Annotated in this window: 49 protein-coding genes; 31 read left to right on the plus strand and 18 right to left on the minus strand. The window is 74.0% G+C overall.

Annotation, left to right across the window (positions count from 1 at the left end; translation table 11 throughout):
- Positions 1–266: 266 nt before the first annotated feature.
- Positions 267–566: a DUF4193 domain-containing protein gene (locus tag C5507_RS18630; protein ID WP_104530008.1), complete on the minus strand. Its 300-nt coding sequence runs from the start codon at positions 564–566 to the stop codon at positions 267–269.
- Positions 567–841: 275 nt separating this feature from the next.
- On the opposite strand from C5507_RS18630, the gene C5507_RS18635 reads away from it, so the two are divergent.
- On the plus strand, positions 842–1,888 hold the full coding sequence (locus tag C5507_RS18635; protein ID WP_104530009.1) for a phosphotransferase family protein: 1,047 nt from the start codon (positions 842–844) through the stop codon (positions 1,886–1,888).
- Between the two features lie 122 nt (positions 1,889–2,010).
- Positions 2,011–2,550 (plus strand): LytR C-terminal domain-containing protein, encoded by a 540-nt coding sequence (locus C5507_RS18640; protein ID WP_104530010.1) that lies wholly within the window; start codon positions 2,011–2,013, stop codon positions 2,548–2,550.
- Positions 2,551–2,563: 13 nt separating this feature from the next.
- Here C5507_RS18640 and C5507_RS18645 read toward each other — a convergent pair whose 3' ends face one another.
- Complete coding sequence (locus tag C5507_RS18645; protein ID WP_104530011.1) at positions 2,564–3,385, minus strand: inositol monophosphatase family protein; 822 nt, start codon at positions 3,383–3,385, stop codon at positions 2,564–2,566.
- A 117-nt stretch (positions 3,386–3,502) separates the two neighbouring features.
- Between C5507_RS18645 and ppgK the strand changes: the two genes are divergently transcribed.
- The 5 genes from ppgK to C5507_RS18670 all read left to right on the plus strand — a co-directional run bounded on the left by ppgK (position 3,503) and on the right by C5507_RS18670 (position 10,092).
- Positions 3,503–4,246, plus strand: a complete 744-nt coding sequence (gene ppgK, locus C5507_RS18650; RefSeq protein ID WP_104530012.1) for a polyphosphate--glucose phosphotransferase — start codon at positions 3,503–3,505, stop codon at positions 4,244–4,246.
- A 284-nt stretch (positions 4,247–4,530) separates the two neighbouring features.
- The gene (locus C5507_RS18655) at positions 4,531–5,883 is read left to right on the plus strand and encodes an RNA polymerase sigma factor (protein ID WP_104530013.1); all 1,353 of its coding nucleotides are present in this window, start codon (positions 4,531–4,533) and stop codon (positions 5,881–5,883) included.
- Between the two features lie 466 nt (positions 5,884–6,349).
- The gene (locus tag C5507_RS18660) at positions 6,350–6,574 is read left to right on the plus strand and encodes a DUF7455 domain-containing protein (protein ID WP_089335151.1); all 225 of its coding nucleotides are present in this window, start codon (positions 6,350–6,352) and stop codon (positions 6,572–6,574) included.
- A gap of 142 nt (positions 6,575–6,716) precedes the next feature.
- Positions 6,717–8,966 carry a VanW family protein gene (locus tag C5507_RS18665; protein WP_104530014.1) on the plus strand — a complete coding sequence of 750 codons (2,250 nt, stop codon included), beginning with the start codon at positions 6,717–6,719 and terminating at the stop codon, positions 8,964–8,966.
- A gap of 58 nt (positions 8,967–9,024) precedes the next feature.
- Positions 9,025–10,092 carry a YihY/virulence factor BrkB family protein gene (locus C5507_RS18670; RefSeq protein WP_104530015.1) on the plus strand — a complete coding sequence of 356 codons (1,068 nt, stop codon included), beginning with the start codon at positions 9,025–9,027 and terminating at the stop codon, positions 10,090–10,092.
- Positions 10,093–10,232: 140 nt separating this feature from the next.
- On the opposite strand, the gene C5507_RS18675 is transcribed toward C5507_RS18670, so the two are convergent.
- The 5 genes from C5507_RS18675 to C5507_RS22905 form a co-directional block, all read right to left on the minus strand.
- The gene (locus C5507_RS18675) at positions 10,233–10,463 is read right to left on the minus strand and encodes a DUF3039 domain-containing protein (protein WP_104530044.1); all 231 of its coding nucleotides are present in this window, start codon (positions 10,461–10,463) and stop codon (positions 10,233–10,235) included.
- A 131-nt stretch (positions 10,464–10,594) separates the two neighbouring features.
- Entirely contained in the window at positions 10,595–10,936 is a 342-nt protein-coding gene (locus tag C5507_RS18680; RefSeq protein WP_104530045.1) for a DUF3099 domain-containing protein, read from the minus strand.
- Positions 10,937–11,037: 101 nt separating this feature from the next.
- Entirely contained in the window at positions 11,038–11,631 is a 594-nt protein-coding gene (locus C5507_RS18685; protein WP_104530016.1) for an HhH-GPD-type base excision DNA repair protein, read from the minus strand.
- A gap of 170 nt (positions 11,632–11,801) precedes the next feature.
- A complete protein-coding gene (locus C5507_RS18690) occupies positions 11,802–12,626 on the minus strand; it encodes a TerC/Alx family metal homeostasis membrane protein (RefSeq protein ID WP_207225744.1) in 825 nt (274 codons plus the stop codon).
- Between the two features lie 103 nt (positions 12,627–12,729).
- A complete protein-coding gene (locus tag C5507_RS22905; protein WP_207225745.1) occupies positions 12,730–12,930 on the minus strand; it encodes a hypothetical protein in 201 nt (66 codons plus the stop codon).
- Between the two features lie 361 nt (positions 12,931–13,291).
- Here C5507_RS22905 and C5507_RS18695 point away from each other — a divergent pair, with 361 nt between their 5' ends.
- The 7 genes from C5507_RS18695 to sigB all read left to right on the plus strand — a co-directional run bounded on the left by C5507_RS18695 (position 13,292) and on the right by sigB (position 19,754).
- Positions 13,292–13,726: a Fur family transcriptional regulator gene (locus tag C5507_RS18695; RefSeq protein ID WP_242611073.1), complete on the plus strand. Its 435-nt coding sequence runs from the start codon at positions 13,292–13,294 to the stop codon at positions 13,724–13,726.
- A 35-nt stretch (positions 13,727–13,761) separates the two neighbouring features.
- Entirely contained in the window at positions 13,762–15,981 is a 2,220-nt protein-coding gene (gene katG, locus C5507_RS18700) for a catalase/peroxidase HPI (protein WP_207225746.1), read from the plus strand.
- 220 nt (positions 15,982–16,201) lie between these two features.
- Positions 16,202–17,416 carry an AI-2E family transporter gene (locus tag C5507_RS18705; RefSeq protein ID WP_158657645.1) on the plus strand — a complete coding sequence of 405 codons (1,215 nt, stop codon included), beginning with the start codon at positions 16,202–16,204 and terminating at the stop codon, positions 17,414–17,416.
- A gap of 61 nt (positions 17,417–17,477) precedes the next feature.
- On the plus strand, positions 17,478–17,642 hold the full coding sequence (locus C5507_RS18710; RefSeq protein WP_104530019.1) for a DUF1028 domain-containing protein: 165 nt from the start codon (positions 17,478–17,480) through the stop codon (positions 17,640–17,642).
- A gap of 10 nt (positions 17,643–17,652) precedes the next feature.
- On the plus strand, positions 17,653–17,823 hold the full coding sequence (locus C5507_RS18715; protein WP_104530020.1) for a CsbD family protein: 171 nt from the start codon (positions 17,653–17,655) through the stop codon (positions 17,821–17,823).
- A gap of 231 nt (positions 17,824–18,054) precedes the next feature.
- Positions 18,055–18,486, plus strand: coding sequence for a D-aminoacyl-tRNA deacylase (gene dtd / locus C5507_RS18720; RefSeq protein ID WP_104530021.1), 432 nt, complete (start codon positions 18,055–18,057; stop codon positions 18,484–18,486).
- Positions 18,487–18,767: 281 nt separating this feature from the next.
- Positions 18,768–19,754 carry an RNA polymerase sigma factor SigB gene (sigB, locus tag C5507_RS18725; protein WP_104530022.1) on the plus strand — a complete coding sequence of 329 codons (987 nt, stop codon included), beginning with the start codon at positions 18,768–18,770 and terminating at the stop codon, positions 19,752–19,754.
- A gap of 199 nt (positions 19,755–19,953) precedes the next feature.
- Here sigB and C5507_RS18730 read toward each other — a convergent pair whose 3' ends face one another.
- On the minus strand, positions 19,954–22,680 hold the full coding sequence (locus C5507_RS18730; protein WP_104530023.1) for a bifunctional acetate--CoA ligase family protein/GNAT family N-acetyltransferase: 2,727 nt from the start codon (positions 22,678–22,680) through the stop codon (positions 19,954–19,956).
- Positions 22,673–23,854 carry an acetoin utilization protein AcuC gene (locus tag C5507_RS18735; protein ID WP_104530024.1) on the minus strand — a complete coding sequence of 394 codons (1,182 nt, stop codon included), beginning with the start codon at positions 23,852–23,854 and terminating at the stop codon, positions 22,673–22,675. Before C5507_RS18735 ends, C5507_RS18730 begins: the two co-directional genes overlap by 8 nt.
- A gap of 151 nt (positions 23,855–24,005) precedes the next feature.
- Here C5507_RS18735 and C5507_RS18740 point away from each other — a divergent pair, with 151 nt between their 5' ends.
- The 3 genes from C5507_RS18740 (at position 24,006) to C5507_RS18750 (ending at position 27,268) form a co-directional block, all read left to right on the plus strand.
- Positions 24,006–24,731 (plus strand): iron-dependent transcriptional repressor DtxR, encoded by a 726-nt coding sequence (locus tag C5507_RS18740; RefSeq protein WP_104530025.1) that lies wholly within the window; start codon positions 24,006–24,008, stop codon positions 24,729–24,731.
- A gap of 82 nt (positions 24,732–24,813) precedes the next feature.
- Positions 24,814–25,089, plus strand: a complete 276-nt coding sequence (locus C5507_RS18745) for a hypothetical protein (protein WP_104530026.1) — start codon at positions 24,814–24,816, stop codon at positions 25,087–25,089.
- Between the two features lie 100 nt (positions 25,090–25,189).
- Complete coding sequence (locus tag C5507_RS18750) at positions 25,190–27,268, plus strand: S9 family peptidase (protein WP_104530027.1); 2,079 nt, start codon at positions 25,190–25,192, stop codon at positions 27,266–27,268.
- Between the two features lie 69 nt (positions 27,269–27,337).
- Here C5507_RS18750 and C5507_RS18755 read toward each other — a convergent pair whose 3' ends face one another.
- The 3 genes from C5507_RS18755 to C5507_RS18765 all read right to left on the minus strand — a co-directional run bounded on the left by C5507_RS18755 (position 27,338) and on the right by C5507_RS18765 (position 29,734).
- Positions 27,338–28,504: a DUF4192 domain-containing protein gene (locus C5507_RS18755; RefSeq protein WP_104530028.1), complete on the minus strand. Its 1,167-nt coding sequence runs from the start codon at positions 28,502–28,504 to the stop codon at positions 27,338–27,340.
- A 139-nt stretch (positions 28,505–28,643) separates the two neighbouring features.
- The gene (locus tag C5507_RS22480) at positions 28,644–29,399 is read right to left on the minus strand and encodes a hypothetical protein (RefSeq protein WP_158657646.1); all 756 of its coding nucleotides are present in this window, start codon (positions 29,397–29,399) and stop codon (positions 28,644–28,646) included.
- A 41-nt stretch (positions 29,400–29,440) separates the two neighbouring features.
- A complete protein-coding gene (locus C5507_RS18765) occupies positions 29,441–29,734 on the minus strand; it encodes a Dabb family protein (protein ID WP_104530029.1) in 294 nt (97 codons plus the stop codon).
- Between the two features lie 94 nt (positions 29,735–29,828).
- Here C5507_RS18765 and C5507_RS18770 point away from each other — a divergent pair, with 94 nt between their 5' ends.
- From C5507_RS18770 to C5507_RS18800, 7 genes are all read left to right on the plus strand, one after another.
- Entirely contained in the window at positions 29,829–31,082 is a 1,254-nt protein-coding gene (locus C5507_RS18770) for a glycosyltransferase family 4 protein (RefSeq protein WP_104530030.1), read from the plus strand.
- Entirely contained in the window at positions 31,076–31,861 is a 786-nt protein-coding gene (locus tag C5507_RS18775) for a class I SAM-dependent methyltransferase (RefSeq protein WP_104530031.1), read from the plus strand. Before C5507_RS18770 ends, C5507_RS18775 begins: the two co-directional genes overlap by 7 nt.
- Before the next feature lie 31 nt (positions 31,862–31,892).
- On the plus strand, positions 31,893–32,957 hold the full coding sequence (locus tag C5507_RS18780; protein ID WP_242611074.1) for a glucosidase family protein: 1,065 nt from the start codon (positions 31,893–31,895) through the stop codon (positions 32,955–32,957).
- A 328-nt stretch (positions 32,958–33,285) separates the two neighbouring features.
- The gene (locus C5507_RS23220; protein WP_104530032.1) at positions 33,286–34,092 is read left to right on the plus strand and encodes a hypothetical protein; all 807 of its coding nucleotides are present in this window, start codon (positions 33,286–33,288) and stop codon (positions 34,090–34,092) included.
- Positions 34,093–34,342: 250 nt separating this feature from the next.
- Positions 34,343–34,852, plus strand: coding sequence for a class F sortase (locus C5507_RS18790; RefSeq protein WP_158657647.1), 510 nt, complete (start codon positions 34,343–34,345; stop codon positions 34,850–34,852).
- 20 nt (positions 34,853–34,872) lie between these two features.
- Positions 34,873–35,727, plus strand: coding sequence for a glycosyltransferase family 2 protein (locus tag C5507_RS18795; RefSeq protein WP_242611075.1), 855 nt, complete (start codon positions 34,873–34,875; stop codon positions 35,725–35,727).
- Entirely contained in the window at positions 35,724–36,635 is a 912-nt protein-coding gene (locus C5507_RS18800; protein WP_104530034.1) for a glycosyltransferase family 2 protein, read from the plus strand. The genes C5507_RS18795 and C5507_RS18800 overlap by 4 nt, the downstream gene beginning before the upstream one ends.
- Before the next feature lie 76 nt (positions 36,636–36,711).
- On the opposite strand, the gene C5507_RS18805 is transcribed toward C5507_RS18800, so the two are convergent.
- The 4 genes from C5507_RS18805 to C5507_RS18820 are packed head-to-tail and all read right to left on the minus strand — an operon-like array spanning position 36,712 to position 39,482.
- Entirely contained in the window at positions 36,712–37,041 is a 330-nt protein-coding gene (locus C5507_RS18805; protein ID WP_104530049.1) for a TraR/DksA family transcriptional regulator, read from the minus strand.
- Between the two features lie 4 nt (positions 37,042–37,045).
- Positions 37,046–37,726: a class I SAM-dependent methyltransferase gene (locus tag C5507_RS18810; protein ID WP_242611076.1), complete on the minus strand. Its 681-nt coding sequence runs from the start codon at positions 37,724–37,726 to the stop codon at positions 37,046–37,048.
- Complete coding sequence (locus C5507_RS18815; protein WP_104530035.1) at positions 37,723–38,994, minus strand: YibE/F family protein; 1,272 nt, start codon at positions 38,992–38,994, stop codon at positions 37,723–37,725. The genes C5507_RS18810 and C5507_RS18815 overlap by 4 nt, the downstream gene beginning before the upstream one ends.
- 47 nt (positions 38,995–39,041) lie before the next feature.
- Complete coding sequence (locus C5507_RS18820; protein WP_104530036.1) at positions 39,042–39,482, minus strand: STAS domain-containing protein; 441 nt, start codon at positions 39,480–39,482, stop codon at positions 39,042–39,044.
- A 187-nt stretch (positions 39,483–39,669) separates the two neighbouring features.
- Between C5507_RS18820 and C5507_RS18825 the strand changes: the two genes are divergently transcribed.
- From C5507_RS18825 to C5507_RS18855, 7 genes are all read left to right on the plus strand, one after another.
- Complete coding sequence (locus C5507_RS18825; protein ID WP_104530037.1) at positions 39,670–40,155, plus strand: Hsp20/alpha crystallin family protein; 486 nt, start codon at positions 39,670–39,672, stop codon at positions 40,153–40,155.
- 127 nt (positions 40,156–40,282) lie between these two features.
- Positions 40,283–40,627 carry a MerR family transcriptional regulator gene (locus C5507_RS18830; RefSeq protein ID WP_104530038.1) on the plus strand — a complete coding sequence of 115 codons (345 nt, stop codon included), beginning with the start codon at positions 40,283–40,285 and terminating at the stop codon, positions 40,625–40,627.
- 59 nt (positions 40,628–40,686) lie between these two features.
- Positions 40,687–41,007, plus strand: a complete 321-nt coding sequence (locus tag C5507_RS18835) for a metal-sensitive transcriptional regulator (RefSeq protein ID WP_104530039.1) — start codon at positions 40,687–40,689, stop codon at positions 41,005–41,007.
- A gap of 25 nt (positions 41,008–41,032) precedes the next feature.
- Entirely contained in the window at positions 41,033–41,245 is a 213-nt protein-coding gene (locus C5507_RS18840; RefSeq protein WP_242611077.1) for a heavy-metal-associated domain-containing protein, read from the plus strand.
- 13 nt (positions 41,246–41,258) lie between these two features.
- On the plus strand, positions 41,259–42,182 hold the full coding sequence (locus tag C5507_RS18845) for a hypothetical protein (protein ID WP_104530040.1): 924 nt from the start codon (positions 41,259–41,261) through the stop codon (positions 42,180–42,182).
- A gap of 44 nt (positions 42,183–42,226) precedes the next feature.
- Positions 42,227–44,497 carry a heavy metal translocating P-type ATPase gene (locus C5507_RS18850; protein WP_207225976.1) on the plus strand — a complete coding sequence of 757 codons (2,271 nt, stop codon included), beginning with the start codon at positions 42,227–42,229 and terminating at the stop codon, positions 44,495–44,497.
- Between the two features lie 93 nt (positions 44,498–44,590).
- Positions 44,591–44,962 (plus strand): hypothetical protein, encoded by a 372-nt coding sequence (locus C5507_RS18855; RefSeq protein ID WP_104530042.1) that lies wholly within the window; start codon positions 44,591–44,593, stop codon positions 44,960–44,962.
- Here the strand turns inward: C5507_RS18855 and C5507_RS18860 are convergent.
- A complete protein-coding gene (locus C5507_RS18860; protein WP_104530043.1) occupies positions 44,948–45,940 on the minus strand; it encodes an NAD(P)H-quinone oxidoreductase in 993 nt (330 codons plus the stop codon). The two genes, C5507_RS18855 and C5507_RS18860, sit on opposite strands and share 15 nt — an antisense overlap.
- Positions 45,941–45,994: 54 nt before the next feature.
- On the minus strand, positions 45,995–46,185 hold a 191-nt coding region (locus C5507_RS18865; protein WP_158657648.1), incomplete at its 5' end, for an aldehyde dehydrogenase family protein.

Genomic DNA, 46,185 nt, shown 5'->3' on the forward strand with positions numbered 1-46,185 from the left:
GCGCCGAGCCGGACCCGGCGAGGCCGGCCACCGCCTCGGCGACCGCGCGGCCGGCCCGCGCCAGCGGGGTCTCCTCGGCCGGCGTCGTCGCCGGTGGGGCGACCGGCCGTGGGGGCGGGACGTCACGGGGCGCGCCGGTGCGCGCCGATCCGTCGGTCATCGGTTCCCCAGGTGAGGTGTTGGAACGGCCCCTTGCCGGGCTTGCGGTTCGGCCCCGTCCCGGGTCCCACCCTGAGCCTGCGAAGGGTGGGGAGGACGGGGTCCTTCTAGGCGCAGTCGCGGCAGAACGTCTGGTCGCCACGCGTGGAGGCGAGCCGGGTGCGGTGCTGCACCAGGAAGCACCGCGAGCAGGTGAACTCGTCCTCCTGCTTCGGGAGCACGCGGACGGTCAGCTCCTCACCGGACAGGTCGGCACCGGGGAGCTCGAGGTTCTCGTTGAAGTCGGTCTCGTCGACGTCGACGGACGAGGACTGCGCCTCGGCCCGCCGCGCCTTGAGCTCTTCCAGCGAGTCCTCGCCGAGCTCGTCGGTCTCGTTGCGGCGCGGGGCGTCGTAGTCGGTGGCCATGGGTGTGCCCCTCCTCCGGGGTTCGTGCGGGTGTCGTCCCGCTCGTCTGACGCGGCGCCGGGTGCGCGCCGTCGTCCTTCCGGTCGCCGGTGGGCGATCGGTGGTCTGCGTGGGGCCCGTTGCTGGGGCACCCGGTCCAGCCGGTCCCCCTCGCAGAGCACCGGCAGCCCGCCAACGCTGCAAGGGCCCGATTTGTGCCCGCCCCCGGAGAGGCGACACATCGGACCCGTGCGCGGTCGGGCGGGCGGCGGAGCGCCAGAGGTTACCCTGCCGCCGTGGCGACTCCCGCAGGTGCCGATCCCGCCGTCGTCGGCCCGTACCTGGCCTCGGTCCTCGGGCACGACCGCTGGCGGTCGGTGACCGTCGAGCTGATCGCCGCGGGCATGTCGAACCTCACCTACGTGGTGACCCCGGAGGGCGGGTCGGCGGACGACGCCGTGATCCTCCGGCGACCACCCACCGGGGCCGTCCTGGCCACCGCGCACGACATGGCCCGCGAGCACCGGGTGATCTCGGCGCTGGGTCCCACGCCGGTCCCGGTCCCCCGCACGCTGCACCTGTGCACCGACACCTCCGTGCTGGGGGCACCGTTCTACGTGATGGAGCGCGTCGTCGGCCTGCACGTCATCGACCGGATCCCGGAGGGCTACGCCGACGACCCCGCCCGGCGGCGCGCGATCGGCGAGGGTTTGGTCGACGTCCTGGCCGACCTGCACTCCGTCGACCACGTCGCGGTGGGCCTGGCCGACTTCGGCCGCCCGGAGGGCTTCATGGGCCGCCAGGTGCGCCGCTGGACCCAGCAGTGGGAGGCGACCCGCGACCGCGAGCGCCCGGGCCTGGACGCCCTCGCCGCACGGCTGGCGGAGACCGTGCCCACGACGCAGCGGCACGGGATCGTCCACGGCGACTTCCGGCTGGACAACTGCCTGCTCGACCCGGGGGTCCCCGGCCGCGTCCGCGCGGTGCTGGACTGGGAGATGTCGACCCTGGGCGACCCGCTGGCCGACCTGGGCATGCTCCACGTCTACTGGCCGCAGGCCGGCGAGCGCAGCGTCGCGGGGCAGAGCACCGTGACGGCGCTGGAGGGCTTCCCCACCCGCGCGGAGGTCGCGGCGCGCTACGCCGAGCGCAGCGGGCTGGACCTCTCCGACCTGTCCTGGTACGTGGGCTTCGCCTACTTCAAGTTCGCGGCGATCGTCGCCGGGATCGTCGCCCGCTCGGCCGCCGGGGCCATGGCCGGCAAGGACACCACCGGCTACGCCGAGCGGATCGATCCCTGCGTGGAGCGGGGACGCGCCGCGCTGGACGACGGTGCGATCTAGCGGCGCGCCCCGCCCCTAAGCTCCAGCCGACAGCCGTCCGCACCAGGTCGCGGGCCGTCCGGTCGCACCGTGGACCGGGCAGACGCCGCGCCTGCCGGATGCAACACCCGAGGAGCATCACCGTGACCGAGCGCACCGCCGCCCGCCCCCCGGTGCGCCCCCGCAGTGGCCGCCGGCCGCTTCCTCCGCTGATCTTCCTGCTCGTGCTGGCCCTCGCCGCCGGTGCCGTCTGGTGGACCGTGGTGCGCCAGGACCGCGCCCGGGAGGCCGCGCAGGCCCAGGCCTGCGCCAGCGCCGAGGCCGCGCCGCCGTCGCTCGAGCCGAGCAGCGTCCTGGTCCGCGTGTTCAACGCGACGGACTCCAGCGGCCTGGCCGGCCAGGTGGCCGAGGAACTGCGGGCGCGCGGCCTCACGGTGAACGAGGTGGCCAACGACTCCGGCCGGCGCCAGGTCGAGGGCGTCGGGGAGATCCGGTTCGGCGCCCGCGGCCGCGACCAGGCCCGCTACCTGTCGGCCTACCTCCCGGGTGCCGGCGAGCACCAGGACACCCGCGCCACGGCGGAGGTCGACCTGGTCCTGGGGCCGCAGTTCACCGGCCTCGCCACCGTCGAGGACGTCGAGGCGGCGCTGGTCCCCGACGAGGACGTCCCCACCGGCTGCTGACCGGGCGCGGCTGTCAGCGGTGCAGCTCGGCCACCAGGTCCAGGAACTCCTCGGCCACCGCGGGTGCGGCCGCGATCACCATCGGATCCCCGGGGGACGTACCCGGGAGCCCGGCGACCACGGCCCCCGCCTCGGCGGCGACCAGCGCGCCCGCCGCGTGGTCCCAGGGGTTGAGGCCCAGCTCGTAGTAGGCGTCGAGACGGCCGGCCGCGACGGCGCAGAGGTCCAGGGCCGCGCTCCCGTACCGGCGGATGTCGCGCACCCGCGGCAACAGGCGGGCGACGACCTCGCCCTGGGCGCGGCGCTGCTCCGCCCGGTAGCCGAAGCCGGTGCCCACGAGGGTGCGGTCCAGCGCGGACGGCCCGGTGACCGCGAGCCGGCGCACCGGCCGCCCCGGAGCGGCCAGCCACGCTCCGCCTCCGGACGTGGCGGTGAAGAGCTCGCCGGTGGCCACGTTCAGCACCACCCCGGCCCGGACCACGCCGTCGACCTCCGCGGCGACCGACACCGCGTAGGCGGGGAGGTCGTAGAGGAAGTTGACCGTGCCGTCGATGGGGTCCACGACCCAGCGCACCCCGCTGGTCCCGTCCCGGGACGCACCCTCCTCCCCCAGGACGCCGTCGTCCGGCCGGGCCCCGAGCAGCCGGTCCACCAGCAGCGCCTCGCTGGCCGCGTCCACCGCGGTCACGACGTCGACCGGGCTGGACTTGGTGCCGACGTGCTCCCCCGCGCCGTCGCGTCCGCGGGCCACCAGGTCGGCCGCCTCACGGGCGGCCGCGACGGCCAGTTCGAGGAGCTGGGAAGGGAGGACGTCGGCCCGGCCGGAGGAGCTCATGACCAAGATCCTGCCGCAGGGCGCACCGCCGTGAGGTGTTGGAACGGCCACCCTCAGGGTCCCGTGGCGAGCCAGCGAGGCGCGGGGGGAGGGTGGTCCTTCTACTAACCTGTCGGCGTGCAGGGCTTCGGGGTGGACATCGGCGGCAGCGGCATCAAGGGCTGCCTGGTCGATCTGGACGAGGGGCGGCTCGTCGGCGAGCGGGTGCGGATCGAGACCCCGCAGCCGTCGCTTCCGGAGCCGGTCTACGACGTCGTCGCGACGATCGTGAACACCTTCGGCTGGACCGGCCAGGTCGGCGTGACGTTCCCGGGGGTGATGAAGTCCGGGGTCGCGCACACGGCGGCGAACGTGGACAAGAGCTGGATCGGGACCGATGTCGACGCCGGTCTGTCCCGGTACATCCCCGGCGAGGTGACGACGCTCAACGACGCCGACGCCGCGGGCCTGGCGGAGATGCGCTACGGCGCCGGCCGGGACCGCAGCGGCGTCGTGCTGATGCTCACCTTCGGCACCGGCATCGGCAGCGCCCTGTTCGTGGACGGCCGGCTGGTGCCCAACACCGAGTTCGGGCACATCCAGGTCGACGGCGAGGGCGGTGAGCGGCGCGCGTCCGCGGCCGCCCGGGAGCGCGAGGAGCTCAGCTACCCGGAATGGGCCGCGCGCGTGGACCGCTACCTGGACGTCCTCGAGGCGGGCCTGTGGCCGGACCTGATCATCGTCGGTGGCGGGGTGAGCAAGAAGGCCCACAAGTGGGTGCCGCTGCTCACCACCCGGACCCCGGTCGTGCCGGCCGAGCTGCAGAACGACGCCGGGATCGTCGGGGCCGCCCTGGCGGCGGCCGAGCAGCTGGAGCCCTGACCGGCGTGCCCCCGGAACGGCGCGTTCCCCTCCCGGGTCGACCCGGTCCGCCCCGTCGGAGCGAGGAGCTCCGATCCGAGGCGATGGAAACGCGGCGGGACGCCGTTACAATGGGGAAGCCCCAGCCCGTCGCCCTCCAGCCGGGAGGGATCCCCTGCCCCGAACGCGGTCAAACGCCGCGCCGGATTGCCGGGCCCTCCCCCGCCTCGGGGCACTGGCCGGAGCCGCTGCCCGCGGACCACACGGTCCCCCGGGGAACGAACCCAGTACGGGAAGGAACCTGAGTGCCCGCCGACCAGCCAGCACCGGAAGCAGCCGCAGCGAGCACCTCTCCGCGCGCCAGGACGGCCGCGGCCGGTACCCGTGCGAAGAAGGCCGTCGAGCCGGCGGCCGCCCGGAAGAAGGCACCGGCCAAGTCCGCCGCCGCGAAGGCGCCGGCCAAGAGCCGCACCAAGCCGGCGATCACCCCCTCCACCGCCGTTGGTGAGGGCACCGTCCTCACGGCCGTGGCCACCGACGGCGCCGCCGCCGCCGCCGTCGCCGTCGTCGACGCCGGGAGCGAGGGTCTCAAGCTCGACGAGACCGTCGTCACCGGCAAGGACGGCGTCGAGGTCGCTCCCGACGAGGAGACCGCCGAGGGCGGCACCGACTTCGAGTGGGACGAGGAGGAGGAGTCCGAGGCCCTCCGCCAGGCCCGCAAGGACGCCGAGCTCACCGCGTCGGCCGACTCCGTCCGCGCCTACCTCAAGCAGATCGGCAAGGTCGCGCTCCTCAACGCCGAGGAGGAGGTCGACCTCGCCAAGCGGATCGAGGCCGGTCTCTACGGCTCCGAGCGGCTGCGCCAGGTCGAGGAGGAGGGCCAGAAGATCTCGCCGCAGATGCGCCGGGACCTCAACTGGATCGTCCGCGACGGCGAGCGCGCCAAGAACCACCTGCTCGAGGCCAACCTCCGCCTCGTGGTCTCCCTCGCCAAGCGCTACACCGGCCGCGGCATGGCCTTCCTGGACCTGATCCAGGAGGGCAACCTCGGTCTGATCCGCGCCGTCGAGAAGTTCGACTACACCAAGGGCTACAAGTTCTCGACCTACGCGACGTGGTGGATCCGCCAGGCCATCACCCGCGCCATGGCCGACCAGGCCCGCACCATCCGCATCCCGGTGCACATGGTCGAGGTCATCAACAAGCTCGGCCGCATCCAGCGCGAGCTGCTCCAGGACCTGGGCCGCGAGCCCACGCCGGAGGAGCTGGCCAAGGAGATGGACATCACCCCGGACAAGGTGCTGGAGATCCAGCAGTACGCCCGGGAGCCGATCAGCCTCGACCAGACCATCGGCGACGAGGGCGACAGCCAGCTCGGCGACTTCATCGAGGACTCCGAGGCCGTCGTGGCCGTCGACGGGGTCAGCTTCACCCTCATGCAGGACCAGCTGACCAGCGTGCTCCAGACGCTGTCGGAGCGGGAGGCCGGCGTGGTCCGGCTGCGGTTCGGCCTGACCGACGGCCAGCCGCGCACCCTGGACGAGATCGGACAGGTCTACGGGGTCACCCGTGAGCGGATCCGCCAGATCGAGTCCAAGACCATGTCGAAGCTGCGCCACCCCAGCCGCTCCCAGGTGCTGCGCGACTACCTGGACTAGGACATCGTCGTCCTCCGGACGACACCGCAGCCACGAGCCGTCCTCCTGCTGCGCCGAGCCGGCCCATCGTCCCTGCGCGGACCCCTCCGGGGCCCACTCGGGACGATCGTGCCGAGGGGTGGGGCTCACTCGTGCGGGCGAGCACATGGTGTCGGTTGGGTGACGACCGGTGTACGACGGCATCGCTCGGGTAGACGGCGTAGCGTGGGAGAGGCAAGGCAGCAGAGGACAGACGGTCGTCCCGGACTCCCACCCGGGGCTCCGATGACGACCAGTACGTGCTCCACCAGTTCCAACCCAGTGATGTCCCCTGCTGGACCCGGCCACGGTGCCCCCGTCGGTCACGGACTCATCTCTTTCGGCGAGTCCGCGACGATGGCATCGAGAACGGGAACACGAGGGGCCATCCTGGCGCTGTGCAGGAGGCCGATCCGCAGCCGCGGGTCCGTGCGGTAGAGAGCGAGTGATGAGCCAGATGACCCAGACGCTGACGTCGACCCCGCCCACCGATGACCTCGTCGTCCCGTTCCACTGCGACCGCTGTGGAGCCCTGGCAAAGGTTCGTGTCGTTCTCGCGAGCGGTAGCGACCTGGTCTTCTGCGGGCACCACGCCCGCGAATACGAGAGCAAGCTCCGTGACATCGCCGTCGACATCATCGACACAGAGGGCGACCAGCGCGTAACTGCATGAGCGAGGCGATATCGTCGCGCCCGCGATGACTGCCTCACCCGACGACGCCGCCGCGTCCGACTCCCCGCCCCGTGCGGGGGTCGGGCCGGCGGCTCCGTCGTTCCCGGGGACCCCCGGCCAGCGGCGACCGGAGGAAGACCCGATGTCCCAGCAGTACCCCGTATCGGACGAGACCGTCCGCATGCCTGCGGACGGTGGCGACGGACGACCGGCACCGACGACCCCGGATCAGGGCTTCGGTGCCGAGCCCGATGACACCCGCCCCGTCGGCCGGGAATGGCAGCGCGGGGGTCCGGAGACCCCGCCGGTCGCCGCCCAGCCGCCTCCCGCCCCGTCGCCGGCCGCGCAGCCGCCCGCCGAGCCCGCCGTGGTCCAGCCGCCGTCGGCTGCCCCCTCCTCCGAGGTGCCTGCGCACGCCGGAGCAACTCCGTCCGGGACCGCGCCGGCCCCGGAGGACCTGGAGGGCACCCAGCGACTGGACCTGTCCGGTCACGCCCTGGAGGACTCGGAGCACCCGACCGCCGTCGTCCCCCCGCTGGCGGACGGCCACCGCACCGGCACGGCCGACGGCACGCCGCCCGCGCAGCCTCGTGCGGGCGGCCCCGGCGGTCCGTGGTGGCGTCGCCGCGCCGTGCTGATCCCCGCCGGCGCTGTCGCGGTGCTCGCCGCGACCTACGGCGCCGACCTGGCCCTCGCCTCCGGGGACGTGCCGCGGTCCACCGTGGTGGCCGGCGTCGAGGTCGGCGGCCTCTCCCCCGCCCGGGCAGCCGCAGTCCTGGAGGAGCAGCTGGCCCCCCGGATCGACGCGGAGCACCAGGTGCGCGCCGACGACGTCACCCTCCCCTTCTCCCCGGCCACCGCCGGCATCGGCCTCGACGTCGACGCGACGGTCGACGTCGCCGACGACCAGCCGCTGAACCTTTGGACCCGCGTGGTCACCCTGTTCTCCGACCGCGAGGTCGACCCGGTCCTCACCGGCGAGGACACCGCGCTGGCCGCGCAGATGGACACGCTGGCCGAGCAGGTCGACCGCGCGCCCGTGGACGCCACGATCGCGATCGAGGGGACCACCGCATCCGTGGTCGCTCCCCAGGACGGCCGCACCCTGGACCGCGACGGTGCCGCGGAGGCGATCACCGAGGCGCTGACGGCCGGGAGCGACCCGGCGACGCCGATCGAGCTCCCCGTCGACGTCGCGGCCGTGACGGTGGACCAGGCCGAGGCGCAGCGTGTCCTCGACGAGACCGTCACCCCCGGCCTCGCCGCGCCGGTGGCCGTGGTCAGCCAGGACGGCGGCACGACGGCGGAGGTGTCGGCGGAGGCGATCGCGGCGTCCCTGACCTTCACGCCGGAGCAGGACGGCACGCTGACCGTGGGCATCGACCCCGCACAGCTCCAGACGGCTCTCGGCGACGAGCTCGGGCGCTTCGGCACCCCCGCCGAGGACGCCACCTTCCAGATCTCCGGCGGGTCCGTCTCGGTCGTCCCGTCCGTGGACGGCACCGGCATCGACCCGGCCGTGCTGTCCGAGCAGCTGCTCGCCGTGCTACCCGACCCCGCTCCGCGGTCGGTGACGGCGGAACTGGGCCCGGTCCCGGCCGACCTCACCACCGAGGAGGCCGAGGCGCTGGGCATCCGCGAGGAGGTCAGCAGCTTCACGACGCGGATCTCCAACCCCGCCAGCGGCACCAACATCCGCGTGGTGGCCGCGGAGGTCGACGGCGCCCTGGTCCTGCCGGGCGAGACGTTCAGCCTGAACGGCTACACCGGCCCCCGCGGCGTCCCGCAGGGCTACGTGGAGGCCACCGTGATCAGCGGCGGCCAGCTGTCCAAGGCCGTCGGCGGCGGGGTCAGCCAGTTCGCCACCACGATGTTCAACGCGGTCTTCTTCGCCGGCCTCGAGGACGTCTACCACAAGCCGCACAGTTTCTACATCGACCGCTACCCCGCCGGCCGGGAGGCCACCGTCTACGAGGGCCTCATCGACCTGCAGTGGCGCAATGACAGCGACACCGGCATCTACGTCGACACCGCCACGACCAGCGGATCGCTGACGGTGACCTTCTACGGGACGAAGCGGTACGAGATCCAGGCGATCGAGGGCCCGCGCACCAACCGTCGGGAGCCCGCCGAGCTGGAGAAGCCCGACGACGGCGACTGCATCCCGCAGTCGGGGGTCCCCGGCTTCGACGTGACCGTCACGCGGGTGTTCCGCGACCTGACGACGGGCTCGGAGATCAAGCGGGAGCAGTTCAACACCCGCTACGCGGCCGAGGCCGTCATCCGGTGCGTTCCCCCGGAGCCCGCCGCCCCCCCGGCGGGTCCGGCCGGTACGACCCCCGGCAGCCCGCCGTCACCGGGTGGCCGTCGACCGCGCCCGCGGGCGGCCTGACCAGCACTCCTCCCGCACCGCGGCCGCTGTGCGGCACGGTGGCGTGCACACTGTTGTAGTGAGCACCGTCCTGCCCGGCGGCTCGGCCGCGCAGGCCGAGCGGGACGGTGCTGCCGGGCAGCCGCCCACGGAGGCTCCCGAAGCTCCCCGCGGCGAGGAGCCCGGGCCGTCGCGGCTGCGGCGCTGGCCCGCGGTGCTGCGCGTACCGCTGCAGGTGCTGGGCCGGACGGCGTCGAAGGCCTGGCAGGACCGCATCCTGGGGCTGTCGGCCGAGGCGGCCTTCTGGCAGATCCTGTCGGTGCCACCGCTGCTGATCGGCCTGCTCGGCTCCCTGGGCTACCTGGGCGCCGTCATCGGCAGTGACACGGTGCTCCGGATCGAGGAGCAGCTGCTCGACGCCTCGTCCGAGGCGCTCACGCCGGGCGTGGTCGACTCGCTGGTGGCACCCACGCTCGACGACATCCTCCGGTCAGGCCGGCTGGACGTGGTGAGCCTGGGCTTCCTCGTGTCGCTGTGGGCGGGCTCGTCGGCCACGGCCACGTTCATGAACACGATCGTGATCGCCTACGACCAGCGCGACGTGCGCGGCCCGATCCGTACCCGGCTCAAGGCCCTCTGGCTGTTCGTCGTCGGGATGATCATGGCGGTGCTCACCCTGCCGCTGCTCGTCCTGGGCCGGGAGACCCTGACCGGGCTGGCCCCCGCGGACTGGCGGGACACCACGGCGATGCTCATCGACGCCGTCTACTGGCCGCTCGTCCTCGTCGGGTTGCTGCTGGCCCTCACCAGCTTCTTCCACGTGGTGCTGCCCCACCGGCTCCCGTGGCGCCGGCACCTGCCGGGTGCGCTGCTGGCCCTGGGCTTCTTCCTCGTCGCGGCGCTCCTGCTGCGCGCCTACATCGGCGACATCCTGACCACGGCGCTGCCCTACGGGGCGCTCGCGGCGCCGATCGGCGCGCTGCTGTTCTGCTTCTTCTTCGGGATGGCAGTGCTGCTGGGCGCCGAGCTCAACACCACCATCCAGGCGCGCTGGCCTGCCCCGCTGCGCCGGCACGACCGCCGTCGGCGGGCCCGGCGGGCGGCCAAGCTCGAGGAAGAGGCGCGGCGGCTCGGCCTGCGGCCGTGACATGGCGGCCTCCGGACCGGCACCGCGGCCTCCGGACCGGCACCGCGGCCAGGTGCCTCCCCGGCCGCCGATGAACCGCCGCGTCGTCCCTGCGCGGACCCTCCGGCCCGCTCGGGACGACAGCGCGAAGGCTTCGGCGCTCAGTCCTTCTTGAGCTGCTCGTAGACCTCTTTGCACGCGGGGCAGACCGGGCTGCCCGGCTTCGGGCTCTTCGTCACCGGGAAGACCTCGCCGCACAGCGCCTCGACCATCGTGCCCATCACGGCACTCTCGGCGATCTTGTTCTTGCGCACGTAGTGAAAGACCTCGTTGGCGTTGCCGGTGTCGGCGTCTCGGACGTCCGGGCGCTCGAGGATGTCGCTGCTGCTCATGCGGGCTCCCTGCTCGACGATGTGTCCTGCGGCGGGCCGCAGCCGAGGCCGGGCACCGCCGCCGACCATGATGACACCGGCGGCGAGACGCCTCCCGGCGCAGTGCAGCCGGCGGGAGCGCGGACGTGCGGTCAGACGTCGATGACCCGCACCTTCGCTGCCGCCGGGCTCTCCAGCTGGCGGTCCGGCCGCGGGGTGTAGCCCCGCATGTCCTTCTTCTTCTTCGGCGGCCGGTCGTTGGCCATGAGGACCGCGATCCAGGGCAGCACCGTGCCGAGGAACGCGAAGATCAGCATCAGCCAGACGACCTGGTAGAACGTCGCCGCCAGGATGACGAACACCGCCCTGATGACCATGGTGATCGCGTAGCGGCGCTTGCGGGCGGCGTGCTGCTCGGCGGGGCTGATCTCGGCCTCGGTGATGAGGACCGGCTCCGGCCTGCGCGACCGCGGGAACTGCTGGCTCGAGGCCACGGGCTCCATCCCTCCACGACCGTGCGCCCTGGGGACCCCGGGCTTTGCGCGGTGCACAACCCATCGTGCCACCGCGGGAGGCCCGACGCTCGTGTCCTCCGCTACTTCCCGGTCGGCTGCCTCGCCGCCTTGGCCGCCTGCTTCTGCTCCTGCTTGAACGCCCGCACCTCGGCCAGGCTCTCGGGGCCGGTGATGTCGGCGACCGACCGCCGGGAACCGTCCGCGCCGTAGTCCCCGGCGGCCTCCCGCCACCCGTCGGGCGTCACGCCGTACTGCTTGCCGAGCAGGGCGAGGAAGATCCTGGACTTCTGCGCACCGAACCCCGGTAGCGCCTGGAGCCGCTTCAGCAGCACGGCACCGGTCGGCTCGTCGGCCCAGAGCCCGGGCACCTGGCCGTCGTGGTCGGCGACCAGCGCCCGGCACACCTGCTGCGTGCGGCCGGCCATCGAACCCGGGTAGCGGTGCAGCGCCGGCGGCCCCTGGAAGATGCCGACCAGCTCGTCGGGGTCCATCGACGCCAACTGCTCGGCCGACAGCGTGTCGACGCCCAGCCGGTCCGCGAGCAGGCGAGGGGCGCCGAAGGCCCGCTCCATGGGGAACTGCTGGTCCAGCAGCATGCCGATCAGCAGCGCGAGCGGGTCGCGGCTCAGCAGCTCGTCGGCGGCGGCATCCTGGGCGATGCGGAGGGTCGGCACACGGAGATGGTGCCGCAGGGCTGTCCGGCCGAGGTGACCCGCCGGCACGAGTTCGCCCCTCCGGTGCACCCGAGCCGGAGGCAGCCGCTGGAAGCCGGTGCCCCGGCCAGGCCCCGAGCGCACCCGAGGGCGGCGTCCCGGCTCCGAGGCCGGCGGCCCCGGCGCGCCGCTCACCTGCGATCCTGCCTCGGCGGGGTGTCGGTCCCGGCGTCCGCGCGCGATCGGGGCACCCCGCCGGGATGGGACACGTGGCCCGTCTGGTGCTCGGGGTGCTCCTCGCCGCGCTGGTCGCCGCGGGTCGCGTAGAGGCTGGTCGCGGTCACCAGGGCGAGGACCACCACGATCACGCCCAGGGAGAGCAGGGTGGGAATCTCCGGAACCCCGGGCCAGACCCCGTGTGCCCAGTGGAGGACGAGCTTGGTGCCGATGAAGGCCAGGATGGCGGCCAGGCCGTAGCCCAGGTGCACCAGCCTGCTGAGCGCCCCCTCCAGGACGAAGTAGAGCGCCCGCAGCCCGAGCAGTGCGAAGGCGTTGGTGGCGAAGAGCAGGTACGGGTCCCCAGTGATGCCGTAGACGGCGGGGACCGAGTCCACGGCGAAGACGACGTCGGTCACCAGGACGGCGCTCACCACGAGCGCGAACGGGGTCGCCGCCCGCCGGCCACCCTGCTGCACGAACATCCGCGGGCCCTGGTACGTGTCGGTGACCGGCATGAACCGGCGCAACAACTTCACCGACCGCATCGAGGACACGTCGACGTCGTTGCCGTGCCCGGATGCCTGGTCCCGGAGGATCTTCACGGCGGTGACCAGCAGGATGGCCCCGAACAGCAGGAAGGCCCAGCTCTGGTTCGCCAGGACCGCCGCACCCAGCGCGATGAAGATGCCGCGCAGCACCAGCGCGCCGACGATGCCGTAGAGCAGGACCCGCTGCTGCAGCTCGGCCGGCACCGCGAACGCTGACAACAGCAGCATGAAGACGAACAGGTTGTCCACCGACGGGGACTTTCTCCACGAGGTACCCGGTCAGGTACTCGAGGCCCGTCTGGGAGCCGTACTGGCCCCAGACGAAGACGGCAAAGGCCAACGGCAACGCCACCTAGAAGACCGGCCAGCCCACCGCCTCGCGCAGCGAGACGGCGTGCGGCCGGCGGGTGATCGCGAAGTCCAGGGGCAGCAGGGCGATGACGACAGCGATGGTCGCCGTCCAGAGAACGGGTGTCCCGATCGTCTCCAGGGATCCCACCGGTGCCTCTGGCAGCGCGGCGAGCACCACGTCGCCGGGCGCGCTGACCATCACGTCCCTCCGATCCTCGTGACCCTCCGGCACGGTTCCGCCAGGTGCCCCGGCGGGCCGCGACCGAACTGCGGCTGCGTCCTCCTTGCTGTCCGCACGGCGACCGCTCTCGAACGAGGCCCCGGTGGGAGCCGAGGTGTTCCTGCGCCGGCCGGTCGTCACGGAGAAGGTCGTCATGGCAATGCAGAGGAGCAGCGACACCGCTGCTCAGGCTCCATCCCGATCACGTCCTCGGAGCAGCCCCTGGTGCCGAGGGCGAGCCGGCGGTCGAGAACCTCCCCGCCACGCTGCTCGCCGCGGAACTATGTCCACGTTCACCCCGACTTCTCTTGACCGTTTCAAGGAAAGCCAGCAGGATCGATCCGTGCCCGACCCCGCAGGACTCGAACGCGCGCTGCGCGCCGTCGGCCTGCGCGTCACCCGCCCGCGCCTGGCGGTCCTGGACGCCGTGCACGCGCACCCCCACCTGGACACCGACGCGCTGATCACCGCCGCGCGCACCCGGCTGGACGCGATCTCCCACCAGGCCGTCTACGACGTCCTGCGGGTGCTCACCGACACCGGCCTGGTGCGGCGCATCCAGCCGCAGGGCTCGGCGGCGCGCTACGAGGCACGCGTCGGCGACAACCACCACCACCTGGTCTGCCGCGACTGCGGTGCGATCGTCGACGTCGACTGCACGGTCGGGGCCGCCCCGTGCCTCACCCCGTCCGACGACGCAGGTTTCGTCGTCGACGAGGCCGAGGTCGTCTTCTGGGGCCGCTGCCCCGCCTGCGCCACCCGCCCGTCCGCTCCCTGATTCCCCGCCAGATCCGCAGCACAGAGAGGCACACCGTGAAGGACGAGACCAACAAGGTCCAGACCGAGAGCACCAGCGAGAGCGAGAACCCGGCGATCCCGTCGCCGGAGGCGCACACCGGGGGGCGCCCGCACACCAACCGCGACTGGTGGCCCAACCAGGTCGACCTGCAGGTGCTGAACAAGCCCTCGAAGGACTCCGACCCACTGGGTGTGGACTTCGACTACAAGGCGGCCTTCGCGCAGCTGGACGTCGAGGCGGTCAAGCGCGACGTCGTCGAGGTCATGCGCACCTCGCAGGACTGGTGGCCGGCCGACTGGGGCCACTACGGCCCGCTGTTCATCCGCATGTCGTGGCACGCGGCCGGCACCTACCGGATCGCCGACGGCCGCGGCGGTGGCGGCGAGGGCGGCCAGCGGTTCGCCCCCCTCAACAGCTGGCCGGACAACGCCAACCTCGACAAGGCCCGCCGCCTGCTGCTGCCGATCAAGCAGAAGTACGGCCGCAAGCTCTCCTGGGCCGACCTGCTGGTTCTCGCCGGCAACGTCGCCCACGACGACATGGGCCTGCCGACCTTCGGCTTCGCCTTCGGCCGCGAGGACAGCTGGCAGCCTCAGGAGGTCTTCTGGGGTCCCGAGGACACCTGGCTCGGCGACGAGCGCTACGCCGGCGACGACCCGCTGGACCTCGACGAGGGCCCCCTGGCCAACGTGACCATGGGCCTGATCTACGTCAACCCGGAGGGCCCGAAGGGCAAGCCCGACCCGCTGGGCTCCGGCCACGACATCAAGCAGACCTTCCGCCGCATGGGCATGACCGACGAGGAGACCGTCGCGCTCATCGCCGGTGGCCACACCTTCGGCAAGACCCACGGCGCGGGCAACCCCGAGCTCGTCGGTCCGGAGCCCGAGGGCTGCCCGGTGCACGGCAACGGCATCGGCTGGATCAGCCAGCACGGCACCGGCAAGGGTGCCGACACCATCACCAGCGGCCTCGAGGGCGCCTGGACCCCGACGCCGACCCAGTGGGACAACACCTACTGGGACATGCTCTTCGGCTTCGACTGGGAGCTCGTCGAGAGCCCGGCAGGCGCCAAGCAGTGGCAGCCCAAGGAGCCCGAGGCTCAGGAGCTCGTCCCTGACGCGCACATCGAGGGCAAGAAGAACCCCCCGATGATGTCCACCGCGGACATGGCGCTGAAGGTCGACCCGGAGCTGCGCGCGTACGCGGAGCGCTTCCGGGACGACCCGGAGTACTTCGCCGACCAGTACGCCCGCGCCTGGTTCAAGCTGCTGCACCGCGACATGGGGCCGAAGGTGCGCTACCTGGGACCCGACGTCCCGGCGGAGGACCTGATCTGGCAGGACCCGGTCCCCGCCGTCGACCACGAACTCGTGGGCGAGGCCGAGATCGCCGACCTGAAGCAGCGGCTGCTGTCCTCCGGCCTGACCGTCTCCCAGCTGGTGCACACGGCCTGGTCGGCCGCCGCGTCCTACCGCGGCACGGACAAGCGCGGTGGCGCCAACGGCGCCCGGATCCGCCTCGAGCCGCAGATCAACTGGGCGGCCAACGAGGGCGTCCGGGACGTGCTGCCGGTGCTGGAGCGGGTCAAGGGCGAGTTCGAGCAGCAGACCGGGAAGAAGGTCTCGCTGGCCGACCTGATCGTCCTCGGCGGCAGTGCCGCCGTGGAGAAGGCGGCGGCGGACGCCGGCGTGCAGGTGACCGTGCCGTTCCACCCCGGCCGCACCGACGCCTCGCAGGTGCAGACGGACGTCGACAACTTCCGCTGGCTGGAGACGCGGGCCGACGGCTTCCGCAACTGGATCGCGCCGGGCAGCAAGCTGCAGCCGGAGACGCTCCTGGTGGACAAGGCGTACATGCTGGAGCTCACCGCCAAGGAGATGACGCTCCTGGTCGGCGGCCTCCGGGTGCTCGGCGCCAACACCGGCGGCGTGCAGCACGGCGTCTTCACCGACCGCCCGGGCGTCCTGTCGCAGGACTTCTTCCGCAACCTGCTCGACCTGGGCATCTCGTGGCGCACCGCCGCCGAGGGCGAGGGCGTCTACGAGGGGCTGGACGCCGACGGCAACGTCGTGCGCACGGCCACCGCGGTCGACCTGGTGTTCAACTCGAACTCGATCCTGCGCGGCATCGTCGAGGTCTACTCGGCCGACGACGCGCAGGAGGCCTTCGTGCGGGACTTCACCGCCGCCTGGGTCAAGGTGATGGAGCTGGACCGCTTCGACCTGCGGTAGGCACCCCGCTGCCGGACGCCCCGGTCCGCCCCGTGCGGACCGGGGCGTCCGCGCCTCAGCTCGGGCAGCGGCGCTCGACATGGCGTCGGACGTCCATGCTGCCCGTCCACGACACGACCGATCGCGCCAGCACAGGGCGCACCGAGGCCGCCAGGATGGTCCGGGCACCCCGACGTCGGACCACCGACGTGGGGACGACGGAGCGGGCGGGGAGGCAGGCATGGCGGAGCGGACGGCGGCCTCCGCCGGGGAACCCACCGAGGCGCGGCACGGCCCGCCCCGCCCGACGGCGCTCCCGCCGCCGGACCGCGTGACGCTGCTGCAGCGCGAGGCGACGATCGCCGGACGGTTCCTGGTGCTCGGGCTGGCCGCCGTCGGAGCGATCTGGCTGGTGCTGCAGGTGCAGTTCGTCGCCGCAGCCGTCGTCCTCGGGCTCGCCCAGGTGGCGATGCTGTGGCCGATCGCCCGCCGGCTGCGGCGGCACGGCGTCCCTCCCGCGCTCGCCGCGATCCTGTGCGTCGTCGCCTACCTGGCCTTCTTCGTCAGCGTCCTGGGCTTCCTCGTGCTCCAGCTGATCGGCGCATGGCCCGGGCTCGTCGACGCGGGCATCGACGCCGTCGACTCGGTCGCCGAGTGGACGCAGGACCGGACCGACGACCTCAACAACGCCGGGCTCGAGCAGGTGCTCGGTCAGCTGGAGGACTCGGTGAACGCCGCGCTCGGCGGGCTCGGCGGGGCCGCGGCGCAGGGCCTGAATGCGGCGAGCCAGGTGGTCACCGTCCTGGTCATCGCCCTGTTCTTCACCCTCTTCGGGCTCACCAGCGGCGACCGCCTGTGGCGGCAGTTCGTCCGGGTGCTCTCCGTCGAGCACCGGGCGCCCACCGAGGCCGCGTTCCGCGCCGGTATGCGGACGGCGGGCGCGTGGTTCTACGCGGCCACCGCCACCGGCCTGATCGACGGGGTGCTCATCGGCGCCGGGCTGTGGGCGCTCGGGGTTCCGCTGGCCCTGCCGATCGGCGCGCTGACCTTCCTGTTCGGCTACGTCCCCCTGGTGGGGGCGACCATCGCCGGGGCGGTGGCGGTCGCGGTCGCCGGCGTCACCGGCGGCTGGACGACGGCGCTGTGGGCGCTGCTCATCGTCGTGGTGGTGCAGCAGATCGAGGGCAACGTGCTGGCACCGCTGCTGCTGTCCCGCGCGATCAGCTTCCACCCGCTCGTGGTCCTGCTGCTGACCACCGGGGCCGCCTCCGCCTTCGGGCTGCTGGGGCTGTTCCTGGCGGTGCCCGTCGCCGGGGTTCTGGCCGCCGCGGTCCAGGCCTGGCGCCGGGAGGTGCGCCGCCCGGTCGAGGAACCGGCCGCCGACCTCGACGCCGAAGCCGGGTCCCCGGGTGCGGACGGTCCGCACACCGCCCGGCCGGCGGCGCACACGCCCTGAGCCGCAGCCACGCGGCGCGCCACCAGGGATTCGGCGCGTCCGGACGGGCCGTCCCGCCGGCATGACGTTCTCCATCGTGGCCCGCTGCCCGCGTACCGGACAGGTCGGCGTCGGCGCGCTCACCGCCATGGTGGGCGTCGGCAAGATCGCCTGCCACGCCGGGACGGGAGCGGGTGCCGTGAGCAGCCAGGCCGCGGGCCCGCATGTCTCCGGTCCCGGCGGGTAGCTGCGCGGGCATGACCGACGAGAAGAAGATCGCCCACAAGATCGACGAACTTGCCGGCAAGGGCAAGGAGACGCTCGGCCGGGCCACCGGCAACCCGGACCTGGAGGCCCAGGGCAGGAACGAGCAGGCCAGGAGCAACCTCCAGCAGGCCGGGGACAAGATCAAGGACGCGCTCAGGTAGGCGGCGCAAGCCACCCACCCGCGCCGCCGGATCTCGTCGATCGCCCGGAGGTCACCCGGGAGAGGCCATGGCACGGCCGGGGGCCCGACCGGTAGCGGGAGCAGCTCGTTACAACGGCTGCACCGGATGCGCCCCGACCGGACCGCCGCCGGCATGATCGTGATCGGGGCCGGTCGGTCGTCCGGGTCACCCCGTCGCCCGTCATCCCGACGCCACAGGGAGGATGCCGAGATGCGCGCCGTGGTCAGCCGGGTCAGTACAGCCGCTGTAACCGTCGCCGGGGAGGTGGTCGGCGAGATCGGCCCCGGGTTGCTGGCCCTCGTCGGGGTGGGCCGGGTCGACGACGTGGCCCGGGCGCACGCGCTGGCGCGCAAGATCCACGAGCTGCGCATCTTCCCCGGCGACGAGGGCGAGGTGGCGGCCGCTGATCTGGGGCTGCCGCTGCTCGTCGTCAGCCAGTTCACGCTCTACGCCGACACCCGCAAGGGCCGCCGCCCCTCGTGGCAGGACGCCGCCCCCGGCGAGCTGGCCGAACCGCTCGTGGACGAGGTGGTGGCCGAGCTCCGCCGGCGTGGTGCGACGGTGGACACCGGTCGCTTCGGGGCGCGGATGCAGGTGTCGTCGGTCAACGAGGGGCCGATGACACTGCTCCTGGAGGTCTGACCTCGCCCTTCGTCCGGGTGGGAATGACATGACTGGAACTGTCGGTGCCGGGTACCGGTGGGTGACCGAAGACACTCCCTGTCGGTTTGCTGTGAAGCGTGGGTTCGTGGAACACCGGACCCCCTGGCGGCCGTTGTGCAGGGCGTACCACACCGGACAGAGAAGGGTGGGACCGGCCGGAGATCCCGTCGCCGAGGGCCCACCCGACGCCTGGATGGACATCGCCGCCCATCGATGACCGGCGGATGCATCCGAATCGAAGGCAAGGACGAAGACTCATCGTGACGCTGCTGCAGTCCTCCCCCAATGACACCCTGGACGTGCGCTCTCCTCGGCGCGAGCCCGACGCCAGCGGCCTGGTCTCGACCGACCTCGTCCGCGTCTACCTCAACACCATCGGCAAGACCGCTCTGCTCACCGCGGAGCAGGAGGTCGAGCTGGCCAAGCGGATCGAGGCCGGCCTCTACGCCGAGCGGCTCCTCGCCGAGCAGCAGGGGCTCACCCCCGCCCGCAAGCGGGACTACAGGATCCTGGCCACCGACGGCAAGGCCGCGAAGGCCCACCTCCTGGAGGCCAACCTCCGGCTGGTCGTGTCGGTCGCCAAGCGCTACACCGGCCACGGCATGACGTTCCTGGACCTCATCCAGGAGGGGAACGTCGGGCTGATCCGCGCCGTGGAGAAGTTCGACTACACCAAGGGCTTCAAGTTCTCGACCTACGCCACCTGGTGGATCCGTCAGGCCATCACCCGCGCGATGGCCGACTCCGGTCGCACCATCCGGCTGCCCGTCCACCTCGCGGAGCAGGTCAACAAGGTGGTGCGGACCCGCCGCCGGATGCACCAGGAGCTCGAGCGCGAGCCCACCCCCGAGGAGGTCGGCCTCGAGCTCGACCTGCCCGAGGAGCGCATCGTCGAGCTGCTCGAGTACAGCCGTGACCTGGTCAGCCTCGACCAGACGGTCGGCACCGACGAGGAGTCCCGCCTGGGTGACTTCATCGAGGACGCCGACGCCGCGGTCGCCGAGGACGCGGTCGCCTTCCAGATGATGAAGGGCGACGTCCGGCACGTGCTGGACACGCTGGAGGAGCGCGAGCGCGACGTCGTCGTCCTCCGCTTCGGCCTCGACGGAGGCCAGCCGCGGACGCTGGAGCAGATCGGCAAGCAGTTCGGGCTGTCCCGTGAGCGGGTCCGCCAGATCGAGCGGGAGACGATGACCAAGCTGCGCGACCCGCAGCGGGCCGACGCCCTGCGCGACTACCTGGCCTGAGTACAGCCACACCGAGAGCCCGCCCCCGACCCGGGGGCGGGCTCTCGCTCATCCACGATCAGGTTCCCTGATCGTGGAGCGTCCTCCCTCGCGGTGCACGGTGAGGGAGGACGCGTTCCGGTCAGGGAGGACGCGTTCCGGTCAGGGAGGACGCGTTCCGGTCAGGGAGGACGCGTTCCGGTGAGGGAGGACGGCGCGGTCAGACCGCCGAGCGCATGCGCCGGGGGCCCGGGTCCACGCGCGCGGTCGGCGGTCCCACCAGCGCCGTCCCCCCGGCGACGACGAGCGATCGGCCCCCGTGCCACGGCTCGGCCGGACCGACGATCACCGGCTCCAGGTCCAACCGCAGCACCTCGGGGAGGTCGTCGGCCAGCCGGGCGACGCGCAGCAGCAGGTCCTCCAGCGCGGCGACGTCGACCGGCTCCGAGCCTCGCCAGCCGTTGAGCAGCGGCCACGCCCGCGGGGCCCGGACCAGCTCGGCGGCGTCGAGATCGGTGAGCGGCAGCGTGCGGAAGGCGCGGTCACCCAGCAGATCGGTCGCCACTCCCCCGACGCCGAAGCTCACCAGCGCGCCGAACGACGGGTCGTCGACGATCTCCACCACGGTGGGCACGCCCGGGGCCGCCATCTCCTGCACGATCACCGGGTCCCCCGAGGGGATGGCGGCGAAGGCGCCGCGCACGGCGTCGGCGTCGATCAGGTCCAGCCGCACGCCGCCCAGGTCCGACCGGTGCCGCAGCCACGGCGCGGTCGACTTCAGCACGACGGGGTAGCCGATCTCCTCCGCGGCGGCCACCGCCGCCTCGGCGTCGGCGACCGTGCGGGTGCCCAGCAGCGGCACACCGTAGGCGCCCAGCAGGGCCATCAGCTCGCCGTCGGTGAGCTCGCGCCCCCCGGGGCTCTCGGCCAGCACCCCGCGGACGACGGACTGCGCGGTGGCCTCGTCGACGTCCGGCAGCTCCGGCAGGTCCCCGACCGGCCGGCGCCGCCACTCCGCGTACTGGACGGCCTTGGCCAGCGCGATCACCGCTCGCTCCGGCGTGGAGTAGGACGGCACCGAGCCGCGGCCGGGCACCCCGTTGTCGTCGAGCACGGCGAGGTCCTCCGGGACGCCCTCGGTGGAGAGGAAGCTCGCCACGATCGGCTTGCCCGACCGGCGCGCGACGTCGCGCAGCGCCGGCCCGAACTCCGCCGAGCCGGCCATGAGCGGCGGGAGGAAGACGGCGACGACGGCGTCGACTCCCTCGTCGTCCACCGCCGCCTGCAGCGCGGCGCTGAAGTCCTCCGGCGTGCCCACCGCCCCGATGTCCACGGGCTCCTCGCGGGCCAGCTCCAGCCCCTCCTCCAGCACGGCGTCCGCGACGAGCCAGCCGATCGCCGTGGAGTTGCCCACGATGGCCACGCGCCTGCCCGCCGGCAACGGCTGGTGCGCCAGCAGGGTGCCGACGTCGAACATCTGCGCCACGGTCTCGACCCGGATCACGCCGGCCGAGGCGAACAGCGCCGCGACCGACTGCTCGGGCACCGCCACCGAGGTGCCGGCGAGCCCGCGGGTGACCTGCACGTGGCGGCCGCTCTTCACCGCCACCACCGGCTTGGTGCGCCCGACGGTGCGCGCCAGCCGGGCGAACTTGCGCGGGTTGCCGAAGCTCTCCAGGTGCAGCAGCACGACCTCGGTGCCGGGGTCGGTGGCCCAGTACTGCAGGAGGTCGTTGCCGCTCACGTCGGCGCGGTTGCCCGCGGACACGAAGGAGGACAGCCCCAGGTTGCGGCTCCGGGCGCTCTCGAGCAGGGCGACACCCAGCGAGCCGGACTGGGCGAAGAAGCCCACCCGGCCGCGACCGGGCACCATCGGCGCGAGGCTGGCGTTGAGCCGCACCTCCGGGTCGGTGTTGACGACGCCGAGGCAGTTGGGGCCGACGACGCGCATGCCCGACGCCCGGGCCGCGGCGACCAGCTGCCGCTCGCGCTCCCGGCCCGCGGAGCCGGTCTCGCCGAAGCCGCCGGAGATGACGACGAGGCCGCGCACCCGCTTGCGCCGGCAGGCCTCCACCACGCCGGCCACCTCGTCGGCGGGCACGGCCAGGACCGCCAGGTCGACGTCGTTCGGGATCGACTCGATGTCGGCGTAGGCCGGGACACCCCGGACGTGCCGGGCGCCGGGGTTGACCGGGTAGACGGGGCCGGCGAAGCCGTAGTCGAGCAGGTGACGCAGGACGGCGTTGCCGATCTTGCCCGGGTCGTTGCTCGCGCCGACCACGGCGACCGACGACGGCGTGAGCAGCCGGCCGATGGAGCGGGACTCGCTGCGCTGCTCCCGCTCGTAGGCGACGGCGAGGGCGTCCTCGGTCTGCTCGATCGGGAAGGTGAGGTGGACGACGCCGTCCTCGTAGGAGCGCTCGGCGTCGTAGCCGGCGTCGCGGAAGACGCGCACCATCTTGCTGTTCTGGGCCAGCACCTCGGCGACGAAGCGACGGATGCCGCGCTCCCGGGCCGCGGCGGCCAGGTGCTCCAGCAGCACCGATCCCAGCCCGCGGCCCTGGTGGGCGTCCTCGACGAGGAACGCGACCTCCGCGTCGTCGGTGCCCGGGTACCGGTCGTAGCGGCCCACCGCGATGATCTGGTCGCCGAGCAGGATGACGAAGGCCACCCGCTTGTCGTGGTCGACGTGGGTGAACCGGTGCAGGTCCTTGTCCGACAGCCGCTTCATCGGGCCGAAGAAGCGGTAGTAGCGGGTCTGGTCGCTGCTGCGCTCCATGAGGCCGGTCAGGCCATCGCGGTCCTCCGGGCAGATCGGGCGCAGGTGGACCGTCCCGCCGTCGGCCGCCACGATGTCGGCCTCCCAGCCCGGGGGCGGGGTGAGGACGGTCTCCTCGTCGGTGCCCGTGGGGGTGCTGGGAGGGGTGCCGGGGGGCTGTTCAGTCACGGGGGTCGTCCGGGTCCAGTCCGAAGTAGGGGAAGCTGGCGCGGCGGGTGCGCATGATCGCCCGGTCCACGCCGGACTCGGTGAAGGTGTCCCAGCGGGAGAAACCGGTGTACCCGCCCTCGGTCATGTGCGTGGGCGGCAGCACCCGGAGCCCGCGCTTCACGACGTCGTCCCGCCAGGACTCCGGGATCTCGGTGGCCGGGTCGAGCGGGGTGCCGCTGACCTCGGCGAGCAGGTGGGTCCAGGCCCGCGGCACGCACCGCACCAGGCCGTAGCCACCGCCGCCGAGCGCGATCCAGCGGCCGTCGCACAGCTGGTGGGCCAGCTCGTGCATGGCCTTGTAGCTGGCCCGCTGCCCGTCGATGGTGAGCGCGAGGTCGGCGAGCGGGTCCTCGTGGTGGGCGTCGCAGCCGCACTGGGTCACGATGATCTGCGGCTCGAACGCCTTCAGCACGCTCGGCACGACGGCGGTGAAGGCCCGCAGCCAGGCGGAGTCGTCGGTGCCGTTGGGCAGGGGCAGGTTGACCGCGCTGCCGAGCGCCTTCTCCGCGTCCCCGGTCTCCTCCGGGTAGCCGGTGCCGGGGAACAGGGTCAGCGGCGTCTGGTGGATGCTCACCGTCAGAACCCGCGGGTCCTCGTAGAAGGCGGCCTGGACGCCGTCCCCGTGGTGGACGTCGAGGTCGACGTAGGCGATCCGCTCGTAGCCCTGGCCGAGCAACCAGGCGATCGCGACCGCGGCGTCGTTGAAGACGCAGAAGCCCGAGGCGCTGCCCCGCATCGCGTGGTGCAGGCCGCCGGAGATGTTGACCGCGTGCTGGGCGGCCCCGCTGTGCACCTGCTGGGCGGCCAGGACGCTGCCGCCGGTGATGAGCGCCGCGGCGTCGTACATGCCCTCGAAGATCGGGTTGTCCGCGGTGCCCAGCCCGTGGCCGACCCCCGGGTCCGTGGGCGCCCGGCGCACCGCCTCCAGGTAGGCGGGGTCGTGCACGAGGGTCAGCAGCCCGGTGTCGGCCGGCATCGGCTGCAGCACGCGGAGCCGGTCGGTGGCCAGCACGCCGAGGCTGTCGGCCAGCCGCATCGTCAGGTCGAGGCGGACCGGGTGCAGGGGGTGGTCGCCGCCCATGGTGTAGCCCAGCAGCGCGTCGTCCCAGACGACGGTGATCGAGTCGCTCACGGGCCCCCTCCCCTACCGGCGCCCGGGCGCGCCGCTCGGGCCGGACGCTACCGGGTGACCGCCCTCGCCGTGGGTCGCCGGGACCACTCTCCGGTGCGACGGCCGGCCACCCCCGGGCCTCTAGACTGACGGCCGACACCGAGGAGTGGTTGTGAACGACCTCATCGACACCACGGAGATGTACCTCCGCACCATCTTCGAGCTGGAGGAGGAGGGGATCACCCCGCTGCGGGCCCGCATCGCCGAGCGCCTGCACCAGAGCGGCCCGACGGTCAGCCAGACCGTCGCGCGCATGGAGCGCGACGGCCTGCTCACCGTGGAGGGCGACCGCCACCTGCAGCTCTCCGAGGAGGGCCGCCAGCTCGCCACCGCGGTCATGCGCAAGCACCGGCTGGCCGAGTGCCTGCTCGTCGACGTCATCGGCCTGGACTACGCCGACGTCCACGAGGAGGCGTGCCGCTGGGAGCACGTCATGAGCGAGGCCGTGGAGCGGCGGCTGCTGTCGCTGCTCGGCAACCCGACCGTGTCGCCCTTCGGCAACCCGATTCCGGGCCTGGAGGCGCTGCGCGGCGAGGAAGCGCTGGGCGGCGAGACGTCGGCCGTCCTGGACTCCCTCACCCTGCTCTCCACGACGGCGACGGGCGAGGGCCGCCCGGTCGTCGTGCGGCGGATCAGCGAGCAGCTGCAGGAGAACGCCGAGCTGCTCCGGGCGCTGGCCGACCACGGCGTGCGGCCCGGCGTCACGATGACCGCCCGGCTGGTCGAGGGCTCGGTCAGCCTGGACGGGTACGTGCTACCGGTCGGCGTGGCCCAGCACATGTTCGTCAGCGCGGTCGACGAGGAGCTGACCCCCTTCGAGGCGGCCCCGCTCCTCTGACCGGCCGGCCGGGCGAGGGCAGGGCGGCTGTGAAGCCGCGGGCACGGACCGGCAGGAACCCGCCGGTGCCCCGGTACCGGCGGTGGACGTCTTCTCGGCGCAGCTCCTCCCCCGCGCCGCCGGCCCCGTCCTCCGCCGGGCCCGGATCGCAGGCTCCCTGCTCCCGGGGATGGTGAGCGGGGTGTTCCCGGCCGCCGCGGAGGACGACCTCGTCGTCGCCCGCCGGGCCGACGGCACCGAGGGGCTCCGGGTGCCGGCGGGCGACCCGGAGGTCGCCGCCGTCCTGCTGCAGGCGGTCCGGAGGGAGCTGCGGGAGGTCGCGCCGGAGGCGTTCCTGCAGGCCTGGGGCGTGCGCTGACCGGTTCCCGGCGTGGACGACGCCGCCGGTGGGAGCGCGGTGGCGGCCCGCAGCTCACTACGGTGGGAGCGTCCCCGCTGCCGCGTGAGAGAAGGCCCCGGTGAGCTCGTCCGCTCCGGCACCTGCCGACCCCTCCCCCGAGCCGACGCCCAGCCCGTTCCACCGGCTGGCCGACTTCGTCGCCATCCCGCGGATCGGGTCGCTGGCGCTCTCGCCCGGGGGCGACCGCCTGGCCGTCTCGCTGCACACGCTCGACCGCGAGGGCAAGAAATGGCGGTCGGCGCTGTGGGAGCTCGACCCGGCGGGGCGGCGCCCCGCCCGGCGGCTGACCCGCAGCGCTCCGGGCGAGTCCCCGCCCGTCTGGGCTCACGACGGCTCGTTGCTGTTCACCTCCGCGCGCCCCGACCCGGGCGTGCCGGCGGCGGACGAGCCCACGCCCGGTCTGTGGCGCCTGCCCGCGGACGGCGGCGAGGCACGGCCCGTCCTGGCCCGCCCGGGTGGGGTCGACTCCTTCGCCGTCGCCGCAGACAGCGGTGACGTGGTGGTGGTGGCCTCGGTCCTGCCGGGTGGGTCCGACCCGGCCGCCGACGAGGAGCTGCGCAAGAAGCGCGCCGACGCCGGGGTGACGGCGGTCCTGCACGAGGCCTTTCCCGTGCGGTACTGGGACCACGACCTGGGACCGGCGGCGCCGCACGTGTTCTGGGCAGGCCGCCTGCCGGCCGACGAGGAGCCCACCGGCCCGGCGCCCGTGGAGCTGCGCGACCTGACGCCGGACGCGGCGCCGCCCACGGGGGCCGGGGACGACCTCACCCTGTCCCCCGACGGCTCCTGGCTGGCCCGCGCGGAGGACGTGCCCGACGGCCCGGCGGGCCGGCGCACCCGGCTGGTGCTGACCGACACGGCCACCGGGAACACCCGGGCGCTCGTCGACGACCCGCTGGCCGACGTGTACGGCGCCGCGTTCTCCCCCGACGGCGAGCGGCTGGTCTGCGTGCGCGAGTCGCTGTCCACCTACGCCGACCCGCCGGACTACACCCTGCTGCTCGTCGACGTCGCCGACGGAGCGGCACGCGAGCTCACGCCGGACTTCGACCGCTGGCCCAGCGCACCGCAGTTCTCCGCCGACGGCACCGCGGTCTACTTCCTCGCCGACGACGACGGGCGGCACGCGGTGTTCCGGGTGCCGGTGGACGGCGGCGCGCCGGTGCGGCTGACCGGCGACGGCGCCTACGCCGACCTGCAGGTGGCACGGGACGGCAGCGCCCTGTACGCGCTCCGCTCCGCCTACGACACCCCGCCCGTGCCCGTCCGGCTCGACCCGGCGGCGCCGATGCAGGACCCCGAGCCGATCCCGAGCCCGGCGACGGTGGAGCGGCTGCCCGGCACGCTCCAGGAGCTCAGGACCACCGCCCCCGACGGCGCGCAGGTGCAGTCCTGGCTGGTCCTCCCCGAGGGTGCCTCCGCCGAGTCCCCGGCGCCGCTGGTGCTCTGGATCCACGGCGGCCCGCTGATGAGCTGGAACTCGTGGTCGTGGCGCTGGTGCCCGTGGGCGCTGGCCGCCCGCGGCTACGCGGTGCTGCTGCCCAACCCGGCGCTGTCCCAGGGCTGGGGCATGGACTTCGTGCGCCGCGGCTGGGGCACCTGGGGCGAGGCGCCCTACACCGACCTCATGGCGGCGGTGGACGCCGCCGAGCAGCGCCCGGAGATCGACGCCTCCCGGACCGCGGCCATGGGCGGCTCGTTCGGCGGTTACATGGCCAACTGGGTGGCCACGCAGACCGACCGCTTCCGGGCGATCGTCACCCACGCCAGCCTGTGGAACCTCGAGGGCTTCGTGGGCACCACCGACGCGGCCTACTACTGGGAGAAGGAGTGGGGCGACCCGCTCACCGAGCCCAAGCGCTACGAGCAGAACTCGCCGCACCGCTTCGCCGACGCCATCCGCACGCCGATGCTGGTCATCCACGGGGACAAGGACTACCGGGTGCCGATCGGCGAGGCGCTCGCCCTCTGGTACGCGCTGCAGAAGCGCGGCGTGCCGTCGAGGTTCCTGTACTTCCCCGACGAGAACCACTGGGTGCTGAACCCGGGGAACAGCCAGGTCTGGTACGACGCGGTGCTGGCGTTCCTCGACGAGCACGTCCTCGGCCAGGAGTGGCGGCGACCCGAGCTGCTGTGAAGGAAGCCGGCGACTTCCACCGTTCGAGGCGACCGAAGGCCATGGGGTCTCTGAGCGGCACACCTCCGGTCACCGCGGCGCGTCGGCGGCCACGGCCTGCTCGATCAACTCGCGCAGGTCGGCGGGGATGAGGCACGCGGCGAGGCCCCGGGCGAGCAACCGGGCCAGCCCGTGGTCGGGGTCGCCGTCCAGGGCCCGGTCCAGGGCGATGCCGGCCATCGCGCCGTCGCCCCGCAGCCACACGCTGACCGCCAGGAGGGTCGCCGGGGCCGCGTCCAGCGGCGCCGGGGCCCGTCGGGTGCACTCGGTCCACAGCGCCTCGGCGGCCGCGGCGTCGGCGCCCAGCGCCAGGCCCAGTGCGCGGTCGCGGACCCGCGTGTCCCGCAGCGCCCACACCACCCAGGCGACGTCGTCGTCGCTCAGTGGTGCGGGCGGTGGGACCGTGCCGGGGCGGCAGCGGGCCAGGGCCTCGCCGAGGGCGGTCCACGACTCCTCGACCAGCGCAGCCTCCCCGACGGCGCGCAGCCGGGCGACCCGCTCCCCCGCCGTGCGCACGCAGGCCGCGACCATCGCCGCACGGGCGCCCGGTGGGGCGTCGAGACGGGCGGCCAGCGCCGCCCGGTCCGGAGCCACCACCTGCCCGGTGGTCACCGCCGCGGCGGCGAGGGCGCTCACCCCGCCGGGCAGCGGTGTGCCCGCCAAGGGCAGGCAGCAGGGGTGCGGGCAGTCGTAGGACCACCAGCGCCCCCGGCGCACGAGGAGCGCGTCGCGCACCGGCACGTGCTCGGCCGAGAGCGCGACCACCAGCTCGTGCACCAGCTCCCGGTGCGGGAGCTCGGCGGCCGGTACGAGGGCGCCGTCCGCCTCGTGCCCGATCGCCCACGGATCGAGCTCGTCGGCCGGTACCAGGGCGCCGTCCGCCTCGTGCCCGATCGCCCACGGATCGACCTCGTCGGGGGCCTCGGAGACCACGGCCAGCAGGGCCGCGGCCGGCCGGTCGGTGCGCAGGCTGCGCACCAGCTGCGCCGCGGCGGCCGCCCGGTCCCGGGGGGCGGGGAGGTCTGCCCGGACGGTCAGACCCACCCGGCCGCCGGACGCTCCGCCGAGGCCGATGAGGACCACCGACTCCTGCGGCCGGAAGCCGAGCAGCTGCGGCAGCGCCGCGGCGACCTCACCGGGATCGGAGATCCGCACCTGGGGTCGGTCGGGGCGGTGCTGCGCGAGAGGAACGTCCATGGGCCGACCCTGGCGGTCCGCCGGCGGGTCCGGCGGAGGCCGGAGCCATCTGTGGACAGTGATGATGGGTGTGCACAACCAGCACCGGCTGCCGGGCCTGACCCCTCTGTGGACGACGCCGGGGCTGTGGACGGCGGGCTCAGCCCAGCGCGTCGGCCTGCGTCTCGTATGCCTGCGCGAGCAGCGCGGCGAACTCGGCCGGGTCGGTGCCGGCCGCCTCGCCCTGCGTCGGGTCCACGACGACGGAGACCAGCACGACCAGCCGGTCGCCGTCCTCGACCATGCCGATCAGCGTGGGCACCGAGATCCGGGTGCCGTCGGGTGCGGCGATCGCCGTCGTGAGGCGCGCGAGGGCGGCGCCGTCCCCCAGGTCGTCGACCGGCAGGTCCTCGAACGTGAGGGTGGCCTGGCCGAACTCCGGGGAGGAGATCGCGGCTTCCGGACAGCGCTCGGCGGCCTCGCTCAGCGAGGCCGTGACGTCCTCGATCGGGCCACCGCGGAGCAGCATCTCCACCGTGGCCACGGGGCCCGCGGACGCGCTCTGCGCGGCCACGTCGTCGAACGCGGAGAGGTCGGGCTGCGTGCTCTCCACCGATGCACGGCAGTTCTCCGGCTGGATCTCCACGTCCTGACCCGCGACCAGGCCCGCGCCCGACTCCAGCTGCTCCGGGGACACCGCGACGACCGTGGCGTCGGGGCCGAACGCCTCGGCGGGCAGCAGGCCCTGGGCGAGGTCGGACCCCTCGGCCGGCTCCTCCGACTCCGCCACCGACGACGTCGCCGCGCTGGACGACGCGGCCTCCTCGGAGTCCCCACCGCCGCAGCCGACGAGCAGGACGGCCGCGGCGATGCCGGCCGACAGGCGAGGGAGGCGACGCGACAGTGCAGTGGTCATGCGAGGACGGTAACCGCTGCGACGCGGCCCCGGCGCCCGCGTCAGATGCGGTACTGCACCGCGCTGCGCGCGGCCAGGATGGGCCGCACGTGCTCGGCGATGACCGCCAGGTGCACCGGGTCCTCCGCGTACCGGAGGAAGGCCTCCGCGTCCGGGAACTCCGCGACGAGGACGGCATCGGCGTTGCCGTCGCGGAGGCCGGCGTCCTCCGCGACGACGAGGGAGGTCATGCCACCCACCTGCGTCCGGAGGTCGCGCAGCGCGGCGACGGTGGCGGCCCGGCGGTCGGCGTCGGCGTCCGGGGACCAGGTGAAGACCACGACGTGTCGGATCATGCGGTCACTGTGCCAGTCGCCGCGGCGGGCCGTCGGGCCGCGGCGTTACCAGCTGGTAGCCGGGGTCGCCCACCGGCTCGTTAGAGTCCGACCCATGGGACGGTCGCTGCGCATCGCACTGCTGTCCTACCGGAGCAAGCCGCACAGCGGTGGCCAGGGCATCTACGTCCGCGCCCTCTCCCGGGAGCTGGCCGAGCTGGGCCACCGGGTGGAGGTGCTCAGCGGGCAGCCCTACCCCGAGCTCGACGACGGCGTGCCGCTCACCCGCGTGCCGAGCCTGGACCTCTACCGGGAGCCCGATCCGTTCCGCACCCCGCGGCCGTCGGAGATCCGCGACTGGATCGACGTCGCGGAGTGGGCCACGATGTGCACCGCCGGCTTCCCGGAACCCCTCACCTTCACGCTGCGCGCCGCCCGGCACCTGCTCCCCCGGCGCGGGGAGTTCGACGTCGTCCACGACAACCAGTCGCTGGGCTACGGCCTGCTCCGGCTGGTGGACGCCGGCATCCCGACCGTGGCGACCGTCCACCACCCGATCGCGATCGACCGCGAGCTGGAGCTGGCCGCCGCACAGTCGCTGCGCCGGAAGCTGACCCTGCGCCGCTGGTACGCCTTCACCGGCATGCAGGCACGCGTCGTCCAGCGGCTGGACGGCGTGACCACCGTGTCGGAGAACTCCCGCCGCGACATCACCACGCACATGGGGCTGGCTCCGGAGCGGATGCAGGTCATCCCCGTCGGCATCGACCCGGACCGCTTCACCCCGCCTCCGGCCGGCCGGCCGCGCGACAGCGACTCCGTCCTGGCGATCACCAGCGCCGACGTCCCGCTCAAGGGCCTGGTGCACCTGCTGGAGGCCGTGGCCAAGCTGCGCACCGAGCGTCCGGTCCGGCTCACCGTCGTGGGCACCGCCCGCCCCGGCGGGCCCGCCGAGGCAGCCCTGGACCGGCTGGGCCTGGGCGACGCGGTCCGCTTCACCGGCTCCGTGCCCGAGGACGAGCTGGTCGCCCTGTTCCAGCAGGCCACCGTGGTGGCGATCCCGTCCCTCTACGAGGGGTTCTCGCTGCCCGCCGTCGAGGCGATGGCGTGCGCCACCCCGCTGGTCACCACGGACGCCGGCGCCCTGCCCGAGGTCGTCGGCACCAAGGCCGGCCTGCGGGTGCGGGCGGGCGACGTCGGCGAGCTGACCGCCGCCCTGCAGCTGGTGCTCGACTCCCCCTCCCTCGCCGAGCAGCTCGGCCGCGCGGGCCGGCGGCGGGTCCTCGACACCTTCACCTGGCGGGCCACCGCCGAGCGCACGGCCGACTGGTACGCGCAGATCCTGGACCGGAAGGGACGTCCTTGCTGACCGTCGACTACGACCAGCTCGGCCTGCGGCCGGGGATGACGGTCCTGGATCTGGGCTGCGGCGAAGGCCGGCACGCCTTCGAGGCCTACCGGCGCGGCGGCCGCGTGGTCGCCGTCGACTGGGGCCGGCACGAGGTCGAGACGACGAAGCGCTGGCTGGGCGCCATCGCCGAGGCCGGCGAGGCCCCGGAGGGCGCCCGGTACGAGGTCGTCCGCGGCGACCTGCTGCACCTGCCCTTCCCCGACGCCAGCGTCGACCGGGTCATGGCCTCGGAGGTGCTGGAGCACATCCCCGACGACGCCACGGCGATGCGGGAGATCTTCCGGGTGCTCAAGCCGGGCGGCCGAGCGGTCGTCACCGTGCCGCGCTACGGCCCGGAGCGGGTCTGCTGGGCGCTGTCGGACGAGTACCACGCCAACGAGGGCGGGCACATCCGGATCTACCGCGGCGACGTGCTGCGCGCCCGGCTGTCCAGCGCGGGCCTGGTGCCGGGCCGCAGCCACCACGCGCACGCGCTGCACGCCCCGTTCTGGTGGCTCAAGTGCGCCGTCGGCGTGGACAGGGACTCGGCCCTGGTCCGCGCCTACCACCGGCTCCTGGTGTGGGACCTGACCACGCGTCCGCTGGTCACCCGCCTCGCCGAGAAGGTGCTGGACCCGCTGTTCGGCAAGAGCTTCGTGGTCTACGCCGACAAGCCGGCGGGCGCGGCGTCCACCGGCTTGTCGGCCGAGGTCTTCGGCGTCGTCGGGCAGCGGGAGCGGTCCACTGCCACCGGCTGACCGTCCGGCAGCGCTGCCGGACCTGCCCGGGGTGCTCTCCGCCGCCCAGGTACGGCAGACGGTCGACTGGATCGCCGGGGAGCAGTACTCCGACGGCGGGCTCCCCTGGTTCCGCGACGGTCAGCTGGACCCGTGGGACTCCGTGGAGGCCGCCATGGCCCTCGACGTGGGCGGCCGGCACGAGCGGGCACGCGCGGCCTACCGGTGGCTGGCCGGCCGTCAGCGACCCGACGGCAGCTGGGCGGCCGAGTACCGGGCAGGTGCGGAGACGGCGCCGGCCGCGGAGAGCAACCACGCCGGCTACCTCGCCGTCGGCCTGTGGCACTCCTGGCTGAGCACCGGCGACGAGCAGTTCGTCACCGAGCTCTGGCCCGCGGTGCGCCGCGCGCTGGACCTGGTGACCCGCATGCAACTGCCCGGCGGCGCGATCAGCTGGGCGCTGCGGCCCGACGGCACCCCGGACGACCTCGCGCTGCTCACCGGCAACGCCAGCCTGTTCCAGGCGCTGCGCTGCGGGCTGGCCCTGGCCGACCTGACCGGTGAGGCGCAGCCGGACTGGGAGCTCGCCGTCGCCGACCTCGGGACGGCGCTGCGGGAGCGGCCGGATGCCTTCGCCGACCGCGGCCGGTTCTCGATGGACTGGTACTACCCGGTGCTGGGCGGGGCGCTCACCGGCGCGGCGGCGCAGGACCGGCTGGCCGCCGGCTGGGACCGCTTCGTCGTGCCGGGCCTGGGCATCCGCTGCGTGTCCGACCGCCCCTGGGTGACCGGCGCGGAGACCTGCGAGCTGGCGCTCGCCCTGGTGGCGGCCGGCCGGACCGACGAGGCGCTCGAGCAGCTGGCCGCCATGCAGCACCTGCGCCACGACGACGGCTCGTACTGGACGGGCTTCGTCTACCCCGACGACGCCCGGTGGCCCGTCGAGCGCACCACCTGGACGGCGGCCGCGGTGGTCCTCGCCGCCGATGCGCTGGCCGGGGCGACGCCGGCCGCCGGCCTGTTCGCCGACCCCGGGGTGCTGCCCTCCCCGGGCATCCCCGCACCCGCCCCCTCCGTGACCCCGTTCGCCGGGCACGCGGAGCCGAGCCGGCGCTGACCGGCGGGTCCGACCGCACCACTCCGCGCGCGCGAACACCCGCCAGAGGCCTCACAGTCGGCTACGCGGTGTGATCGTCGGGCGTCCCTCGCCGACCTCACCTCGCCGTCCCGCCATGGGCGGCGCCACGTCGCATCTTGTGACTCTCCGTCATGACGTGGAAGTTTTCAGTGCGCCGATGTCCCCCGGACGGCGGAATTGTCCGACGTCAGGCTGCGGAGAGTAACGACCCTGGCCCTACTGGTCCCACAAGCATCCACGCCTCGGGACCGAGGCATGCACGACCGCTTCCGGCTCGGACCGGCCCGGTCGAACACAGGGGGTAACCATGACCAGCACTGTCACACCCGCTCGGGCACGTCTGACGTCCACGGCCTCGGGGCGGCTCTCGCTCCTCGCCGCCTCCGCCACCCTCCTGGCCGTTCCGCTGGTGCCCGGCGTGGCCGCCGCCAGCAGCGACCCGCAGGTGACGCTGTGCCACGCGACCGAGTCCGCGACGAATCCGTACGTGCAGATCACCGTGGACGCAGCAGGTGCCTACAACGCCCACTTCAAGCAGCACGCGGACCTCGGCGCGGGCGACATCATCCCGCCGTCGGTGTACAAGGGCGAGCAGTTCCAGTTGAACTGGGATGCCGAGGGTCAGGCCATCTTCGCCGCCGACTGCGGGGACCCGCAGACGCCGGACGAGCCGAAGAACCCCGACGAGCCCAAGAACCCCGACGAGCCCAAGAATCCCGACGAGCCGAAGAATCCCGACGAGCCCAAGAACCCCGACGAGCCCAAGAACCCCGACGAGCCCAAGAACCCCGACGAGCCCAAGAACCCCGACGAGCCCAAGAACCCCGAGACCCCGGACAAGCCGGAGAGCCCGGACAAGCCGGAGACCCCGGAGACGCCTGTCGGACCCGGGAACCCCGCGGGCGGGGGCGCGCCGGCCGCGCCGGAGAGCGCCCAGGGCCGGGCCGACACCGGAACCCGGGCGGCGTCCGAGGTCGGACCCATTCCCGGCGCGGCGGACGCCGGTGACGGGCCGGTCAGCACCTGGCAGCTGACCACCGGGCTCGCGCTCGTCTCGGCGGGTGCGCTCACCGGCGGCTTCACCTTCTTCCGGCGCCTCACTGCCGGCAGCTGAGGCGAGCGTCGTGCGCCGGCTGACGTCGGTCGTCCTGAGTCTGCTGCTGTCCCTCGCGGGCGCCGCCCTCCTGGTGAACCATGCGTGGGGGCCGCAGACTGAGTCCGGTCCGGGCTCGGACATACCGACGTCGGCCGGCGCCGCCGCGCACACCGTCGCACCTGCGGCGGGCACGCGAACGGATCCCGCGCGCCCGGGGGTCCCGGTACGGCTGGAGATCCCGCTGCCCAGCAGGAACCATCCCGGCGGGGTGTCTGCCCTCGTCACCGCAGACCCCCTCACCGAGGCGGGTGACCTCTTCGTCCCGGCGGACCCCCGCGTCGTCAGCTGGGCCGAGGAGGACGCGGCACCCGGCGCTGCCCGGGGCACCGCGATCCTCGTGGGGCACATCAATTCCGTGGTCGACGGTGAACTGGTGCGCGGCGCCCTGTCGGACCTGGCGGAGTACGCCGTCGAGCACGTGGGCGAGGAGTTCACGGTGGTCCTGGCCGACGGCCGTGAGCTGGCCTACCGCATCACCGGCGGGGAGCAGTACGACAAGGACGAACTGGCCGCGCGACCGGAGCTGAGGGCCGCGCTCTACGACCAGCAGAGCGCGTTCGGCCCAGCCCCCGGCACCGGGCGGCTGGTGCTCGTCTCCTGCGGCGGCGCCTTCGACCGGACGACGGGCAGCTACGAGGACAACGTCTTCCTGTACGCGCTGCCGGTAGGTACCGGCACCTCGGCGTCGCACGAGCCGGCCACGGTTGGCTTCCGGTAACCGCGGGCACGGTGTCCCCCGTGCCCACAGCCAACCCTGACGTCACCCTCGTCGTCATGTCCCGCGACCGGCGGGAGGAGCTGCTCGCCAGCCTGCCCCGGCACGAGGCACCGGTGATCCTGGTGGACAACGCCTCCACCGACGGCACTGCGGAGGCGGTGCGGGCCGCGCGGCCCGAGGTCACCGTGCTCGGCCTGGAGGAGAACGTCGGCTCCTACGCCCGCACCATGGGGGTGGAGCACGCCGGCACGCCGTTCGTGGCCTTCGCCGACGACGACTCCTGGTGGGCACCGGGCGACCTGGCCCGGGCCGCGGCCGTCATGCGGGCACACCCGCGGCTGGCGGTGCTCAACGCCCGCATCCTCGTCGGCCCGGAGGAGCGGCTGGACCCGGTGTGCCGGGAGATGGCCGCCAGCGCGCTGGGCACCCCGGCCGACCTGCCCGGCCCCGCGCTGCTCGGCTTCGTCGCCTGCGGCGCCATGGTGCGCACCGAGGCGTTCCTGCAGGTCGGCGGCTTCGACCGGGTCGTGCGGTTCCCCGGCGAGGAGGAGCGGCTGGCCCTGGACCTCGCGGCGGCGGGCTGGGGCATCGCCTACGTCGACGAGGTCACCGTCCACCACCACCCCTCGCCCCGCCGGTCGGCCCCCGAGCACCGCCGCGCGGCGATCTGGCGCAGCCGGGTGCTGACCGCGGTCATGCGCCAGCCGGCGCCCGAGGTGGGACGGGTGGTCCTGCGCGCCCTGCGCACCGGCACGGCCGAGCGGCGGGGACTGGTGCACGCCCTTCCGGACGTGCCGGCCGCCCTGCGCGCCCGCCGTCCGGTGCCGGAACAGGTGCGCGCCGATCTGCGCCTCCTCGCCGGGGATCCGGCATGACGGCGTCCGCGGGGCCGGATCCCCGGGTGGCCGTCGTGGTCATCACCCACCAGCGCCGCGACGAGCTGCTGCTGGCGCTCGACCGCCTGGTCTCGCTGCCCGAGCAGCCGCAGGTCGTCGTGGTGGACAACGGCTCGACCGACGGCACCGCCGCTGCGGTCCGCGAGCGCTTTCCGCAGCTGGCGTTGATCGCCAGCCCGGAGAACCTGGGCGCGATCGGCCGCAACCTCGGCGTCGCCCGGCTGGACACCCCCTACGTCGCGTTCTGCGACGACGACACGTGGTGGGAACCGGGCTCGCTGCGGACGGCGGCCGACGTCCTCGACACCCACCCGCGGCTGGCGGTGGTCACCGCGCGGATCCTCGTCGAGCCCGGGAGCACCGAGGACCCGATCGTCGCCGAGCTCCGCGACTCCCCCGTGCGCGGCGCCGGCTGGTTGCCCGGGCCGGCGCTCGGGTCCTTCCTCGCCGGCGCCTCGGTGCTGCGGCGCGAGGCGTTCGACGAGGTCGGCGGCTTCTCCGAGCGGCTGTGGCTGGGCGGTGAGGAGGAGCTGATGGCCGCTGACCTGGCCCCCCGCGGCTGGGAGCTGTGCTACCTGCCGGCGCTCACCGTGCACCACCAGGCCAGCCGCGCCCGCGACCCGCACAAGCGGCGGGCCGACGGCATCCGCAACACGCTGTGGACCACGTGGCTGCGCCGGCCCGTGCGGCCCGCGCTGCGCCGCACGGTCCAGCTGCTGCGCACGGTGCCGCGCGACCGGGTGACCGCCCGGGGGCTGGTGGCCGCGGTGCGCGGGATGCCGTGGGTGCTGCGCGAGCGCCGGGTGCTGCCGGCCCACGCCGAGGCCCGCTTCGCCGCCCTCGAGCACGCCCAGCGCACCTCGACCGCACGCAGGTACGTCTCCTGAACCCGGCGGTTCGTGCACTTTCTGCCCGGCGGTTCGTGCACTTTCTGCCCGGCGGTTCGTGCACTTTCCGCCGGGTTCAGTGGGCGCAGTCGATGCAGGTGCGGGCGGTCGGGCGGGCGGCCAGCCGCTCGGCGGCGATCGGGTGCCCGCAGGACTCGCAGCGGCCGTAGGTGCCGGCCTCCCAGGCGGTGACGGCGGCGTCGGCGTCGGCCAGCCGGCGCCGGGCCTGCTCCAGCAGCGCGACGACCTGCTGCCGCTCGAAGGCGATGGTGGCGCCCTCGGGGTCGTGCTCGTCGTCGGCGTTGGAGGCCTGGGAGGCCGCCACGATCTCGTCGAACTGGCGGGTCAGCGCCTCGATCTGGGCCTGGGCGGCGGCCCGCTCGGCACCCAGCGGGTCCCTGCCCACCCGCTCACCGCTCACGGCGCAGCAGCCGCAGCGAACCGGTGCCGGGCAGCTCGGCGAAGTCGCCGGACCCCACCACCCGCCGGTAGACCGCGTAGGGCGCCTGCCCGCCGTCGGCCGGGTCGGGGAAGACGTCGTGGATGGCGAGCGTGCCCCCGACGGCGAGCTTGGCGACCCACGCGTCCTGGTCGCGCCGAGCGGACTCCTCGGTGTGGCTGCCGTCGAGGAAGAGCAGCGCCAGCGGCGTGGTCCACAGCGGGGCCAGCGTCTCCGAGCGGGTGACGACGGCGATCACGACGTCCTCGGCCCCGGCGTCGGCGACGGTCCGGCGGAAGTGCGGCAGGGTGTCGATCCGGCCGACGGCGGGGTCGACCAGCGACGGGTCGTGGTACTCCCAGCCGGGCTGGTGCTCCTCCGACCCCCGGTGGTGGTCGACGGTCACCACCTGGCGGCCGGTCTCGCGGGCCGCCGCGGCCAGGTAGAGCGCGGACCTGCCCATCCAGCTGCCCACCTCGAGCAGCGGCCCGGGGACGGCGACGGCGCGGGCGGCCTCGTAGAGCGCCCGGCCCTCGTCGTCGGGCATGAACCCGGGGGCGGCCTGGGCGGCGGCGAGGAGTGAAAGGACCCCGTCCTCCTCCCCCCTCGCAAGCTCGGGGCGAGCCTCGGGACGGGGCCGCTTGATCATCATCGTGAGAACCTAGCCCGCAGCGAGACCAGCCGGCGCTCGGTGGCAGCACCCGCCTCGGTGTCGGCCGCCTTGGCGAAGAAGGCCCCGGCGGCCGTGGTCACCGGCACCGCCAGCACCAGGGCGATCGCGCCGACGAGGGTGCGGATCACCTCCTCGGCGAGCGCCGAGCTGGTGAGCACCACCCAGCCGGGCTGGTCGTAGAGCTCGAAGAGCAGCAGCAGCGGGAGCGCGGCCCCGGCGTAGGCGAAGACGATCGTGTAGACGGTCGACGCGATGTGGTCTCGCCCCACGGCCATGCCGCGGGTGTACAGCTCCTTCCACGTCATGGAGGAGTCCACCTCGTGCAGCTGCCAGATGGCGGATGCCTGGGTGATCGTGACGTCGTTGAGCACGCCGAGCCCGGCGACGACGATGCCGGCGAGGACCAGCCCGGAGAAGCTCAGGGTCGGGTCGAAGTTGTTCAGGGTCGTCGTCTCCTCGCTGGTGAGGCCGGTGAGCCGGGCCGTCGCCACGGCGACCGAGCCCATGATCGCCACCAGCGCGAGCCCGAAGAGCGTGCCCACCAGTGCCGTGGTGGTGCGGGCCGAGAACCCGTGCGCCAGGTAGAGGACGACGAACATGATCGCCGCGGAGCCGACGAGGCTGACGAGCACCGGGGAGTCGTCCGTGAGCAACCCGGGGATCACGAACTGGAGGAGGACGAGGAAGGCGAAGGCGAGGCCGACCAGCGAGGCCAGCCCCCGCCACCGGGCCACCAGTCCCACCACGAGGGCGAACGCGACGGCGAGGGTGATGATCGGCACGTCGCGCTCGTAGTCGTAGAAGGCGTAGGACGGCCCGCCCTCGGTCGCCGGGTCACGGGTGAGGACGAGGGTGTCGCCCTCCTCGACACCGTTGGTCACGACGACGGCGTCCAGCTCCACCTGGACGTAGTCACCGGCGCCGTCGCCGTCCAGCACCTCCGCCACCGCCCGGGCGCACTCGGCCGCGGCGCCGGAGGGGTCGCCGCAGTCGTAGGTCTCGACCGACACCACCCGTCCGTCGGGGTAGGTGGTGCCCGGCGGGAGGTAGGTGGCGGCGACCTGCTGGGCGCGGGTGGGCTCGCCGTCGGGCCACATGACCAGGAGCCCGATGACGGTGGCCAGACCGACGGGGACCAGCAGCAGGAGCATGAGCCACACCGCCCGCCGGCGGCGGCTCAGCGCCTCGTCGCTGGGCGGCGGCGCATCCGGATCGGGACCGTGGGAGTGAGCGGGTGACGACGGCACCCGGTCAGGCTAGGAGGACGGCGGCCGCCCGGCCGCCCCGACACCGGTCAGGAGTGCTGACGCGGTCCGGGGCGGGGCACTCCCTCGCCGTAGGGCTCCGACACCTCGCCGCCGGCCTGGACGACGGTGAACCGGTGCCACAGCCCGGTGAGCTGCAGCGAGCGCGACACCGGCAGGGTCGGCTCCACGAGCACCATCTCGATCCCCCGGGGCACCGCGAGCTTCTGCAGCTGCACCAGCACGGCCAGCCCCGCGGAGTTCATGAAGCCGACGTCCCGCAGGTGCAGTTCCACCCGCTGCAGCGAGTGCTCCGCCAGCAGGATGTCGGTCAGGGTGCGCACCAGCGGGCGTCGCGCGACGTCGGTCAGCTCGCCGCTGACGGTCAGCCGGGCCGTCTCTCCGTCGATCTCGTGGACGACGGTCGGCTCGTGGCCCGGGGCGTCCCCGGCGGACGAGGTCTGCGGCGTGGCATCGGTCGGCTTGTCCACACCTCGCCTCTGCCCCACGCGGTCGGGGTTCACGCACGCTTTCGCCGCCGGACCCGCCGCACCGCCGGGAACATTTTCCACCGGCAGACGTTTACCTGGGTGCGCAACCGAGGTAATCTTCAGTCGCCACTAGAGGTTCTACCTCGGGCAGCGAACACCAGCACCGACGTCACAGGAGGTTCCAGCCATGATGCTGACCGCTTACGACCCGTTCGCCGCCACGTCCGCCGCGTTCCGAGCGCTCGACCAGCTCACCGGCCGTGCCGGCGCCGGCACGGCCCGCCCGCTGTCGGGCATGCCGATGGACGCGTACCGGGTTGGCGACAACTTCGTCGCCCACTTCGACCTGCCCGGCGTCGACCCGGGTTCGATCGACCTGTCGGTCGAGGGCAACACCCTGACCATCAGCGCCGAACGGTCCGTGCCGCAGCTGGAGAACGCGGAGTGGACCGTCGCCGAGCGCCCGTTCGGTAGCTACACCCGCCAGCTGGTGCTCGGCCGCAGCCTCGACACCGAGCGCCTGGAAGCCAGCTACCACGACGGCGTGCTGACCATCAGCATCCCCGTCGCGGAGAAGGCGAAGGCCCGCAAGATCACGGTGAGCCGGGCCGACGCGCCGGCCGCCGTCGAGGCGCGCACCATCGAGGGCGAGCAGCCCGCGGTCGAGAGCTGATCGGCTCCCGCACCCCCAGCACGGCAGGGGCCGGGCCCGCACGGGGCCCGGCCCCTGCGTCGTACCCCACGCAGGACGCCCGGACGGGATCCGGGCACCCCCTCCACGACGACGGGAGCGCGGCACGATGGCAGCCGAGGCCCAGGACCCGCTCCGCCGGCTGGACGACCCGGACTACCCGGCGCTGACCATGAGCCAGGCCGCGGAGCTGCTCGGGGTCCAGGCCGCGTTCCTGCGCAGCCTCGACAGCGCGGGGGTGCTGCACCCCTCCCGCTCCCCCGGCGGGCACCGCCGGTACTCCCGGCAGCAGCTGGTCCTCGCGGCTCGCGTGCGGGTACTCCTGGACGACGGGCACCCGCTCGGCTCCGCCGAGGTGATCGTCGGCCTGCAGGACGAGCTCGCGTCCGCGCGGGCGGATCTGGAGCGGGCGCGCGGGCGGTCGCGCCGCGATCCACGCCCCCTTGACAGATAACCCTAGGGGGGTATGGTTCCTGGTGCCGTCGCACCGCGCGGCACGACAGGAAGGACGACGTGGACACGACCGAGGGCGGCTGCACCGGCCACGACCACGAGCACGGCTACATCCACCGCAAGGACGACTACCTCAAGCGGCTGCGCCGCATCGAGGGGCAGGCCCGGGGCCTGCAGCGCATGGTCGAGGACGAGAAGTACTGCATCGACATCCTCACCCAGGTCTCGGCCATGACGAAGGCGCTCCAGGCGGTCTCGCTGGGCCTGCTCGAGGAACACCTCAGCCACTGCGTCGTCGACGCCGCGAGGGCCGGCGGCCGCGAGGCCGAGGAGAAGGTCCGCGAGGCCACCGACGCCATCGCCCGTCTCGTCCGCTCCTGACCCCCTACGCCCGAGAGGACCCCCCGTGACCACCACCGCCAGCTACACCGTCACCGGCATGACCTGCGGCCACTGCGTCAGCGCCGTCACCGAGGAGGTCTCCGCCGTGCCCGGCGTGACCGACGTCGAGGTCGACCTGGCCACCGGCGGGCTCACCGTCACCAGCGAGCAGCCGGTCGACGAGTCCGCAGTCCGCGCCGCCGTCGAGGAAGCCGGTTACGAGGTGAGCGGCCGCTGACGCGGCCGGCGCCATGAACACTCCCACCCGGATCGCCGCGTTCGCGCTCGGCCTGGTCGTCGTCTTCGGCGGTGCGGTCGGCGTGGGTGCGGCGGTCGGCCCGGTCGGGCCGGCCGACTCCTCCGCACCCGCGCACGGGGCCGCCGGGCAGACCGGCGGCGGCCACGGCGACGGCGGGCACAGCGCCCCCGCCGCGGTCCCGGCCACCCCGGGCGGCCTGCAGACGACCCAGGACGGCTACACCCTGTCCCTCGCGGACGCCGTCGCCCCCGCCGGTCCCGCCGTGCCCGTCGCCTTCGAGGTCCTCGGGCCCGACGGGCACGCCGTGACCGGGTACGAGACCGACCACGACGTCGACCTGCACCTCGTCGCCGTCCGCCGCGACCTGAGCGGCTACCAGCACGTGCACCCCGAGCTCGGTGCCGACGGCGTCTGGCGGACCGAGCTGGCCCTCGACCCGGGCAGCTGGCGGCTGTTCGCCGACTTCACGCCCGAGGCCGACGGCGCCAACCGCATCCTGGGCACCGACCTCGCCGTGGCCGGCTCCTACGAGCCCCGCCCGCTGCCCGCACCGGCCGCCGTGGCCGAGGTCGACGGCTACACCGTGGTGCTCTCCGGCGAGCTGTCCCCCGGGCAGGAGTCCGAGCTCGCCCTGAGCGTCAGCCGCGACGGCGTCCCGGTTCCCGACCTGCAGCCCTACCTGGGCGCCTACGGGCACCTGGTCGCGCTGCGTGCCGGCGATCTCGCCTACCTGCACGTGCACCCGGCCGAGTCGCGCGACGGCACCGCCGCCGCCCCAGGCCCGCACGTCCGCTTCGTCACCACCGCACCGTCGGTGGGCACCTACCGGCTGTTCCTGGACTTCAAGCACGGCGACGTCGTCCGGACGGCCGCGTTCACGGTGCCCGTCGAGGCCTCAGAGGAGCACGGCTCGTGACCACCGCACCCCCTTCCACCGACGTCGAGCTGCTGATCGGCGGGATGACCTGCGCCTCGTGCGCGGCCCGCGTGGAGAAGAAGCTCAACAAGCTCGACGGCGTCACCGCCACCGTCAACTACGCCACGGAGAAGGCGAAGGTCACCGTCGCCGGCGACGTGACCACCGACGAGCTGATCGCGACCGTGGAGAAGACCGGCTACACGGCAACCATTCCTCGGCCCCGTCCAGAGGCTCGTCCCGAGCCTGCGAGGGATGAGGAGGACGGGGTCCTTTCACCGCTCGCCCCGCTCCGCACCCGGCTGCTCGTCTCCACGCTGCTCAGCATCCCGGTGATCGCGCTGGCCATGGTCCCGGCGCTGCAGTTCGAGTACTGGCAGTGGCTGTCGCTGACCCTGGCCGCACCGGTGGTGGTCTGGGGCGGGCTACCCTTCCACCGCGCCGCCTGGACCAACCTGCGGCACGGCGCGGCCACGATGGACACCCTCGTCTCCCTCGGCACCCTCGCCGCGCTCGGCTGGTCGCTGTACGCACTGTTCTGGGGCACCGCCGGCATACCCGGGATGACGCACCCGTTCGAGCTCACGATCGCCCGCTCCGACGGCGCGGCCAACATCTACCTGGAGGCCGCGGCCGGGGTGACGGCGTTCCTGCTGGCCGGGCGGTACGCCGAGGCCCGCTCCAAGCGCCGGGCCGGGGCCGCGCTGCGCGCCCTGCTCGAGCTCGGCGCCAAGGACGTCGCGGTGCTCCGGGGTGGCAGCGAACGGCGGGTGCCGATCGACCAGCTGGTCCCGGGCGACCTGTTCGTCGTGCGACCGGGCGAGAAGATCGCCGCCGACGGCGAGGTGACCGACGGCTCGTCCGCGGTGGACGCCTCGATGCTCACCGGCGAGTCGGTGCCCGTGGAGGTCTCCCCCGGCGACCCGGTGACCGGCGGCACCGTGAACGCCGGCGGCCGCCTGGTCGTCCGCGCCACCCGCGTCGGCTCGGAGACCCAGCTGGCCCAGATGGCCCGGCTGGTCGAGGACGCGCAGAACGGCAAGGCCGACGTGCAGCGGCTGGCCGACCGGGTGTCCGGCGTCTTCGTGCCGGTCGTGCTCGCGCTGGCCGCGGCGACGCTGGGGTTCTGGATCGGCACCGGCGCCGGGCTGCCGGCCGCGTTCACCGCGGCCGTCGCCGTCCTGATCATCGCCTGCCCCTGCGCGCTCGGGCTGGCCACGCCCACCGCGCTCATGGTGGGGACCGGCCGCGGCGCGCAGCTCGGCATCCTGATCAAGGGCCCCGAGGTGCTGGAGTCCACCCGGCTGGTGGACACCGTCGTGCTGGACAAGACCGGCACGGTCACCACCGGCCGGATGACCCTGCTGGACGTCGTCCCCGCGGACGGCGAGGACGCCGACCGGCTGCTGCGGCTCGCCGGGGCGCTGGAGGCTGCCTCGGAGCACCCGATCGCCCGTGCCGTGGCCGGCGCCGCCGCCGAGCGCGGCGCGCTGCCCACCGTCGCGGACTTCGCCAACGTCCCGGGCCTCGGCGTCCAGGGCGTCGTGGAGGGCTCCGCGGTGGTCGCCGGCCGGCCGCGCCTGCTGGCCGACTGGTCCATGCCGTTGGGCGCCGACCTGACCCGTGCGGTGACCGACGCCGAGGAGGCGGGCCGCACCGCGATCGCGGTCGGCTGGGACGGCGCCGCGCGTGGCGTCCTGGTCGTCGCGGACACCGTGAAGGACACCTCGGCCGCCGCCGTCCGCCAGCTGCGCGCCCTGGGGCTCACCCCCGTCCTGCTCACCGGCGACAACGAGCGGGCGGCCCGCGCCGTCGCCGCGCAGGTGGGCATCGACGAGGTGATCGCCGACGTGCTGCCGCAGGACAAGGTGGCGGTGGTGCAGCGGCTCCAGGCCGACGGTCGCGGGGTCGCCATGGTCGGCGACGGCGTCAACGACGCCCCGGCCCTGGCCCAGGCCGATCTCGGCCTGGCGATGGGCACCGGCACCGACGTCGCCATCCAGGCCAGCGACCTGACGCTGGTCCGCGGGGACCTGCGCGCGGCCGCCGACGCGATCCGGCTGTCCCGCCGGACGCTGGCGGTCATCAAGGGCAACCTGTTCTGGGCCTTCGCCTACAACGTGGCCGCGCTCCCCCTGGCCGCGGCCGGGCTGCTCAACCCGATGATCGCCGGAGCGGCGATGGCGTTCAGCTCGGTCTTCGTCGTCACCAACAGCCTGCGGCTGCGCGGATTCGCGCCCCTGGCGGAGAACCGGGACGCGACCAGCGCGGTGCCCGCCGATCCGGCACCGCTGGAGGGCGCCACCCGGGGCTGAGCAACACGTCCAGCACGCCGTGGTCCCTGCTCCGCCTGGTAAGCAGGGACCACGGCGTTCGCGGATGCATGCTGGTCCCCCGGAGGAGGCACGGTGAGCACGGAACTGGACGACGGCCGACGACGGGTGGCCCGGGTGGTCTCGGCGGCAGGGGTCGTCGCGGGGCTGCTGCTGCTGACCCACCCGGACGGCGTCGCCGCCGCCGTGGCGCCGGAGTTCCCACGCGAGCGCCTGTGGATCGCGCGGGTGCTCGGCGCCCGCCTGGTCGCCCAGCACGCGCTCGTCCTGGCGGCTCCGACGGCGGCCGCGGTCCGGCTGTCGGCAGCGGTCGACGGCCTGCACGCGGCGAGCATGCTGCCGGTGCTGGCGCTCCCCCGCTACCGCCGCGCGGCACTGCTCACCGGTGGGCCGGCCGCCGCCTCCGCCCTGGCCGGCCGTTCCGCTGCCGCGTCACTGCCCCGCTAGCAGCAGCACCTTGCCCACGTGGCTGCTGGCCTCCAGCAGCTCGTGCGCCTCCGCCGCCCGGCTCATCGGCAGCTGCCGGTCCACGACCGGCCGGATCACGCCGGCCGCCACGTCGGGCCACACGTCGGCGAGCACGGCGGCGACCACCTCGGCCTTGCTGCCCGGGCCGGTGGCGGGGCGCCCGCGCAGCGTGGTGGCGTGCACGGTCCCCCGCTTGCGCATCAGGACGCCGAAGTCGAGCTCCCCGCGGGTCCCGCCCTGCAACCCGATGGTCACCAGCTGCCCGCCGGTGGCCAGGACGTCGACGTTGCGCCCGAGGTAGGCCGCGCCCATGTTGTCCAGCACGACGTCGGCGCCGTGGCCGTCCGTGGCCTCCCGGACCGCGGCGACGAAGTCCTGCTCGCGGTAGTTCACGACGATCTCCGCGCCCAGCTCCCGGCACACCTCCAGCTTCGCCGCGCTGCCGGCCGTGGTGGCCACCCGCGCCCCGGCGCGCGCGGCGAGCTGGATCGCCATCGTCCCGATCCCGCTGGAGCCGCCGTGCACGAGGAACACCTGCCCGGCCCGGAGTCCGGCGAGCAGGAAGACGTTCGACCACACCGTGCACACCACCTCGGGCAGCGCCGCGGCGGTGACGAGGTCGATGCCCTCGGGCGGCGGCAGCAGCTGACCGGCGGGGACGGCGACCCGCTCGGCGTAGCCGCCACCGGACAGCAGCGCGCAGACCGGGTCACCGACGGACCAGCCGGGAACCTCGTCCCCGACCTCGCTGATGACGCCGCTGCACTCCAGCCCGAGGATCTGGCTGGCGCCGGGCGGCGGCGGGTAGTTCCCCTCCCGCTGCATCACGTCGGCCCGGTTGACGGCCGCCGCGACGACGTCCACGACCACCTCACCGGGGCCGCACACCGGGTCCGGGGCCTCCCCCCAGCCGAGCACCTCCGGGCCACCGGACCCCGTCATCGTCACCGCGCGCATCCACCGCTCCCTCGTCCACCTGCACCTGCACTGCCACCGGACCTGCCCGCGGGGTCACTCCGCGGCGGCTCCGGCGGTGCTGCCCTTGGCCTGCCCGCTGCTGGGGCCACCGATCCAGACGGTCTTGGCGTTCATGAACTCGTACATGCCCACCTCGGTCAGCTCCCGGCCGTAGCCGCTCTGCTTGACGCCGCCGAAGGGCAGGTCCGGATAGCTGGCCGTCATCCCGTTGATGAACGCCATGC

Origin of the sequence: Blastococcus saxobsidens (assembly GCF_002938435.1) — a bacterium.
Lineage (GTDB): Bacteria > Actinomycetota > Actinomycetes > Mycobacteriales > Geodermatophilaceae > Blastococcus > Blastococcus saxobsidens.

What these genes read in the sequence shown, in the direction of transcription:
- C5507_RS18630 (WP_104530008.1), bottom strand. Translation starts at nt 566, where the DNA reads ATGGCCACCGACTACGACGCCCCGCGCCGCAACGAGACCGACGAGCTC.
- C5507_RS18645 (WP_104530011.1), bottom strand. Translation starts at nt 3,385, where the DNA reads ATGAGCTCCTCCGGCCGGGCCGACGTCCTCCCTTCCCAGCTCCTCGAA.
- C5507_RS18660 (WP_089335151.1), top strand. Translation starts at nt 6,350, where the DNA reads ATGAGCCAGATGACCCAGACGCTGACGTCGACCCCGCCCACCGATGAC.
- C5507_RS18665 (WP_104530014.1), top strand. Translation starts at nt 6,717, where the DNA reads ATGTCCCAGCAGTACCCCGTATCGGACGAGACCGTCCGCATGCCTGCG.
- C5507_RS18675 (WP_104530044.1), bottom strand. Translation starts at nt 10,463, where the DNA reads ATGAGCAGCAGCGACATCCTCGAGCGCCCGGACGTCCGAGACGCCGAC.
- C5507_RS18705 (WP_158657645.1), top strand. Translation starts at nt 16,202, where the DNA reads ATGGCGGAGCGGACGGCGGCCTCCGCCGGGGAACCCACCGAGGCGCGG.
- C5507_RS18710 (WP_104530019.1), top strand. Translation starts at nt 17,478, where the DNA reads ATGACGTTCTCCATCGTGGCCCGCTGCCCGCGTACCGGACAGGTCGGC.
- C5507_RS18715 (WP_104530020.1), top strand. Translation starts at nt 17,653, where the DNA reads ATGACCGACGAGAAGAAGATCGCCCACAAGATCGACGAACTTGCCGGC.
- dtd (WP_104530021.1), top strand. Translation starts at nt 18,055, where the DNA reads ATGCGCGCCGTGGTCAGCCGGGTCAGTACAGCCGCTGTAACCGTCGCC.
- C5507_RS18755 (WP_104530028.1), bottom strand. Translation starts at nt 28,504, where the DNA reads ATGGACGTTCCTCTCGCGCAGCACCGCCCCGACCGACCCCAGGTGCGG.
- C5507_RS22480 (WP_158657646.1), bottom strand. Translation starts at nt 29,399, where the DNA reads ATGACCACTGCACTGTCGCGTCGCCTCCCTCGCCTGTCGGCCGGCATC.
- C5507_RS18765 (WP_104530029.1), bottom strand. Translation starts at nt 29,734, where the DNA reads ATGATCCGACACGTCGTGGTCTTCACCTGGTCCCCGGACGCCGACGCC.
- C5507_RS18770 (WP_104530030.1), top strand. Translation starts at nt 29,829, where the DNA reads ATGGGACGGTCGCTGCGCATCGCACTGCTGTCCTACCGGAGCAAGCCG.
- C5507_RS23220 (WP_104530032.1), top strand. Translation starts at nt 33,286, where the DNA reads ATGACCAGCACTGTCACACCCGCTCGGGCACGTCTGACGTCCACGGCC.
- C5507_RS18800 (WP_104530034.1), top strand. Translation starts at nt 35,724, where the DNA reads ATGACGGCGTCCGCGGGGCCGGATCCCCGGGTGGCCGTCGTGGTCATC.
- C5507_RS18810 (WP_242611076.1), bottom strand. Translation starts at nt 37,726, where the DNA reads ATGATGATCAAGCGGCCCCGTCCCGAGGCTCGCCCCGAGCTTGCGAGG.
- C5507_RS18825 (WP_104530037.1), top strand. Translation starts at nt 39,670, where the DNA reads ATGATGCTGACCGCTTACGACCCGTTCGCCGCCACGTCCGCCGCGTTC.
- C5507_RS18830 (WP_104530038.1), top strand. Translation starts at nt 40,283, where the DNA reads ATGGCAGCCGAGGCCCAGGACCCGCTCCGCCGGCTGGACGACCCGGAC.
- C5507_RS18845 (WP_104530040.1), top strand. Translation starts at nt 41,259, where the DNA reads ATGAACACTCCCACCCGGATCGCCGCGTTCGCGCTCGGCCTGGTCGTC.
- C5507_RS18850 (WP_207225976.1), top strand. Translation starts at nt 42,227, where the DNA reads ATGACCTGCGCCTCGTGCGCGGCCCGCGTGGAGAAGAAGCTCAACAAG.
- C5507_RS18860 (WP_104530043.1), bottom strand. Translation starts at nt 45,940, where the DNA reads ATGCGCGCGGTGACGATGACGGGGTCCGGTGGCCCGGAGGTGCTCGGC.